The following is a 56,145-nucleotide window of genomic DNA, read 5'->3' on the forward strand; positions in this document are numbered from 1 at the left end:
CCAGCTTCGCGAAGAGGGGGTGATCCGTGGCTGGGGCCTCGGCGTCAACCGGGTGGAGCCCTGCGTGATGGCGCTGGAGCGGGCGGACCCCGATGTCTTCCTGCTGGCCGGACGCTACAGCCTGCTGAACCAGCCGGCACTGGACGAGCTGTTTCCGCGCTGCGCCGAGCGCGGCGTCCATGTGGTGGTCGGCGGCCCCTACAACTCCGGCATCATCGCCGGGGGCAAGAATTTCGAATATCAGGAGGCGTCCCCCGACAAGGTGGCGGCGCGCGACCGGCTGGCGGAGATCGCCAGGCGCCACGGTGTCGACCTGCGCGCGGCGGCCCTGCAATTCTGCGCCGCGCATCCGGTCGTCGCCTCGGTCATTCCCGGCACCAAGAACCCGGCGCGCGTGCATGAGAATGTGACCTTGATGGGCCAGCCGATCCCCGCCGACTTCTGGCGGGAACTGAAGTCCTCCGGCGTCCTGCCGGAACAGGCGCCGACCCCGGCCTGAGCGGGGGCTAAGGCGCTCTGGTGGCGGTGGCGGCGTCTCAGCGCCGCGCCGCGGCCTTGCGGAAGGGGGATGGCCCGCCTCCTCGGATCAAGCGCATTTCACCGAGGCGAGGAACTCCTGGACCTCGCGTTTGAGGGTGTCGGCATTCTGGGATAGTTGCCCGGCGGAGCCGAGGACCTGTTGGGCGGCGGTGCCGGTCGAGGCGGCGCTTTGGGAGACGCCGCCGATGATCTCGCTGACGGCTTGGGTGCCCTGGGCGGCCTGCTGGACGTTGCGGGCGATCTCGCTGGTGGCGGCCCCTTGCTCCTCGACGGCGGAGGAAATGCCGGTCGAGATGGTCTGGATTTCACCGATGATGGCGGCGATGTCCTGGATGGCGGCGACGGTGTTGCGGGTTTCCCCCTGAACGGCGGCGATCTGCCGGGCGATGTCGTCGGTGGCCTTGGCGGTCTGGTTGGCGAGGCTCTTGACCTCGCCGGCGACGACGGCGAACCCCTTGCCGGCATCCCCCGCCCGCGCCGCCTCGATGGTGGCGTTCAGCGCCAGGAGGTTGGTCCGGGACGCGATGTCGTTGATCAGTTTGATGACCTCGCCGATGCGTCCGGCGGCGGCGGAGAGCTTTTGGACCAGCTCGTCGGTGTGGGCCGCCTTCTCGGAGGCGGTGTTGGCGATGCGGGCGGATTCGGCGACCTGGCGGGTGATCTCGGCGATGGAGGCGGAAAGTTCTTCGGTCGCGGTGGCCACGGTCTGGACATTGGCCGATGTCTGCTCGGCGGCGACGGCGACGGTGGTGGCCTGGGCGGTGGATTGTTCTGCGGAAGCGGACAGGGACGAGGCGGTCGCCTCCAGATCGGTGCTGGCGCCGGCCACGGTGTTCAGGACGCCCGACACGCTCTTGTCGAAGCCGGCGGTCAGGGTCTCGATGAGCCTGGCGCGTTCGTCCCGTTTCACCTGCTCCGTCTTCTCGCGCTCCTCCATCCGCCGCCGTTCGATGGCGTTGTCCTTGAATGCCCTGAACGAGCGGGCGATGCTGCCGATCTCGTCCTTGCGCTCAGTGTTCGTGACTTGAACGTCCAGATTGCCCTTCGCCAGTTCATCCAAACTTCCTTCGATCACTTTCAGTGGAGATGTCACAAATTTCCGTGTCAGATAAATTGCCAAAGCGATTATGAGTCCGATGGCGATGATGTTTAAGGACACGGTTTTCCACACCAATCCATCGATGAGGGCGGTCGCCTCCTGATTAAGGCGGTCGACTTTTTTCATGTTATCTTTAAGCAGATTCTCAATATTATCCCGCACGTGGTCAAGGGCCGGTCCGCATTCGCTTTCCATCAACTGATTGGCTTTTTTGTTCAGTTCCGAGTCCGTGCCGGAGCCCAGTCGGATGACCTCCATGCAAGGCCCATCAACCGTCAGCTGCAATTTTCCGAGAATGGCGTCAAGCGCAACGGCGACCTCAGGGTCGATCTGCTTTGCTTTGGGTGCCTCTTCCCGGATGGTGTCGAGAGCGTCCCGAGAGCTTTTTAGCGCTCTGGCGTTGCCTTGCTCCGTCGACGACGCAGCCAGATGGTAGAGCGCCGCCATGTACTCGCTGACTTGATTCTCGATGAAAGCCAGTTTGACGTTGGCTTTATCCGGGTGGTCGATGATGAACGAGTTGGCATTGTCCACGACACGCATCTGATGGCCACCATAAAAAGCCGAGGCGGTCATCGCAATGCCCAGCAATCCCATGACGGTGAGGATCTTCGAGAGAATCGTCAGATCAGAATAGCGCAACTCGATCTCCTTCCGGATTCCGGACTGACGGCCAGGCCGTGTCTTCGGGCGCCCCCGCAGACAGCCTCCTGAACCCGCAGTCGGGGATTTGGAAAACCGCATCCAAACACGGTTTCTGCGACCTTCAGCGTGGAGCGCCTGGACAGGAGCCTCAGGGGGTTCGGCCAGAAAGATTAATGATTTCATTAATCTAACGGCAGTGGCCACACCGTCCGAACGAGGGGATCCCACACCCCTGGGGCGCGCGTTACGCCCTGGGAAAGAAGCTTAACCACGCTTCGATGGAATGGATACGCCATCGGCAAAATCTGCGCTCGCAGAAGGGATTTCGTGCGCTCACGAGCGGAATGAATATCTTGCCGATATTATGCAAAACATAATGACGTTAACCATTTTATTTGGAGCAGTCGAGGAAATCATTTTTAACAGAATCGGCAAGGCAGGACGAATTGAGAGGCAATGAAGGCCGCGGTGGGAGGGTGGAGCGTGGCGGGGATGTCGCGGCGCCGCTCGTAGCGAACGACGATCCGCCTGACGCAGGCTGGCCAAGCCAAGGTTCCTCCTTCACCCCCGATCTCCTTGTCGGCGTGGGTTTATCGCCCCGTGCGTTCGGTATGAAACCCACGGGGCGATTACGCGATCCGATCCGGTCATGCATCGACGACCGTCCCCGGATGTCCCACCTCGAAGCGGGCAGGGTCGATGCCGTGGGTGGCCAAGGCTGTGCGCAGCAGCTGCGGCGGCTCGTCCCGCGCTTCGTCGGTCAGGGCGAAGGTTCCCCAATGGATGCCGACGGCCTTCTTCGCCCCGGTGTCCAGCATGATCCGCACCGCCTCGTCCGGGTCGCAATGCTGGGCGGACATGAACCAGCGCGGGTCATAGGCACCGATGGGGATCAACCCCAGATCGCAGGCTCCCAGCCGTTCGCCGATGGCGCGGAAGGCCGCCCCGCTGCCATAGCCGGTGTCCCCGGCGAAATAGACCGAGCCGGCCGGAGTGCGCAGGACGAAGCCGCCCCACAGCGCCATGCGCCGGTCACGTCCGGTGCGCGACGACCAGTGGTTGGCCGGCACGATGTGGACCTCCGCCTCCGGCGCCAGCGCGAACCGGCTCCACCAGTCGCCCGCCGCGACCCGCACCCCCGGGATATGCTTGCGCAGGATGGTGTCGTTGCCGAGCGGGGTGACCATCAGCGGCGCGTCGCGCCGGTGCAGGCGCTTCAGCGTCTCAACGTCGAGATGGTCGTAATGGTTGTGCGAGACCAGAACCGCGTCGATCTTCGGCAGGTCGTGGAAGCGGATGCCCGGTGCGGTGACCCGCTTGGGCCCGGCGAAGCGGACCGGGCTGGCGCGGTCGGACCAGACCGGATCGGTCAGGATGTTCAGCCCGGCCGCCTGGACCAGGGTGGTGACATGCCCCACCACCGTCACGCGGAGGCCGGCGACGTGCCGGGCCGGCATCACCGGCGTCACCGCCACCTGCCGCGGCCATTTGACCGCCTTCCGCCCGAATTGCCAGCGCAGCAGCTGGCGCAGGCTGCGGTCGGTTTCCGGTTCGCCCGGATTGAAGAAACGCAGCCCGTCGAAATTGGACGTCGCCGGACCCTGCCAATAGGGATTGCGCATGCGTACCGGATCCTTTGCAACCATGGTTCCGGAGGAGATGGTGTCGCCGCGGCGAAGTTCTATGGACCGGCGGTGGGCGGTCGGGCTACTGTGCCGTCTTCATTCATGGTTTGATCCCGGTTCGATCCAAATGCAGTCCGATAGCCCGACCGACGAACAGCATCGCGCCATCCAGGCGATCGACGCCTGGTACAAGGACGACGACGCCCAGCAGGTCTTCTGGCTGGCCGGGGAGGCCGGGACCGGCAAGACCAAGACCACCGTCTTCGCGCTGGAGCATCTGCTGGAGCGCCGCCGGCTGACCGACTATGTGGTGGGCGCCCCCACCGGCAAGGCCGCCCAGGTGCTGCGCCAGAAGGGCATCGACGGGGCGGCGACCCTGCATTCGCTGCTCTACGCCCCGCGCAAGGACGGCGACAGCGGCGAGCTGATCTTCGCCCGCCGCAACGACGGGCCGGTCGCCGACGCCGACCTGATCGTCTGCGACGAAGGGTCGATGATCGGCGACGATCTGGCACGCGACCTGATGCGGACCGGCAAGAAGATCCTCGTCATCGCCGACGATTACCAGCTTCCGCCGGTCTCCGGCCAGGGGCTGTTCACCAGCGGGGAGCCGGATTTCCGCCTGACCGAGCCGCACCGGACCGCCCGCGAGAGCCCGGTGATCCGGCTGGCCCATCTGCTGCGCCGGCAGGAGATGCCGCGGCGCTTCGGGTCCGTCGGCAAGGTCCATGTCCTGCCGCTGGAGCACCGCACCCAGTCGCTGGTGATGCGGCAGTCCTCACAGGCGATCTGCGGCACCCACCGCGTCCGCACCACCTACACCAAGCGCATGCGCACGCTGCTCGGCCACGACTCCACGATGCCGCAGGCGGGGGAGCGGGTCATCTGCCGGCGCAACCAGAAGGACGAGGGGCTCTTCAACGGCATGATCGGTTCCCTGACCCGGCCGGCCGCCGAGGCGCAGGGCCGCGATGCCGGCCTGTGGTCGCTCGGCGTGCAGATGGAGGACGAGGTGCGGTCGCGCAGCAAGCTGATCGTCCATCCCTGGATGTTCCAGGCCCACTACACCGAGGGGATGGTCCAGCCGCGGGTGGGCAAGGACATCCAGCTTTACGACTGGGCGTGGCTGATCACCTGCCATGCCTCGCAGGGGTCGGAATTCCCGTCGGTCACCGTGGTGGACAATTCGGCCGCCTTCCGGGAGCATCGCTGGCGCTGGCTCTACACCGCCGTCACCCGTTCGCGCGAGGAGCTGGTTCTGCTTCTGCGCAATGCCGACCTCGGCGGGCCATGGCAGGTCCCTGAATTCGACGACGGCCTGACGGCCTGATCCATAAATTCAAGTTATCGAACGCATCACATCTTTGTGTTGGATGTGATCGAAAGCGGTCTCCATAATTTTACGTATGGGAACGGTGTTTTTCCGCTCCCGACCGCTTCCGGAGACCCGTCCCATGATCCCCGATACCGCGGCACCCGCACAGGCGGTGCCGGGAAAGCCCATGCTTTTCCAAATTCGCAGCCTTCTCCCCGGCCTTGCGCTGTGCGTCGGCGTTACGGCGCTCGCCTTCGCCGCGGCCAAGGCTGAGATGGCACTGTTCGGCGAGGCGTGGATCGAGGCGCTGGTGCTGGCGATCCTGATCGGCACCACGCTCCGCACCGCCTGGGCGCCGCCGGCACGCTGGCAACCGGGCATCGCCTTTTCCGCCAAGATCCTGCTGGAGATGGCGGTGATCCTGCTGGGGGCCGCGGTCAGCGCCGCGACCATCCTGTCGGCCGGGCCGGCCCTGCTGCTGGGCATCGCCGGCGTGGTGGCGCTGGCGCTGTTGGCGGGGTTCGGGATCGGGCGGCTGCTCGGCCTGCCGGTGCGCATGGCGGTGCTGGTCGCCTGCGGCAACGCGATCTGCGGCAACTCGGCCATCGCCGCGGTGGCGCCGGTGATCGATGCGCACAGCGACGATGTCGCCGCCTCCATCGCCTTCACCGCCGTGCTGGGCGTGGCCGTCGTGCTTGGCCTGCCTCTGCTCGGCATCGGCTTGCGGCTGAGCGGGGTGCAGTATGGCGCGCTGGCCGGATTGACCGTCTATGCCGTGCCGCAGGTGATCGCCGCCGCCGCACCGCTGGGCGCCATCGCCGTGCAGGTCGGCACGCTGGTGAAGCTGGTGCGGGTGCTGATGCTCGGACCGGTCTGCCTGCTGCTGTCGCTGCTGGCGCCCCGGCTGGCCGGCGAGACGGTTGACGCCGAAGCCGGCGTGCCGCGTCAAAGCCGGCCCCGCCCGCCGGTCCATCATCTGGTGCCGTGGTTCATCCAGGGCTTCCTGGCGATGATCGCCCTGCGCTCGCTCGACCTCATCCCATATGCCGCCCTGCCGGCGATGGAGCACGCGGCCACCCTGCTGACGGTGGTGTCGATGGCGGCGCTGGGGCTGGGAGTCGATGTGCGGACGGTGGCGCGGGCCGGCGGACGGGTGACGGCGGCGGTGGTGCTTTCCCTGCTGGCGCTGGGCACGATCAGCCTGACACTGATCCGCCTGATCGGCTTGGCCTGACCCCCAAGCTCATCTGGAACCCGGCCTGGAAAACGGGCGGGAGTTTACAGCCGGTCCCCCAGGGCCGCATTGATGCAGGTTAATGCAGGATTCCGCCGCTGTGCGATCCTGAGATCACCAAGCCCCTTCGCCCGCCGCTCACCGACCGGCCGGCTGATGGGGGCGGGCCCCGCGGGGAGGGCGGCCCATCAGCCGCGCGCCCCGCGCGTAGAACAAGGAGCATGGACATGCGTCAACCGTTGCAGATCGCCTTCCGCAACATCGACCCCTCTCCCGCCCTGGAGCATTCGATCCGCGAGCATGCCGACAAGCTCGACCGCTTTTTCGGGAACATCCTGTCCAAACGCGTCGTCTTTGAAATTCCCCACCGCCACCAGCATCAGGGCAAGCAGTACACCGTCCAAGTCGCCCTGACCGTTCCCGGAGAGGAACTGGTCGTGCGCAGCGACAAATCCGGCGGTCACGGCCACGAGAGCGCCGATGCGGCCATCCGTGACGCCTTCGACGCCGCACGCCGCACATTGGAGCGTTTCGCCGAGCGTCATCGCCACGAGATGAAGGCCCACGCCTCCGACGCCGCCCTGCCGTAATCGCCCGGACAGCAGGCTGTCCGCTTCCGATCCGCCCAGCGCCCCGCCTGTCCGGCCATCCGGACGGCGGGGCGCTTTGCCTTCCGGCAGAGTCATGAACAGACGGCAGTGATTTAAACAAATTTATAATGTGCAAAATAAGGATGAGAACTATAATTCACATCACAATGTGAATTTTCCTACTTGAAAAGTAGGAATATGTGATGTTCAATCTCCGCCATCCGTGGGGCGGCTCCCGTCGCTCCGGTCATTCGTGCCGCAGGAGAACGGAGCCATGACGATCGACACCGCTCAACACTCCGCCCCGCCGTCCCTCGATCATCTGGTCGGGGTGATCGGGGACAATCTGCGTGGCCTCCGCCGGCGGCAGGGGCTGTCGGTGGACGGGCTGGCACAGCTGTCCGGTAGCGACCCTCACATCCTGATGGCGATCGAGGAGGGGCGGCACCGCCCCGACATCGGCACCTTGTGGACGGTCGCCAAGGCACTGGACCTGTCCTTCTCCAGCCTGCTCAGCACCGGAGGCGACTCCGGCACCACGGTGATCCGGCGGGCCGAGCAGCGCAGCCTGACCTCCCGCGACGGCCTGTTCACCTCCCGCGCCCTGTTCCCGCTGAAGGGCGAGCGGCAGGTGGAGTTCTATGAACTGCGCCTGTCGCCCGGCGCCGACGAGTCCGCCGACGCCCATTCCCCCGGCACGGTTGAAAACATCCTGGTCGGCCGCGGGCAGGTCGACATCGCCACCGCCGACGGCGAGCACCGGCTGGAGGAGGGCGACTCGATCCTGTTCGAGGCAGACGTTCCCCACCGCTACCGCAACTCCGGCGATGGCGAGGCGGTGCTGTACCTCGTCATGTCCTATATCCTCTGACCTCGGGGAGAGCGGCGATGCCGGACACCATCCTGCCTTTTCAGCGACATCTGCCCGATCCGGAGGTGGTCGAACTGGGCGCGCTGGCTGCCCGCGCCGGCCTGATTTCCGCCGACCCGCTGCGCCAGCCGCTGGCCGAGGCGCGCGATGCGGCGGAGCGCTACCATGTCTTCCTCAACGGCCCGGCGCTGCCCGCCGCGCTGCCCGCCGACGTGCGGGAGGTGGTGACGGACGGCCCCGCCGGGCCTTTGCGCCTGCGCCTGATCCGGCCACCGGACGTGCCCGAGGATGGCCGGCCCCTGCCGGTGCTGATCTATTTTCACGGCGGCGGCTTCGTGGTCAATTCCATCGACACCCATGACCGGCTGCTCCGCCTGCTGGCCCGGCACAGCGGTGCGGCGGTCTGCGCCGTCGCCTACAGCCTCGCACCGGAGCGGCGCTTTCCCCATCAGCGGGGGGAGGCGCTGGCCGCCCTGCACTGGGTGGTCCGCCACGGTGCCGGCCATGGCCTCGACCCGGAACGGATCGCCACCGGCGGCGATTCCGCGGGTGCCAATCTGGCGCTCGGCCTCGCCCTCGATGCGCGGGAGGAGCCGGGGCCGCCGCTGTCCTTCGTCCTGCTGCTCTACGGCATGTTCGCCCATGATTTCGACACCGAATCGCACCGGCTGTTCGGCGATGGGCGTTTCGGCCTGACGACGGAACGGATGCGCTGGTACTGGCAACAGTATCTCGGCCATGGCGGGATCACCCGCGACCCCGCGGCGGCTCCGCTGCTCGCCGATCTGCGCGGGTTGCCGGCGCTGCACATTGCCGCTGCCGGGCTGGACTGCCTGCGCGACGACAGCCTGCGGTTGGCCCGGCGGCTGGAGCAGGCCCGGATCCCGCACCGGCTGGTCCTGCATGAAACCCTTCCCCACTCCTTCGCCAGCATGACCCGCCATGTCCGCAAGGCGGAGGAGGCGGTGATCCTGGCCGCCGATGCCGTCCGCCGGGCCCTGTGCCGCTGACTAACCCGCTGACCGTGCCGCTGAACGCCAGCCGTCCGTTTCCGAGCCATTGTCTGCCGCGCCCGTCCGGTTTGTCCGGGCGGGCGCAACATTTTCAGCCTGCCGGGCCGGTCGGAAGGCAATCCTGCTTGCCGACGCGCTGCACACTATGGTTGCATCGGTCGTTGCGATTGATCGGGGGCTCGACATGATCGAAAACGGTTCCTCGATTCTGGAGCGCCACAAGGTCAGCGTGGTCGGATCGGGGGCGGAGACGCTGGTCCTCATTCCCGGATTCGGCACGGAACAGTCGGCGTGGCGCCACGTCGTGGAGGCGATGCGGGACCGCTATCGCATCGTGCTGTTCGACCTGGCCGGGATCGGTCCCGGCGGCCAGATGCATTACGACCATGCCAGATACGCCACGCTGGACGCCTATGCCCGCGATGTGGTGGCCATTCTCGAAACCCTCTGGATCGGGAAGTGCATCTGCATCGGTCATTCGGTGGCGGGGATGGTGGCGGTGCTTGCCTCGATCAGGATGCCGACCCTGTTCACCAAGCTGGTCCTGCTGGGCGGATCGGCCTGCTATCGCAATGTCGGCGACTATCATGGCGGCTTCGACCCCGCCGGCATCGATGCCCTGATCGACAACGCCACGCAGGATTACATGCGGTGGACCGTCCAATTCGGCGAACTGGTCGTCTCCCGCCCGGCGGAGGACCCGGTCGTGCGGGAATTCGCCGCCTCGCTGCGGGCGATGCGTCCGGACATGGCGCTGTCGCTGCTGCTGACCGTGCTGCGCAGCGATGTCCGCAGCCGTCTTGCCGAGGTGACGGTGCCCGCCGTCATCCTGCAAGCCCGGGAGGACGCCGCGGTGCCCCGTGAAGCGGCGGAATATCTGCGCGACCATCTGTTGGGCAGCGTTCTGGAGATCCTGGACGCAGCCGGGCATCTGCCCCACCTGTCGGCGCCCGGAACGGTGATCGCGGCGCTCGACCGCCATCTCTCCTGAATTCGCTAAATTAGTGATTGCAAAGCAGAAATCCCGCATCGAAGGCCCAGACCCTAAACCAAGGTCTAGGGTCGCTCGACCTAAACACTGCCGGGGTTAATCTGTGTCTAGTGGTGTGCGGCACATCGTCGCGTTTACTCTGTGTGGGCAAGCCGGGCGGCCCTTCCTCTCCGTGGGAAGATGCGCGCCAGCCAACGGAGACGCCCCATGGCCTCGACCCGCCAGTCCAATCTGCGGATGCGCTACGTTCCGACGCCGGATGAGCCGGAGGTGCTGATCCTCGGCTCGGGCAGCGGCACGCTGGGGGTTGCACGGATCCGCTGCATGGCTGGTGGCGTCGGCCATTTCAGCCCGGTGTCGGAGGACGCCTTTCTGGTCAGCCATCACCTTTCCAATTTCCATTCCGACGTCTGGGTCGACGGCCGGCTGGTGGAAAAGCCCGCCGACATCGCCGGGCTGACATCGATCCACGACTACCGCCGCAGGATCGACTGCCACATGCACACGGCGTTCGACACGCTGACCTTCCATCTGCCCCGCGCGGTGCTGGAAAGCGCCTGCCCCGAGGTGCATGGCGGCCGGCTGGAGGATTCTGTCGATTGCACCCAGCAGTCCGGTCGACGATCCGACCGTGCGGGCGCTGGCATCGGCCATCCTGCCGACGCTGGAATTTCCCGAGCGGATCAGCCTGCTGTATCTCGACCATGTCTGTTCGGCGCTGGCGACCCATGTCGTGACCGCCTATGGCCGGGTGAGCGCCGCCAGGACCGGGGGCATGCTGGCGCCCTGGCAGGAGAGGCGGGTGAAGGAGATGATCGCCGCCAATCTCGACGGCGAGATCCGGCTGGCCGATCTTGCCGCCGAATGCCGGCTGTCGGTCGGGCATTTCGTCCGCGCCTTCCGCCGTACCGCCAACACCACGCCCTACCAGTGGCTGCTGCACCGGCGGATCGACCATGCGAAGACGCTGATGCGCGACGGATCCCGGACCCTGGCCGATGTGGCGTTGGCCTGCGGCTTCGCCGACCAGAGCCATTTCACCCGCACCTTCAGCCGTCTGGTCGGCATTTCGCCGCGCAGCTGGCGGCGGCGCAATGCCGGTGCCGATACCGTCCTGCCGGCGGGCCGCTCGTCCCATGCGCCCGCCGAAATCCCCTGTGCCTGATCGTCCTGCCGGCACGCCGCGGCAATTTCCCCAACTGCGGCGGAATGCCGCTATCCTGCCGAGGCTGCGCTGGGGAAGGGCCGTTTCATGGAGTCTAGTCTGGACCATCTGACGGAGACGGGTTCCGGCACCCACGCGCTCGGCGGCGATGGGGAAACCCGGCTGCTGCGGGTGACGCGGCCGGGCCAGCCTTTTCCGATCCTGGCGCGCATGGCGGAACCGGGCGTGCCCGCCGATGCCGTGCTCGCCCGCCTGCGGCAGGAGCATGACCTGTCGCCGCTGCTCGACCCCGCCTGGGCGGTGAAGCCGCTCGAACTGCTGCGCCATGGCGCCGTGCCGGTGCTGACCCTGGCCGATCCGGGCGGGCAGCCGCTGCCGGCGCTGTCGCTGTCCGCGCCTTCCGTATCCGACGGGGCATTCCGTCAGCGGCTGTCCCTGGCGATCCGCATCGCCGCCGCGGTGGCGCGGCTGCACCGCCGCGGGATCCTGCATGGCGACCTGCGGCCCTTCAACCTGCTGGTCGGGGAGGATGGCGCGGTGCGGCTGACCGGCTTCGGCCGTGCCGCCGCCCTGTCGGCCCCGCAACGGCAGGAGGTGGAGCGGCCGGCGGCGCTGCTGCCCTACATGGCGCCCGAGCAGTCGGGGCGGATGAACCGCCCGGTCGACCGGCGCAGCGACCTCTATGCCCTGGGCGTCACGCTCTATGAGCTGTTCACGGGAGAGCTGCCCTTCGCCGCCCGCGATGCGATGGAATGGGTCCACAGCCATCTCGCCCGCGCGCCGATCCCGCCGGCCACCCATGTCCCGGACCTGCCGCCGGCAATGTCCGGCATCCTGCTTCGGCTGCTCGCCAAGACGGCGGAGGACCGCTACCAGACCGCCGACGGCCTTGTCCGCGACCTCACCCACGCGCTCCAGCTTTGGGATGGGCAGGGCCGCATCCCGGCCTTCCCGCCCGGCGGCCGCGACCTGCCGGAGGGGCTGGAGCCGCCATCCTCGCTCTATGGCCGGGAGGAGCCGGTGGCCATGCTCCAGGCCGCCTTCGATCGGGTCGCCGGGCGGGGCCGGATGGGCATCGTGCTGATTTCCGGCCGGTCCGGCGTGGGGAAGTCGGCGGTCGTCCATGCGCTGGAGGAACAGCTGGTGCCGCCGCGCGGCCTGTTCGCCGCCGGAAAGTTCGACCAGGGCCGCCGCGACCTCCCCTATGCCAGCCTGGCGGAGGCCTTCCGCGGACTGGTCACGCGCATCCTCGCCCTGCCGGTCCCGCACCGCGACCAGTGGAGCCGCGGTCTCGGCGACGCGGTCGGCGACGGCGGCGCGCTGATGACCGCCCTGATCCCCAACCTCGCCCTGCTGATCGGCGAACAGCCGCCGGTGCCGCCGCTGCCGCCGCAGGAGGCGCAGAACCGCTTCGACCTGCTGTTCCGCCGCGTGCTCCAGCTCTTCGCCCGCGCCGACCACCCGCTGGTGCTGTTCCTCGACGATCTGCAATGGCTGGACCGCGCGACGCTCGATCTGCTGAACCGGCTGGTCGCCGACGGCGGCATCGCTCATCTGCTGCTGATCGGCGCCTACCGCAGCGACGAGGTCGGGCCGGACCATCCGCTTGCCGCCCTGATGGAGCGGATCAGGCGTTCCGCGGCCGAGCCTGCCGAAGCGGACATCGATTGCTGCGAGATCGCGCTGGGGCCGCTGTCGTCCGACGACCTGCGGCGGATGGTTTCCGACAGCCTGGGCCGCAGGCCGGACGAGGTGGCGGCGCTGGCCGCCCTGCTGGAGGAGCGGACCGGCGGCAACGCCTTCTTCGCCGTGCAGCTTCTGACCGCGCTGGAGCGCTCCGGCCGGCTGTGGTTCGACCGCGAGGCGAAGCGCTGGGACTGGGACATGGCGGCGGTGGAGACGGCGCGGTCGGGCGCCGGCATCGCCACCTTGATGACCGAACGGCTCGGGCGCTTCCCGGCGCGGGCGCGCGACCTGCTGGCCCGGCTTGCCGCGCTGGGCGCCAGCGCTCCCCTCGCCACCCTGGCGCTTGCCGCCGGCCTGACGGAGGCGGAAACCGAGCGCGATCTGGAGCCGGTGCTGGCCGAAGGCCTGATTCTGCGCAGCGACGGCGGCTACCGCTTCCTCCACGACCGGGTGCAGGAGGGGGCCTATGCGCTGGTGCCGGCCGAGGGGCGCGGCAGGCTCCATCTCGACGTCGCCCGTGCGTTGCATCGCGGCTTCGCCGCCGATCTGTCGGGAGGGCGGCTGTTCGCGCTGGTCGGGCAGTATGACCGCTGCCTCTCCCTGATCCAGGACGGGCGCGAGCGGGAGGAGGTGGCGACGCTCCACCTCGCCGCCGGTCATCAGGCCAAGGCGGCCAGCGCCCACGGCTCGGCACTGGCCTATGCGCTGGCCGGACTCCGCCTGCTGGAGGGCGGCCAGTGGGAGCGGCGGCACAGGCTGGCCTTCGCGCTGGAACATCTCCAGGCGGAATGCGAGTTCCTCAGCGGCGACCTGCAACGGGCGGAGCTGCGGCTTCTCGGGCTGGCCGGGCGGAGCGTTTGTCCGGCCGACCGCGCCGCCATCACCGCCCTGCTGGTGACCGTCTACACCGCCATCGACCGCAGCGACCGCGCCATCGACGCCTGCCTCGCCTATCTGCGCGGCGCCGGCATCGACTGGCCGGCCCATCCGCCGGCCGCCCTGGCCCATGAGGAGTATGCGCGGCTGCGCGAGGCCATCGGCGGCCGGCCGATCAGTTCGCTGGCGGCGCTGTCGGCGGTGAACGATCCCGACAGCCGGGCGACGCTGGACGTGCTGGCGGCCGCCTTGCCGCCGGCCTTCTTCAGCGACCGCAACCTCGTCTGCCTGATCCTCTGCCGGATGGCGAACCTGACGCTCCGGCATGGGCGCAGCGACGCCTCCGCCCTGGGCTTCGCCTATCTCGGCATGATGGCCGGCCCCTATTTCGGCGATTATGACGCCGGCTATGCGTTCGGCCGGCTCGGCTACGATCTGGCGGAGCGGCACGGGCGGACGCGCTACCGGGCGCGGGTGCTGATGACCTTCGCCTATCATGTCGTGCCCTGGACCCGCGACATCCGCAGCGAGCGGCCGTTGCTCCTGCGCGCCTTCGAGGAGGCGCGGGAGGCCGGCGACGTCACCTATGGCGGCTTCACCAGCGTGACGCTGGTCACCAGCATGCTGGCGTCGGGCGATCCGCTGGCGACGGTGCAGCGCACGGCGGAGGCTCGGCTCGCCTATGTGCGGCAGGTGAAGTTCGGGCTGTGCGCCGACATCCTGACCACCCAGCTGCAACTCGTGCGTGCCTTGCGCGGGCGGACCGGCGAACTCGGCTCCTTCGACGGGCGCGGCTTCGACAATGCCGCCTTCGAGGCGCGGCTGCTGGCCAACCCCAGCCTGGACATCGCCACCTGCTGGCACTGGATCCGCACGCTCCAGCTCCGCTGCATCGCCGGCGACATGGCGGCGGCGGTCGAGGCGGCGGAACGGGCGGAGGGGCTTCTGTGGACCACCTCGGGCCATTGGGAAATGGCGGAGTTCCATTTCCACGCCGCCCTGGCCAGGGCCGGGGCGATGGATGGGGCGATGGACAGGGTGAAGCCGGAGGAGCGAGCGCGGCATGCCGTGGCGCTGTCCCGCCATCTCAACCAGCTGCGCGAATGGGCCGGCCACAGCCCCGACAGCTTCGACGCGCGCTTCGCCCTGGCGGAGGCGGAGGCGGCGCGCACGCAGGGGCGGACCGAGGATGCGATGCGCGGCTACGACCGCGCCGTCCTGGCCGCCCGCCGCAACGCACTGCCGCATGTGGAGGCGCTGGCCCATGAATGCGCCGCCGGCCTCTACCGCCGGATGGGTATTCCCACGCTGGAGCTGGCCTGCATCCGCGAGGCGGCCGACCGCTATGGCCGCTGGGGGGCGACGGCCAAGGTCCGGCAACTCGCCCGCCGCCATCCCTCCCTGACCCTGGAGTCGGGCGAGGCGGTGATGCCGGAGGCCCCGCGCGGGTTCGATGGGGTCGATCTGGCCTCTCTGCTGGAGACGCTGCGCACCGTTTCCGATCAGGCTGGCGTGGAGCAGCTGACCACCACCCTGCTGACCCTGGTGCTGGAACATGCCGGCGCCAGCCGCGGCCTGCTGATCCTCGCCCGCGGCGAACGGCTGCGGGTGGAGGCGGAGGCGACCATCGGCCTCTATGGCGTGTCGGTCCGGCTGGTGCAGGAGGATGCCGATCGCTTCCCGCTGCCCCACACCATCATCCATGGCGCCGTCCGCGACCAGGAGGCGGTGATCGTCGACGACACCCGCGCCGCCGGCCCGCTGTCCGCCGACCCCTATTTCCAGGAGACGGAGGCGCGCTCCATCCTGTGCCTGCCGCTGGTCCGCCGCCGCCGTGTCGTCGGGCTGCTGCATCTGGAGAATGCGCTGGCGACCTACGCCTTCACCCCGCAGCGGGTCAATGTGCTGACCCTGCTCGGCGCCCAGGCGGCGGCCTCGCTGGAGACGGCGACGCTGGAGGAGAAGGACGCGCTGCTGAAGGAAATCCACCACCGGGTGAAGAACAACCTCCAGCTCGTCACCAGCCTGCTCAACCTTCAATCCCGCCGCATCGAGGACAAGGCGGTGGCAGCCTTGTTCGCCGACAGCCGCGACCGCGTGCGCTCGATGGCGATGGTGCACGAAAGCCTCTACCGCCTTGGCAATTTCGCCTGGGTGCCGATGCGCGAGCATCTGGAATCGGTCTGTGCCCATCTGCTGCGCGCCTATTCCCGAAATGCCGGGGCGGTGCGGCTGGAGACCGAACTGGACGACCTGAAGCTTGACCTCGACCGCGCGGTGCCCTGCGGGCTGATCGTCAACGAGCTGGTCTCCAACGCGCTGAAGCATGCCTTTCCGGGCGGGCAGGGCGGGGTCCTGCGGATCGCCCTGACCACCGACGGGCAGGAGTGCCGCCTGTCCGTTCGCGACGACGGCGTGGGCTTGCCCGACGGATGCGATCCCGATAGGATGGAGTCCGTAGGCTTTCAGCTTGTTTCGGACTTGACCAGTCAGTTGCACGGTGCATTGAAGTACAGGTCGGGTGCAGGTTCTGAATTCATCGTTACCTTTCCTTTGAAGGGGCGCAATCGGGGAAGTCAATGATCGCGGCACGCATTCTGATCGTCGAAGACGACCGTATCGTTGCGCGCGATATTCAGCATCAACTGTCCCGTATGGGCCATGTGGTTGTCGGCATGTCCGCCAGCGGCGAGGATGCCGTCCGGATGGCGTGCAGCCAGCAGCCCGATCTCGTCCTGATGGACATCCGCCTGGAGGGGGAGATGGATGGGATCGAGGCGGCGCGCCGGATCCGCGACGCCCACCGCATCCCCATCGTCTTCCTGACCGCCTATGCCAACGACGAGGTCGTGCATCGCGCCAGCCTGACGGAGCCCTTCGGCTATCTGCTGAAGCCCTTTGAAGAGCCGCAGATGCGCACCGTGATCCAGATGGCGCTGTACAAGCATGCCAGCGACACCCGGCTGCGCCTCAGCGAACGGCGCTATGCCGCGACGCTGGCCAGCATCCGCGACGGCGTCATTCTGTGCAACCGCGACGGCCGGGTCGATTTCATGAACCGCGCGGCGGAGACGATGACCGGCTGGACCGCCGCGGAGGCCGCCGGGCAGCCGCTGTCCGCCGTCTTCGTCGTGGTCGACGAGGAAACGCAGCAGCCGCTGGAGGATTTCTCCGCCGTCGTCCTGCGCAGCGGCGACTTCGCCCCGCCGGAGCGGCAATCCCGCCTGCTGCCGCGCGGCGGCGATGCGGATGCCTTGCCGGCCGGGATCGTCGTCGAGGAGCGCTGCTCCGCCATCATCGACGACCGTGGGGATTTCGTCGGATCGATCCTGGTGTTCCGCGATCTGACCCAGCGCCGCCGGATCGCCGAGGCCCTGCGCACGGCCCAGGCCGACCTCGCCCATATCGGCCGGCTGACCATGATGGGAGAGCTGGCCGCCGCCGTCGCGCATGAGGTGAACCAGCCGCTGATGGCGATCGTCACCAATGCCGGAACCTGCCTCCAGCACCTGTCGCAGCCTCAGCCCGACCTCGACAAGACCCGCATGATGGTTGAGCGGATCGTGCGCGACGCCCAGCGGGCCGGCGACGTGGTGCGCAGCATCCGTGCGCTGGCCCGCCGGACTCCGGTCGATCCCGGCTGGGTCGACATCGGCGCGCTGACTACCGACACGCTGGAACTGGTGCGGGCCGAGCTGCGCCGCGGCCGCATCACGGTGGAAACCGATCTCCAGGCCGGTCCGCCCTGGGTCCATGGCGACCGGGTGCAATTGCAGCAGCTCGTCCTCAATCTGGTGATGAACGCCATAGAGGCGATGTCCGCCGACGATCTGCCCGAACGGCGGCTGCGCATCGTCACCGGCAGCGACGACGGCTGGATCCGCGTCCGGGTCGAGGACAGCGGGCCGGGCATCGCCGACACCGATATCGACGCCATCTTCCGCGCCCTGTACACCACCAAGCCCGACGGGCTGGGCATGGGCCTGTCGATCAGCCGGTCGATCGTCGAGCTGCATGGCGGACGGCTGACCGCGACGCCCGGCACCCTGGGCGGGAGCGTGTTCGAGTTCGTGCTGCCCGTTTCGCCCGGAGGAAAGTGATGGTGAGGAAGGCGGAGGCCGTGGCGGCGGCAGAGACCGTCGTCATCATCGACGACGACGAGGCCGTCCGCGAGGCGCTGGAGGGGTTGCTCGATTCCGTCGGCCTGCAGGTCAGGAGCTATGGCTCGGTCCAGCAATATGTCGACCAGCGGCCGGCCATCGACGTCGGCTGCATGGTGCTGGACGTGCGGCTGCCGGGGCGCAGCGGCCTGGATTTCCAGGCGGAACTCGCGCGGTCCGGCAACAGCCTGCCGGTGATCTTCATCAGCGGCCATGCCGATGTGCCGATGTCGGTGCGGGCCATGAAGGCGGGTGCCTTCGAGTTCCTGACCAAGCCCGTGCACCACCAGGAGCTTCTGGACGCCATCCATGCCGCCATCGCCGCCCATTGCGAGCGCCGCTGCCAGGAGCGCGGCCTGACCACCCAGCGCGCCCGCTTCGACACGCTGACCCCGCGCGAACGCGAGATCACGCTGATGGTGGTGTCCGGCCTGCGCAACAAGCAGATCGCCGACGATCTCGGGCTCAGCGAGGCGACGGTGAAGCTGCACCGCGGCCAGGCCATGCGCAAGATGGAGGCCCGTTCCGTCGTGGAGCTGGTCCGCATCGTCGACAGCCTGACCGCGACCGGCCGGAGCCAATAGACGGCAGCCTTCCGCCTTCGTCCGTGAGCCCTTTCGGCTTGTCGGATCCTGCCATATGACCATTTCCATAGATCCGTCGCCACGGACCGTCACGGCGATTGCCCGCGACGGAATCCTCTCCGGCGACCGCCTCGGCCGGCAACGATGGCACAACCGCTGCCAATTCGGTGAACGAAGCTTTCCAAGCAATCGTTGCCCCTCGATCAATCCGTATGACTGAGACAATCACCCGAAGCGGATTCCGGAATTTATTCTAACTTTTCCTTAATTATTCTTCTGTTTTCCCTGTCTGACATGGGTGCCGGAAAAGGCATGCGCCACAAAAGAAGAACAAGGCGCCGTTGGCGGGACTAAATCAGGGGTTGGGTATGACGATCAGGGCTTTGTCCCTTGCGGGCAAGACTGTGATGCTCTGTGGCGGCGGTCTGCTGTTGCTTGCGTTCTCTACATTCGGTGTGAATGAATTTCTGCTGACCAGCTATGCCGACCGGGTGGCGATGGAGCGGCAGGAAACCAACATGCGCGTCGCCTGGGACGTGCTGAACCGGTATGGGCAGGCGTTCGATGCGCATGACGGCACGCTGTTTGCCGGCGAGCGCGCCCTGAACGACTTCTTCGAGCCGGTGGATCGGGTGAAGCGGCTGGTCGGCGGCACCGCGACCCTGTTCATGGGCGACCGGCGCATCGCCACCAACGTGCTGAAGCCGGACGGCGGCCGCGCGGTCGGCACGACGCTGGCGAAGGGGCCGGTCTACGATGCGGTTTTGGGTCGCGGCGTGCCCTATCGCGGGCAGGCCGACATCCTGGGCACGCCCTTCTATACCGCCTACGACCCGATCAAGGCGCCGGACGGCCGCGTCGTCGGCATCCTCTATGTCGGCATTCCGAAGGCGGAGTTCTTCGCGGCGATCCGCGACACCCAGGCGATGATCGCGGTCATCAGCGCCGTCGTGACCTTGCTGGTCGCCGCCGGCTGCCTGCTGCTGGCGCGGCGCATGTTCCGGCCGCTGTCCGGCATCCGCATCGCGATGGAGGAACTGGCGCGCGGCAACCTGTCGGTCGCCATCCCGGCGCTGGGCCGCAAGGACGAGATCGGCGGCATGGCCAGGGCGCTCGGCGTGTTCAAGGACAATGCGCTGGAGGTCGCCCAACTGCACGAGGCCCAGGCGGCGGAGCGCACGCGGTCGGTTCAGGAACGCCGCGCGGCGATGGAGCGGGTGGCGCAGTCCTTCGAGGGCTCGCTTCTGGGCGTCGTCGGCGTGCTGAGCGCCACCACGACCCAGTTGCAGGCCAATGCCCAGCGCCTGCACGACATCGCCGAGACCGGCAGCGTCCGCGCCCACACCGTCAGCACCGCGGCCGGCGAGGCCAGCGACGACGTGCGCACCGTCGCCGGCGCCGCGGAGGAGATGAGCAGCTCCATCGGCGAGGTCGGCCGGCAGGTGGAGGAGTCCGCCCGCATGGTGCGCAGCGCGGTTGAGGAGGTGAGCCGCACCAACCACACGATGGACGGGCTGGCCGCCGCCGCCGGCAAGATCGGCGAGGTGGTGACCCTGATCCAGGACATCGCCGCCCAGACCAACCTGCTGGCGCTGAACGCCACCATCGAGGCGGCGCGGGCGGGAGAGGCCGGCAAGGGCTTCGCCGTCGTCGCCGGCGAGGTCAAGACCCTCGCCAACCAGACCGCGCGCGCCACCGACGACATCGCCCGGCAGGTGGCGGAAATCCAGGCGGTGACCGGCCATGCGGTGGAGGCCATCGAAGGGATCGGCCGCACCGTGTTGTCGGTCAGCGATCTGGTCGGCCGCATCGCCGTCTCCGCCGACCACCAGAGCGCCACCACCGCCGACATCGCCCAGTCCGTCCAGCGCGCCGCCGACCGCACGACCGAGGTCACCCACAACATCGAAGAGGTCTCGCAGTCTGCGCACGAGACCGGCGTGATGGCGTCCGAAGTCCGTGCCGCCGCCGCCGACCTGGGCCGGCAGGCGCTGTCCCTGCGCGATCAGGCGGAGGAGTTCCTCCGCCATGTTCGGGCGGCCTGACGCCGCCATCAGGTGCCGAAAATCACCGAGCGGTCGATGTCCGGCAGGGTCGGCCGCCCGGTGAGCGCCATCGCGACTTCCAGTTCGGTTTGCAGCAGGGTCAGCATGTGGGCGACGCCGGCCATGCCGCCGACGGCCAGCGCATGCAGCACCGGCTGTCCCACCAGCACCGCGTCGGCGCCCAGCGCCAGCGCCTTCAGGATGTCGGTGCCGCGGCGGATGCCGCCATCCATCAGGACCGGCAGGCGGCGGGCCGCCCGCTCCGCCACCGCCGGCAGGGCGTCGATGCTGGCGGGCAGGGTATCGAGCGTCCGGCCGCCATGGTTGGAGACGATCAGGCCGCCCGCCCCGGTGGCGATGGCGGGTTCCACATCCTCGGGATTGAGGATGCCCTTCAGCAGGACGGGCAGGCCCGTTTCGCCGCACAGCCACGCGACCATGTCCCAGGTCGGAGCGGCATGCAGCATGCCCTGGAAGACCGGGCTGCCGGGGCGGGCCGGGCGGAAATCGTCCGGAGCGAGGCCGGCGAGGTTCACCGGGGCGATGGTCGGCGGCAGGCGGAAGCCGGCACGTTGCTCCATGTTGCGCATCCCGTTGACCGGCGCGTCCACCGTCAGAACCAGCGCCTTGCAGCCGGCATCCTCCGCCCGCCGCGCCAGGGTCAGCGTGTCCTCCCGCCGCGGCTGGCTGTAGAGCTGGAACCACAGGGGCGCCGTCGCCCGCCGGGCGATCTCGTCCACCCGGACGCTGGACTGGGTGCTGACGGTCATCCAGCTGCGGGTCAGGCCGGCCGCTTCCACCGTCGCCAATTCCCCATCGGGATGGACCAGCCTGTGATGGGCCATCGGCGCCAGGATGATGGGATAGTCCATCACCTCCCCGAACAGCTCGGACCGGGCGGTGGCGCCGGACAGGTCGCGCAGGACGCGCGGCATCAGGCGCAGCCGGTCGAAGGCTTCGCGGTTGGCGCGCTGGGTGATGCCGTCGGCCCCGGCCCCGGCGATGTAGGCGCGGGTCGCCGGATCGATGCGGTCGTTGAAATGCCGCTCATAGTCGGAAAGCGACACGGTGTCGGGCGGGACGATCATCGGCAAGCCTCCTTCCGGGGGTCGGCCAGCCTCAGGGCCTCGGCGGCCAGCGCCTGGATCTGCGGATCGGGATGCGGGGCCAGGGCCGCCGCCATGCTGCGGTAGAAGTCGGGAAAGCCGCTGTCGAGCGCGAGGCGGAACCAGCGCAGCGCCTCCCCCCTCGCCCCGTCCCCGATCAGCAGGCGGGCATGGTTGAAGCGGCCCCAGCAATCGCCGCCCTCCGCCGCCGCCTTGAACAGGGCGCGCGCCGCGGCCTCGTCGGCCGGCACCGCGCGCCCGCTCTCGTGGAACAGGCCCAGCATGTTCAACGCCTTGGCATTGCCCTTGGCGGCGGAGGCGGCATAGAGCCGGTAGGCGGCCTCGTCATCCCTGGCGACGCCGATCCCGCGGCAATGGAGGTCGGCCAGATTGAACATCGCCCAGCCATCGCCGAGGTCGGCCGCCTTGCGGTAATGGGCCGCCGCCTGGACGGGATCGGCGGGAACGCCCCAGCCATGTTCATGGCAACGGCCGAGCAGGTTGATGGCACGGGCGTCGCCGCCGCGGGCGGCGCTGCGGAACCAGGCGAAGGCCTGCCCGCCCTCGCCGCGGTCGAGGCATGACTGGCCGAGCGCCAGCAGGGTGTCCGCCGGGTCGATGCCGCGGGAGGTGGAGCGCATCGGAACCGTCCTCACACCTCCGCCCAGCGGCGCAGCAGGTTGTGGTAATGGTTGACCAGCGACAGGACGGCGTGGTGGCCGTCGCCCAGTTCCTGCCGCAGCTCGATGATCGCCATGTCGAGGTCGTAGAGCATGGCGCGCAGCCCGTCGTCGCGCACCATCGACTGGGTGAAGAAGAAGGAGGCCCAGCGCGATCCGCGCGTCACCGGGCTGACCTGATGCAGGCTGCTGGACGGATAGACCACGGCGTGCCCCGCCGGCAGCTTGACCGGCCGGGTGCCGTAGGTGTCCTCGACGATCAGCTCGCCGCCCTCGTACTCCTCGGGATCGCTGAGGAAGATGGTGGTCGACACGTCGGCCCGCATGCGCATGCCGCCGGTCCCAGGGATCGTGCGGATGCTGTTGTCGACGTGATAGCCGTAGGTCATGGCCTGGTCGTAGCGGTTGAACATCGGCGGCAGCACCCGCAGCGGCAAGGCGGCGGAATTGAAGGCCGGGCTGCGGGCCAGCGCACGCAGGATGACGGTGCCAAGCTCCCGCGCAGTGTCGCTCTCCTCCGGGATTTGCAGATTGCGCTTGGCGCTTGCCGCCTGATCGCCCGCGGTGACCCGCCCGTCGACCCAGGGCGATGCCTCCAGCACCGTGCGGCACTGCGCGATCTCATCCGCGGTGAGGATGTCGGGGATCTGCAGGAGCATGGGGGTGTTCCTCGTACAGGAGAGGCCGGACCGCCCGTGACGGGGGCGGTCCGGCCGACTTTTCAGACGATGCGGTGACGGATCAGAAGGTCAGCCCGGTGGTCAGCATGACGGTGCGGCCGGAGGCCGGCACGGCGCGGCTGGCGTTGAAGGCCGAGGTGTAGTTGCGGTGGTCGGTCAGGTTGTAGCCGTTCAGCGCCACCGAGACGTTGCGGAACTCGTAGGACACCAGCGCATCCGCCGAGAAGGTGTAGGGCAGGCGGCCGGTGTTGGCGCTGTCCGTCCAATATTCCGACGCCACCTGCATGCCGCCGCCGACCGTGAACTTGCCGACGCTGCCGGCATCGAACTCGTAGGTCGTCCACAGGCTGCCATTGTGCTTCGGCACGTTGGGGGCGGCATGGCCGACCAGCGCCGGATTGGTGCGCGAGTCCGTAACCTTGCCGGTCAGATAGGCGTAGTTGGTGTAGACGCTCCAGCCTTCCGTCAGCTTGCCGCTGATGCTGGCCTCGAAACCGCGGATGCGGACGCCGAGCCCGGCTTCGGAGAAGCCGTCGGTGACGGTGCCGGTCGCCGGATCGACCGAGTAGGTGTTGGTCTTTTCCGCCTGGAAGATGGCGCCGCTGACGCCCAGCCGGCCGTTCAGGAAGTCGGCCTTGCCGCCGATCTCGTACAGGTCGGTCTGTTCCGGATCGAAGCTGCGGGCGCCGTTCGGCGTCTCCGCCGTGCCGTTGGTGACCGCCGCGGCGATGTCGGTGCCGATCGGCTTGTAGGAGCGCGAGTAGGAGGCATAGACCGACGACTCCTTGGTCGGCTCGTAGATCAGGCTGACCGACGGGCTCCAGGTGCGGTCGGACGCCTGCCCGCCGGCAATGGTCGGAGAGTTGGAACCGAAGCTGGTGCGGAAATAGTCCCAGCGCAGGCCGCCCTGGACCGACAGCTTGTCGAACAGCCACATGCGGTCGGTGACGAACAGGCCGGCGTTGGTCACGCTGGCCTCGCGGCCGCCGCTCTCCGGATAGATGATGGCGGTGTTGGCGGAATAGTTGCGCGTCGGGTTGCGGACCGTCTGGTTGTTGACCCGGTTGACCCAGGTGCCGGTCTCGCGCTTGTCGCGCTGATGGCTGACGTCGAGGCCGCCGTTCAGGGAGTGGCGCAGCCCGAACAGATCGCCGTCGACCTTGGCGCCGGTGACGTTCTGGACGCCGAACCCCTGCTGCTTGAAGGCCATGCCACCGCCGGCGCCATAGCTCAGCGCCACGTCGCGGCCGGCCAGGAACTGGGTCGCCGCGGCGCCGCTGAGGGGCGACGGGGTGGTGGAGGCGATGTTGCGCTCGTAATGGCTGAAGCGGGAGTCGTTGTAGACCGACAGCGCCTTGCTCACCTCATGCGCGAAGGACGAGGTGAGGATGTGGTTTTCGGTGTCGTCGCGGTCGAGGCCGCGGACATAGGAGGTCGAGCGGCTGAGGCCGTATTCCGCCGCCGGACGGAAGATGCCGTCGCGGCCCTGCACCATCGGCTGGCCCATGTCGGGCGTCTTCTCGCCCTTCAGGAAGGCGTAGTTCAGATGCCAGGTGGTCGGCGTGCCGAGACCGAGGCCGAGGTCGGCGGCGATGCCGCGGCGGTCGGCGTCCACATCGTCGCGGCCGGGGACGTTCTGGGTGTGGTAGAGGCCGTTGACACGCAGCGCCGCGGTGTCGCCCAGCGGCTGGTTCACGTCCACCGTGGTGCGGTAGGTCGGGCCGCTGCCCACCGACTGCTCCACCTTGGCCTTCTGCTGCAACGATGCCTTCTTGGTGCCCTGGTTGATGACGCCGCCGGAATTGCCGACGCCGAAGCCGTTGCCCGACGGCCCCTTGAAGACCTGCACCGTCTCGGTGTTGAAGACATCGTGGGTGTAGACGCCGAAATCCTTCAGGCCGTCGGTGTAGATGTCGCCGCGCGCGGTCAGGCCGCGGATGCGGAACTGGTCGCCGTTCTGGCCGCCGTTGCCCTCGCCGGTCGAAATGGTGATGCCCGGCACGTTGCGCAGCGTCTGCTCCAGCGAGGTGGCGCGCTGCTGCTCGATGATCTCCTGCGGCACGACGTTGACGACGCGGGGGGTATCCTTGACCGTGTCGGGCAGGCGGGACACGCCGGTCGGGGCGGCGTTGACGTTGCCGGTCTGCGGTGCTGCGGCATCGACCTTGATCGAATCGAGCTGCAAGGCGTCACCGGAGGACCGTTGCGGCGTTGGACCGGTCCCCGGAGTTCCCGATCCCGTGCCGGTGGCCTGCGCATCGGCCGTCGCCGGCAGGGCGAAGGTCATGGCCAGGCTGGCGGTGGCGGCGGCACCTGCCAGAAGGGGTCTCAGTCCGTGGGGGGACGTGGTCTGTCGCATCAAGCTCTCCCGAAATGCGCCAAGGTGGATTGGACGATCGCTGGAGCGCCTTCTACCAATGGGATAGGCCTTCCTTGCAACAGCTGAGATTGAGAGGCATTCTGAGTTGGAAGGCCGAGAAACAGCCACCACGGGCGGCGCAAACGGCTTTCACGTCGAATGCGCGTGGTTGGCGGTCCGGCCTCCGGTTTCGGCCGGTTGCGTTGCGAGATCAAATTTTTCTTGATTTATCAAATGGATGAGGGTCAGCCGAAGGGCCGGCCGACAACGGCGGAAAGGATCATTTCGGCGCTGAATTCAATGATGTTGCCAAAAAGCCACTATGATAATAAGAATGATTTTCATTCGCGCAGGATTTGGTGGACCTCCCCGTTCGGGCACGGAATCCGGCGTCACTTGAAGGCCAGCAGAATCACCCCGGCGGCGATCAGCACGACGCCCAGCCAGTTCGGTGCCGACAGCTTTTCACCCAGGAACAGCACGCCGAAGACCGCCACCAGCACGACGCTGAGCTTGTCGACCGGCGCCACCTGCGAGGCGGGCCCCAGCTTCAGCGCGCGGAAATAGCACAGCCAGGAGGCTCCGGTGGCGAGACCGGACAGGACGAGGAACAGCCAAGTCCGGCCCGACACCGCCGACGGCGACAGCGACTGCCCCGACGAGACGACGATCCCGACCAGCATTGCAAAGATGACGGCGGTGCGGATCAGCGTCGCCATGTCGGACCCGACGCCCTCGACGCCGACCTTGGCGAAGATGGCGGTCAACGCCGCGAAGCAGGCCGACAGCAGCGCCCACAGCATCCAGGACGGAAACAGGTCGCCTGTCATTCCCTTGCTCTCCTTCGGATCACGTCCAGTCGGTCAGCCGACCCCCTCGATCAGCCATCTCTGCACGGATTTCAAGGGCAAGGGAAGGGCCGCAGCTTTGGAGAGCCGGCAGTTTTTGGAGGGAGGACGCCCGATTTTCATGGGCGTCGATCCACCGGCGGCTGGTCCGCACAGGTGGCGCGGGACAGGATGCGGCGGGCCTTGCGCGCCATCGCTTCGTCGATCATGCGGCCATCGACCACCGCGACGCCCTTGGCGCTTTCAGCCACAATACGGAGGGCCTGGGCGATCTCGGCTTCGGTCGGGGTGAATGTCGCGGTGATGGCGGCTATCTGGCCGGGATGGATCGCCGCCTTGGCACCGAATCCCAGCGCCAGGGCGGAGGCTGCTTCCCGTTGCAATCCGGCGCTGTCGGTCAGGTCGAAGAAGGGGGAATCCACCGCTTCGATGCCCGCGAGCGCCGCGGCATTGATCAGCCGGGACCGCGCCGACAGGAGCGGCTCCCACGCGGTGGCGCAGCCCAGGTCGGCGGACAGGTCGGCGGCGCCGAAGAACAGGGCGGCCAGCCGGGGCGACGCGCGGGCGATGTCCTCCACCGCCGCGATTCCGGGGGCGGACTCGATCAGCGCCACCAGCGGCAAGGGCCTGCCCGCTCCGCTCAGCAGTGTGTCGATCCAGCGGATCGTCTCGGGGCTGTCGACCTTCGGCACGATGATGAAATCCGGCCCGCCGCCTTGCGGGCGGCGCATCAGGGCCAGCAGATCCTCCAGCCCCTCCGGCGTCACCGGCGCGTTGATGCGCAGCGCCCGCAGGATCGGCGCGGCAGGCGCCGCCGCCAGGGCCGTCAACGCCCCATCGCGCGCCGCCGCCTTGTCGGCAGGCGGTACGGCGTCCTCCAGATCGACGATCAGGACATCGGCACCGGACTGCGCGGCACGGTCGAAGCGGTCCGGGCGCGTCGCCGGGGTGAACAGCCAGCTGCGGCGGGGCCGCCCGCTGGAAAATTCTCCGTCCCGAATTGGCGCGCTCATGGCGTCACCACGAATTCGGCCGTCATGGCGACCTGTCCGTCCGGACCGACCGCCCATCCGTCGATCTCGCCATCCCCCCTTGCCGCCGCGTTCAGCGTGAAGGGGGCGGTGTCGAACAGCGGCCGGCGGGCGCGGAAGCGGAAACCCGCGACCCGCCGACCATCAGGATCGCCGCCGAGAGTGCGCAACACCAGATCCATCAGCAGGGTCGCCGTCAGCGGTCCGTGAACCACCAGCCCCGGATAGCCTTCTGCCTCGCGGCAGTAGGGGCGGTCGTAATGGATGCGGTGGCCGTTGAAGGTCAAGGCGGAATAGCGGAACAGCAGCACCGGATCGGGAGTTACGCCTCGGGTCCAGTCGGCCGCCGGCAGGGGATCGGCGGAAGCCGGCGGCGGCGCCTCGCCCGGCTTGGCGGCCTCGCGGTAGACGATGTCCTGCTTTTCGCGGACGGCGACGCCGGCGTCGGTCGCGATCTCGTGCATCACGCTGACGAACACCATCCCGCCCGACCGGCCGGACTTGTGCTCCACCGCTTCGATGGTGGAGGTGCGCCGCATCTCCGCACCGATGGGGATCGGCGCCAGGAAGCGCATGTCGCTGCCGGCCCACATCCGGCGGGGCAGCGGGACCGGCGGCAGGAAACCGCCCTTGTGCGGGTGGCCGTCCTCGCCGATGTCCCGCTGCGGCGCGTTGGGCAGGAAATGCAGCCAATGGCCGAGCGGCGGCAGCTCACCCGCCGGCCAGGGCGGGGTGTCGTGGTCCAGCGTCGCCGCCAGCCCGGCCAGCGGTGCGGCGATGGCGGTGTCGGTCCGCATCTCCACCCGGCCGACCCAGTCCTTCAAATGGTCGAAGGTCATGGCGCCACCTTGGAGGCCACCTCGGATGAATGCAGGATCTTGCCCGGATTCATGAGGTTGTGCGGATCGAAGGCGCGCTTCAGCGTCGCCATCATCTCCAGCTCCACCGGCGACTTGTAGCGCGGCATCTCGTCGATGCGCAGGCGGCCGATGCCGTGCTCGGCCGAGATCGACCCGCCGAGATCGACCACGATGTCGTGGACGATGGCGTTGACCGTCGCCAGCTTCGCCCGCCATTCGGCCGGGTCGCCGTCTTCCGCCTGGATCGGGTTGTAATGGATGTTGCCGTCGCCGAGATGGCCGAAGGAGAAGGGGCGGATGCCTGGGCAGGCCCGCTCGAGCGCCGCGTCGGTGCGGTCGAGGAAGCGCGCGACGCGAGAGATCGGCACGGACACGTCGTGCTTGAAGGACACGCCCTCGCGCTTCTGCCCTTCCGGGATGCCCTCGCGGATGCGCCACAGCGAATCGGCCTGGGCCTTCGATGCGGCGACCACGCCGTCCAGAACCTCGCCGGCCTCCATGCCCGCCTCCAGGATGCCCTCCAGCATCTCGGCCAGCCGGTTGCCGGAATCCTGGTCGGCCAGCTCCACCAGAACGTACCAGGGATAGCGGTCGCGCAGGGGATCGGGCACGTCCGGCACATGTTTGCGGGCCACGTCGATGCAGGCGCGCTGGATCAGTTCGAAGGTGACGATGCGGTCGCCGGCCACGCCCTTGGCGCGGGTCAGCAGGTCGACGGCATCGCTGGGGGCCGACACGGCGACCAGGGCGGTGGCGGTTGCGCGCGGCAGCGGCGACAGCTTCAGCACCGCGGCGGTGACGATGCCCAGCGTGCCTTCGGAACCGATGAAGATCTGCTTCAGGTCGTAGCCGGCATTGTCCTTGCGCAGGCCGCGCAGCCCGTCCCAGATGCGGCCGTCGGGCAGCACCACCTCCAGCCCGGCCACGAGGTTGCGCATGTTGCCATAGCGCACGACCTGCACGCCGCCGGCATTGGTCGCGATGTTGCCGCCGATCTGGCACGACCCTTCGGCGGCGAGGCTCATCGGGAACAGCCGGCCGACGTCGCGCGCCGCACTCTGGATGTTGGCGAGGATGCAGCCGGCCTCCACCGTCATCGTGTCGTTGTCGATGTCGATTTCGCGGATGCGGTTCAGCCGGTTGGTGGAGATGACGATCTCCGATCCGTCGGCATGCGGCTGGCTGGCCCCGGTCAGGCCGGTGTTGCCGCCCTGGGGCACGATCGGCGTGCGGGTTTCGGCACAGATGCGGACCACCGCGGCGAGGGCCTCGGTGCTGTCGGGCAGCACCACGGCGGGCGACCGGCCGACCCAGCCGTCGCGCCAGGATTCCATGAAGGGTTTCATGGTGTCGGGATCGGTGATCAGGCCGCGGTCGCCGACGATGGCACGGATGGGGGCGAGCACGGCCGTCTCGAAGTCCGGTCGCAGGGTGGCCTGTCCGCTGGTGTGCCCGGTGGTCGGGATGTCGTTCGGCAAGGGGGCTCTCCCTGGGCTACGGGCCTGCGTCACAGCGCGCGGTAGGCCGTCTTGATGATGGTGTAGAATTCGATGGCAGACCGTCCCTGCTCGCGCGGGCCGTAGCTCGACATCTTCCGCCCGCCGAAGGGGACATGGTAGTCGACGCCCGCCGTCGGCAGGTTCAGCATGGTCATGCCGGCCTGGATGTTGGCCTGGAAATGGCGGGCGTGCTTCATCGAATTGGTGATGATCCCCGACGACAGGCCGTAATCGGTGTCGTTGGCGACGGCCAATGCCTCGTCGTAATCCTTGACGCGGATGACGCTGGCGACCGGGCCGAACACCTCCTCACGATTGATGGTCATGGCGTTGCTGGTGTCGGTGAACAAGGCTGGGGCGAGGAAGTACCCGCGCGTCGGCCGCTCCAGCCGCGTGCCGCCGGACGCCAGCCGGGCGCCCTCGCCGAGGCCGGTGTCGATGTAGTGCAGGTTCTTGGTCAGCTGGAACTCGTCGATCACCGGGCCGATCTGGGTCTCCGGCTTCAGGGCATGGCCGACGCGCAGGGCCGCCATCCGCTCGACCATCGCGGCGACGAAGGCGTCGTGGATGCTGTCCTCGACGATGAAGCGGCCGGTGGCGGTGCAGCGCTGGCCGGCATGGAAATAGGCGCTGTTGACGCCGATCTCGGCAGCGCGCTCCGGGTCGGCGTCGCCCAGCACCACCAGCGGGTTCTGCCCGCCCAGTTCGAGCTGGACGCGGATCATCCGCTCGGCGCAGCGCACGGCGATCCGCCGTCCGGTGTTGACGGACCCGGTGAAGGACACCGCGTCCACCGCATCGACCACCGCGGCGCCGACGTTCGGACCGGCGCCGATCACCAGATTGAACAGGCCGGCCGGCATGCCGTGCGCCTCCAGCGCCGCCGCGATGATGCGGGTGACGGCGATGGAGATGCCGGGGGTCTTTTCCGACGGCTTCCAGATCACCGCGTTGCCGAAGGCGAGCGCCGGGGCGATCTTCCACATCGGCGTGGCGACCGGGAAGTTCCAGGGCGTCACCAGGCCGATGACGCCGACCGGCTCACGCGTCACGTCCACCTCGACGCCCGGGCGCACCGAGCCCAGCGTCTCGCCCGGCGCCCGCAAGGCCTCGGCGGAGAAGAAGCGGGCGAGATGGGCGGCGCGGACGATCTCGCCCAGCGCGTCGGGGATGGTCTTGCCGCCCTCGGTGGCGGCGATCCGCGCCAGCTCGTCCTTGCCGTCGAACAGCGCGCGGGAGATGGCGTCGAGCACCAGGGAACGCTGCTCCACCGTCGCGGCGCGCCAGTGCGGCTGGGCGCTGCGGGCGGCGGCCACGGCTTCGGCCACGTCGTCGGCACCGGCCAGCGTGTAGGAGCCGGCCAGCTCGTCCAGGTCCGACGGGTTGAAGATGTCGAGCCGGTCGCGGCCCGGCCGCCAGCTGCCGGCGATGAAGTTGGTGTTTTTACTGTTGTCGGAAGGCATGTCGGGTCTTCTCCGGAAATCCGTTCGATCGAGGGCGGGTGCGGCGGCGCTTGAGTCAGCCTTTTGGTCAGCCGGCGCGGGCCACCCGCTCCTTGAGGACGGTCAGCGCCCACAGCGTTTCGATGGTCGGCACCGGCACATCGCGGCGGCGGGCCAGTTCGAGGACGGCGGTCACGATGGGATCGATCTCCATGCTGCGCCCCGCCTCGAAATCCTGCAGCATCGACGGCTTGTGGCCGGGGACGCCGCTGCCGCGGCCGAGCCGCTCGTCGATGTCGTCGGGCAGGTCGACGCCCCAGGCGCTGGCCACCGCCAGGCATTCGCGCATCAGCCGGCCCTGGACGGCGGCCATGCCGGCGGCCTGCTCCATGGCGCCCATGGTGGCGCCGGTCAGCACGCTGGTCGGGCCGACCGCCATGTTGAGCATCAGCTTGCTCCACAGCGGGACGCGGATGTCGGCGGGCAGCCGGGCGGTGGCGCCGGCGGCGTTGAAGGACTCAGCCAGCGCCTCCAGCTTTTCGGCATGGTCGCCTGGACGCGGCGCCCCGAAGGCCAGCACCGGCATGGCGCTATGGGCGACGACGCCCGGCTCGACGATGCGGGCGGGCAGCACCTCGATCACGCAGGCGGCTATCCGTTCCGGCCCGATGGCCGACCAGACGGCGCCGCCGGGATCGACCACCTCCAGCGGTTCCGGCGTCACGTCGTCCCCGGCGCCGTACAGGTACCACCAGGGCACGCCGTTCTGCGCGGCCACCACCAGCGTCTCCGGACCGCACAACGCTGCGAAGGAGGAGGTAAGCGCCGGCAGCCCGTGCCCCTTGACCGTGACGATCACCATGTCCTGCGGACCCAGATCGGCGGCGTCGTCGCTGGCCAGCGGCCTGCAGCTCAGCGTGCCCTTCGGCGTCTGGACGGTCAGGCCGCGCTCGCGGATCGCCGCCAGATGGGCACCGCGCGCCAGCAGCGACACCTCGTGCCGGCCGGTCGCGGCCAGGTACCCCGCCAGCGCGCCGCCCACGGCGCCGGCCCCTACGACGGCGATGCGCATGTCGTCTTCCCTTCCTGTCTCACTTGAATTCCAGCGGCGGCAGATCGTTGTCCATGCCGCTGCCCAGGCCCTGGAACTGCTCCTCGATCTGCTTGTCGTCCAGTTTGACCGCGGTCGACTTGTAATGCATGACCATCTGCGGGAAGGCGATCACCAGCGCCACCATCACCAGCTGGATGACGACGAAGGGCACGGCTCCCCAGTAGATCTGGCTGGTCAGGACCGGCGCCGTCTCCTTCTTCGTCACGCGGTCGATGTAGGGCAGCTTCGGTGCCACCGAGCGCAGGAAGAACAGCGAGAAGCCGAAGGGCGGGTGCATGAAGCTGGTCTGCATGTTGACCGCCAGGATGATGCCGAACCACACCAGATCGATGCCCAGCCGGTCGGCCGCCGGAGCCAGCAGCGGGATGACGATGAAGGCCAGCTCGAAGAAATCGAGGAAGAAGGCGAGCAGGAACACCATCACGCTGACGGCGATCAGGAAGCCCATCTGGCCGCCCGGCAGGGAGACCATCAGCTCCTCGACCCAGACATGGCCGTTGACGCCGTAGAAGGTCAGCGAGAACACCCGCGCCCCGATCAGGATGAACAGCACGAAGGCCGCCAGCTTGGCCGTCGAGTAGGTCGCCTGACGCACCATGTCGAAGCTCAGCCGCTTCTTCATCGCCGCCAGCGCCAGCGCGCCGACGGCACCCATGGCGCCGCCCTCGGTCGGGGTGGCGAGGCCGATGAAGATGGTGCCGAGCACCAGGAAGATCAGCGCCAGCGGCGGCACCATCACGAAGGTCGCCTGTTCCGCCATACGGGAGATCAGGCGCCGGCCGCTGGCCCGCTCCACCAGCGCCACCGCCAGGGCATAGAGCGCGCCCGCCGCGATGGAATCGCCGAGCAGCGCCAGCGTGGTCGAGCCGTTCAGCGTCAGCCACGCCGCTCCCGCCGTCAGCACCGCCGTGACCGCGGCTTGAAGGACGAGACGCTGCGCGCCGAAGGTCCGGTTGAAGGTGGCGGCCAGGAAGGCCACCGTCACCGCCACCGACAGCAGCAGGACGACATAGTCGGCGCCGGATTTCACCCCGGTCCGTCCCATCACCCAATAGGCGACGGCGCCCGAGAACAGCGCGAGCAGCCCGAGCTGCCAGACGCCGCGTGCGCCGTTGGGCTCGCGGTAGGCGATGGCTTCCGGCGGCAGGCCGGGGGCGGCCTTGGGCCAGATCATCGAGACGACGAAGACGTAGAGGGCGTACAGGCCGGCCAGCAGCAGGCCGGGGATGAAGGCGGCCTCGTACATGTCGCCGACGGAGCGGCCGAGCTGGTCGGCCATGACGATCAGCACCAGCGACGGCGGGATGATCTGGGCCAGCGTGCCGGACGCGGCGATGATGCCCGATGCCAGACGGCGGTCGTAGCCGTAGCGCAGCATGATCGGCAGCGAGATCAGGCCCATGGAGATCACCGAAGCGGCGACCACGCCGGTCGTCGCAGCCAAGAGCGCGCCGACGAAGATGACGGCGTAGGCGAGCCCGCCGCGGATCGAGCCGAACAGTTGCCCGATGGTGTCGAGCAGATCCTCGGCCATGCCGGAGCGTTCCAGCACCAGCCCCATGAAGGTGAAGAAGGGCACGGCCAGCAGCACGTCGTTGTTCATCGTGCCGTAGATGCGTTCCGGCAACGCCTGGAACAGGTCGGGCCGGAACAGGCCCAGCTCGATGCCGATCAGGCCGAAGAGCAGGCCGTTGGCGGCCAGCGCGAAGGCGACCGGATAGCCCAGCAGCAGCATGACCACCAGCACGCCGAACATGATCGGCGCCATGTTGTGGCCGAACCAGCCGCGCCAGCCGTCCTGTTCGGCGAGCGCACCGGCGCCCGGCACCGGAAGCACATAGAGCGCCACGGCCACGGCGGCCAGCAGCAGCAGGGAGATGACGGACAGCCGGACGGTGCGCGGCGACAGGGAGGGGGAGGTCGTGCTCATCGCGCGTCTACCGGCTGGGAAGGGTGTCGGGAGGGGTGGCACGCTCGCGCTCGGCGGCGAGCAGCCGCTCGGCCTCGGCCTCGGCGGCCGCCTGATGGCCTCCGGCCCGCTGGGTCCCGTCCTCCAGATGGCCGGACATGATCGCGGCGCGCTTGACCAGCTCCGACAGGCCCTGGACGAACAGGACGGTGAAGCCCAGCGGAATCAGCAGCTTCGCCGGCCATTGCGGCAGGCCGCCCGCGTTCATCGACTGTTCCTCGATGGCGTAGGAGGCGAGCGCGAAGGGCCAGGAGGTGATCATCATCACGAAGCTGAAGGGCAGCAGGAAGGCGATATGGCCGAACAGGTCGATGCCGTCGCGCGCGCGTTTCGTCAGCATCGCGTTGACGATGTCGATGCGGATGTGCTCGTCCTCCCGCAACGTCCAGGGCGAGCAGAGCAGGAACACCGCGGCGAACAGCACCCATTGCAGTTCCAGCCACGAGTTGGAGCTGACGTCGAACAGCTTGCGGATCACGGCGTTGACCGCCGAAACCAGGATCGCCAGCAGGATCAGCCAGGAGATCGCCTTTCCCAGCCGCGCGGTGACCGCGTCGACCAGCCGGCAGACCCCGACCAGGGCCGTCATCAGGGGGGAGGAGGATGGGCTCGTCATGGAGGCAGAGTCTCCCGGAAGGCCGGTCGCGAACGCTGCGACGACGCCACGGCCGGGAGCGGTCGTGCCGCTGCCCGGTCCATGGCTGGGATATCGCACGGAGAGACGGCGGATCAGCGCCGGGTCAGGCGGAGGGTCGCGCTGTCATAGGCATATTCCGACGCCTGCAGCCAGAGATTCGAATCGTTCTGGAAGCGGCGGTAGCTCTCGTAGAACTTCTTGAAGGCCGGGTTCTTGTCCGACAGCTCGTCGTAAAGCTCCATCGCCGCCTTGTGGCTGGCCTGCAGCACGTCCTGCGGGAAGGCGCGCAGCTTGGCGCCGTTGGCGACCACGCGCTTCAGCGCCGCCGGGTTCAGCACGTCGTAGCGTGCCACGCTGTCGATGTTGGCCAGCGCCGCCGCCGCCGTCAGCGCCGCCTGATAGTGCTTGGGCAGGTCGTTCCAGCGCTTGGTGTTGATGAAGAAATGCTGGAGCGAGGTGCCGTCCCACCAACCCGGATAATAATAGTTGGGCGCGATCTTGTAGAGCCCGAGCTTCTCGTCGTCATAGGGGCCGTTGAACTCGGCGGCGTCGATGGTGCCGCGTTCCAGCGCCGGATAGATGTCGCCGCCGCCGACCTGCTGCGCCACCACGCCGAGCTTGGCCAGGATCTGGCCGCCCAGGCCGGAGATGCGGAACTTCAGCCCCTTCAGATCCTCGACGCTCTTGATCTCGTTGCGGAACCAGCCGCCCATCTGCGCGCCGGTGTTGCCGCCGGCCAGCGCCTTGAGATTGTAGCCGGCGTAGAACTCCTCCAACAGCTTGCCGCCTTCGCCATGGTAGAACCAGGCGTTCTGCTGGCGGGTGTTCAACCCGAAGGGCAGGCAGCAGCCGAAGGCGAAGGCCGGGTCCTTGCCGACATAATAGTAGGACGCGGTGTGGCACATCTCGACCGTGTCGTTGCTGGCGGCGTCCAGTGCCTGGAGCGCCGGCACCACCTCGCCCGCGGCGAAGACCTGGATCTGGAACTTGCCGTCGGTGGCCTCGGCGACGTTCTTCGCCATCACCTCGGCGCTGCCATAGAGCACGTCGATGTTCTTCGGGAAGCTCGACACGCAGCGCCAGCGGATCGTCGGCTCCGACTGCGCGATGGCCGGAGCCGCAAGCGTGGAGGCACCGGCGGCGACGGCGGCACCCTTGAAGAATTGACGGCGCTTCATGCTGTTTTTCCTCCCGAAGTTCTTGTTGTGTGACGGCACGATGAGGGTTGATCGTCCACGACCGCTTGTACCGGCAAGACATCCATTGAACTGCGACAGAGCTGATGGAAGTCATGGTTTGCGTCTTCTGGCGGTGGCGCGACATCTCCTTGCTCGCGGTGTCCTGGGAATTGGCGGCGGCTGGTCCCAGGGATGGCTGTGACTGTCCGGGAATGGACGGGTCGATGTGGTGACCCTGACAGTGGAGCAACCGTCCGCACAGAGGAATGTGTTTCGTGGGCATACCAGCCATAAGCTGGGCAAGCCATCAGCTATACGAACCATTCGGGCCCGGCCCCGCGCGGCCCTGCGAAACCGGGGTGGGTGCTGACGGTTTGCTATGCCCGCAATGAATATCTGTTACAGGCACGCCATGCGCTCCGCGATGCGAGGCTGATCGGTAGTCTGTGGGGAACGGTTCCCAATGCCTCAAACGACGGATGTTCAACCGCATGAACGGTAAGCGCCATGTCTAGGCCGTCCTCTCCGCTCAACGCCGCCGGGGCCGCCTATCTCGAAGCGTTGCAGGAGCGCTTCCGCGACGATCCCGCCTCGGTGGATGTGAGCTGGCGCGCCGTCTTCCAGATCCTGGACGAGCTGGGCGCGGTCGCTCCGGACTTGTCGGCATCGGGTGGGCCGACATCAGGTGAGCCGGCGTCCGAGCCGCGGTCGCTACAGCATGAGGACATCCGCCAGCGCGGCCATGCTGCCGCCGCCCTCGATCCGCTGGGCCGCGCCGCCCCTCCCGCCGGACCGGAGTCCGGGGATGCGGAGACCGCGCGGCTGCGTCGGCTCTATCAGGGCACGCTGACGCTGGAAACCGCCCATATCGACGATCCGGCCCTGCGGTCCTGGCTGCGCGACGCCTATGAGGGGGCCTCTGCCACCCCGCCGGCCGAGGCCCGTCGCCGGGCGCTGTCGCTGCTGAGTGCTGCGGAGGAATTTGAAAGGCTGCTCGGCACCCGCTACCCGACGAAGAAGCGGTTCGGCGCGGAGGGGATGGAGACGCTGATTCCGCTGCTGGACCGCATCCTCGCGGCGGCTGCGGCGGCGGGCGTCACCGAGGTGCAGGTCGGAACCATGCATCGCGGCCGGCTCAGCCTGATGGCCAACGTGCTGGGCAAACCGCTGGTCGAGCTGTTCGCCGGGATCAAGGGCATGCATCCCTTCCAGGCCGACCCGCCGGTCCCCGCCGACGTCCCCTATCACATGGGGGTGGAAAGCAGCCTGTCCTTCGGCGACGGCACGCTGGCGCTGACCCTGTCGCCCAACCCGTCGCATCTGGAGGCGATCAATCCGGTCATTCTGGGCCGGGCGCGGGCGCGTCAGGATCTGGTCCGCGAGCAGGGCGGCGAGGCGCGCCGGGTGCTGTGCGTGATGCTGCACACCGACGCCAGCGTGATCGGACAGGGCAGCGTGACCGAGGCGCTGCAACTGTCCGGCGTCGCCGGCTTCACCGTTGCAGGCACCATCCATGTCATCGTCAACAACCAGATCGGCTTCACCACCGAACGTGACGAGGCGCGGACTTCGCTCCATTGCACCGGGCTGTGGAAAGCGGTGGACAGCCCAATCCTGCACGTCAACGCCGACGATCCGGACGCGGCGCTGCGGGCCGCCGACCTCGCGGTCGCCTTCCGGCAGATGCACGGGCGCGATGCGGTGATCGACCTCGTCGGCTACCGCCGCAACGGTCACAACGAGATCGACGAGCCGCGCTTCACCCAGCCGCTGGACTACGCGGCGATCGACGCCCATCCGCCCGTCCGCGCGCTCTATGCCAAGCGGCTGGCCGCCGACGGAGCGGTCGGGGAGGGCGCCGCCGACGCGCTCGCCGCCGGTCACAAGGCCCGCTTCCAGGAGGCGTTGGCCGCCGCTGCCGATCACCGGCCGAACCATGACGGCTTCCCCGGCGGACGCTGGGCGCCGTTCGCGTCCGGCGGGTCTGCTGCCGGCGGGTCTGGTGCGGTCGAACCGGACACCGGCATCGGCCCCGATCGGCTGCGGGCTCTGCTGGCGGCACTGGCCGCCATTCCGGATGGCCTGGCCGTCGACCGCAAGGTGGAGCGCGTCATCCGCCGCCGCGCCGAGGAGCCGCTGGACTGGGCGACCGGCGAGGCGCTGGCCTTCGCAACGCTGCTGGCCGATGGGGTGCCGGTGCGGCTGACCGGCCAGGACGTGGTGCGCGGCGCCTTCTCCCACCGGCATTTCGCCCTGACCGATGCCGTCACCGGCAAGCGCCATGTCAGCCTGAACCATCTGGGCGTCGCCCAGGCCCGCTTCGACGTGGTCAACAGCCCGCTGTCGGAATATGCCGTGCTCGGCTTCGAATACGGCTACAGCCTGGAACGGCCCGACGCGCTGGTGATCTGGGAGGCGCAGTTCGGCGATTTCGCCAACGGCGCCCAGATTCTGATCGACCAGTTCATCGTCAGCGCGGAGGACAAGTGGCGCCAGCCCTCCGGCCTCGTCCTCCTGCTGCCGCACGGGCTGGAAGGGCAGGGGCCGGAACATTCCTCCGCCCGGCCGGAGCGCTTCCTCCAGATGGCGGCGCGCGACAACATCCGCATCGCGCATCCGTCCACCCCGGCGAACTATTTCCACCTGCTGCGCCGTCAGATGCTGCGGCGCGACCGCAAGCCGCTGGTGGTGTTGAGCCCGAAGACCCTGCTGCGCCTGCCGGCGGCGGTGTCGGCACTGGCCGATTTCGCACCCGGCACCGGATTCCTGCCGGTCGTCGTCACCGCCGGCGAGCGCGCCACCCGTATCCTGCTGTGCAGCGGCAAGCTGGCTTACGAGCTGGAGCGGGAGCGGGCCGCTCTGGACGCGGGGGATGTGGCGGTGGTGCGGCTGGAGATGCTGTATCCCCTGCCCGCGGCCGAACTGTCGGCCCTGTTCCGCCGTTGGCCGGACGCCTCCTGCGTTTGGGTGCAGGAGGAACCGGAGAACCTGGGCGCCTGGACCTATCTCGACCGCCGGCTGGAGGCCTTGCGGGCAGCGGCCGGCTGCGCCGAGCCGCGCGTCGCCTGCGTGGCCCGTGCCGAAGCGGCCTCTCCCGCCGGCAGCTTCCACGGCGACCATGAGGCCGACCAGCGCCGGCTGGTCGAGCAGGCCTTCGCCGGGCTCGCCGCAGCCCTGCCGTCCCGAGGGAAAGCGGCGGCGGAGTGACGGGCCGTCCGTCCGCATCGACGGATGGACCCGACAGCGAACACCAAACACAGTATAACGAGCACTGGGGAAACGCGCCGATGTCTTCCAGCTTGAGCACCGCCAGCCCGTCCGAAGCCTCTCCGCTTCTGCTCCCCGATCTGTTGCAGGCCACGGCCACGGCACTCGATGCGGTGGCGCATCTGGCCGAGGCGGCGGAGCGCGGCGTCGCGGCACTGGTGGCGCCGGATGGGCGCGTCGATGCGGCGCTGCTCGACCGCCATCAGGTGGCGGCGCATGGCTTCGCCTGGGTCGCGACCTATGCCGCGGCATTGCGCCAGATGCGGGGCTGGGCGGAACGGCTGGACCATGCCGGCCGGCTGGGCGAACTGGAAGCGGCCATGCTCCAGGCGGCGTTCGGCGAGTATCTGGCCCAGCTCGACGGCGGTCTGGCGATGAGCCAGGGCGAAATCGTCCGTCCGGCCGATTTCGGGCTGGGCGAGGCGGAGCGGGACGCCTTCCGCACCGAGGCGGTGCGCCGGCTGATCGCCGCCGGCAACGCCTCCGGCCTGCGGCTGCGCATCGCCGAACTGCTGACCGATGCGCTGCATGGCGGCGGCTTCGGCGACATGGCGCTGGAGGACGAGGCGCTGGACATGGTCCGCGACCAGTTCCGCCGCTTCGTCGCCGACGCGGTGGAGCCGCATGCCCATGACTGGCATCTGAAGGACGAGCTGATCCCGCTTCCCGTCGTCGAGCGGATGGCGGACATGGGGGTGTTCGGCCTGACCGTGCCGGAGGAGGACGGCGGGCTCGGCATGGGCAAGCTCGCCATGTGCGTGGTGACGGAGGAACTGTCGCGCGGCTACATCGGCGTCGGCTCCCTCGGCACCCGTGCGGAGATCGCGGCCGAACTGATCCGCATGGGCGGCACCGCCGAACAGCGGGCGCGCTGGCTGCCGCGCATCGCGTCGGGCGAGATCCTGCCGACCGCCGTCTTCACCGAGCCCAACACCGGGTCCGACCTGGGCAGCCTGCGCACCCGCGCGGTGCCGGACGGCGACCTCTATCGCGTCACCGGGGCGAAGACCTGGATCACCCATGGCAGCCGGTCGGACCTGATGACGCTGCTGGTGCGCACCGATCCGGACGCCCCCGGCTATCGCGGCCTGTCGATGCTGCTGGCCGAGAAGCCGCGCGGCACCGAGGCGGACCCCTTCCCGGCCGAGGGGATGAGCGGCGGCGAGATCCCGGTGCTGGGCTATCGCGGCATGAAGGAATACGAAATCGGCTTCGACGGCTTCGCCGTCCCCCGCGAAAACCTGCTGGGCGGCGTCGAGGGCCAGGGCTTCAAGCAGTTGATGGCGACCTTCGAATCCGCCCGCGTGCAGACCGCCGCCCGCGCCGTCGGCGTGGCGCAGAACGCTATGGAGCTCGGCCTGCGCTATGCCCAGGAGCGCGTCCAGTTCGGCCGTCCGCTCGCCGCCTTCCCGCGCGTCGCCGGCAAGCTGGCCTGGATGGCGGTTGAAACGATGATCGCCCGCCAGCTGACCTATTTCGCGGCGCGGGAGAAGGACAGCGACCGCCGCTGCGACATCGAGGCCGGCATGGCGAAGCTGCTGGCCGCGCGCGTCGCCTGGTCGAACGCCGACAACTCGGTGCAGATCCATGGCGGCAACGGCTACGCCGTCGAATATCCGGTCAGCCGGGTGCTGTGCGACGCCCGTATCCTGAACATCTTTGAAGGGGCGGCGGAAATCCAGGCCCAGGTCGTCGCCCGCGGTCTGCTGTCGCGCCGCAATTGAGGGGTGCCGGGCGGGCGGAACTGACCTGTCGCGACCACGCTTGTATCATACCGGCGTATTCGCTATCCGACGGGGAGGACTGAAAGGACAAGGCCGCCCGCGATGGAACTTCTGGAACTGCGCTATTTCGTTCAGGTGGCCGACCTTGGCAGCTTCTCCAAGGCCTCGGTCAAGCTGGGCATCACGCAGCCGGCGCTGAGCCGGCAGGTCCAGAAGCTGGAGCACGAGCTGCGCACCAGCCTGTTCTACCGTCACGGCCGCGGCGTCTCGCTGACCCAGCAGGGGCGCAAGCTCTACGACGTGGTGCGTCACCTGCTGGGCGCGCTCAGCGAGATCAAGGAGGAGATCCAGGACCAGTCGGAGCGGCTGACCGGGACCGTCACGCTGGGGCTGCCGCCCTCGATCTGCGCCACGCTGGGCGCTCCGCTGGCCCGCCGCTTCCACGAGAACTATCCCGACGCGACCCTGCGCATCCACGAGGTGTTCAGCGGCACGCTGCTGGAATGGGTGGAAGGCGGGCGGCTGGACCTCGCCGTCCTCTACGATGCGCGGCGCGGACGCAGCATGCTGTCGTCTCCCCTGCTGGTGGAAAGTCTGCAGCTGGTCCAATCGGCCAAGGACGCGGCGGCCGGCGACGACGGGCCGGTCGGGGTCGAGATGCTGGCCGACCTGCATTTCGTGCTGCCCGGCCTGGAAAACGGCCTGCGCCGGGTGGTGGATGCCGCAGTGCGCCGGGCCGACATCGATCTGCAGGTCGATATGGAGATCGACTCCGTCACCGCCATCAAGCAGCTGGTGGAGGAGGGAATGGGATCGACCATCCTTCCCTTCGGCGCCGTCCACCGCGAGGTGCGCCAGGGCCGGCTGATCGCGCGCGAGATCACGTCGAAGGACATGCACGCCATGCTGGTCACGGCGACGCCGCTGCATCAGCCGGTGTCGAAGGCGACCCGTGCCCTGCTGCGGCTGATCCATGTCGAAGTCGTCAAATGCGTCGCCAACGGCGTGCTGAAGGGCAAGGTCGTCGCGCCCGGCAGCGCCGGGGAGGACAGCGCGCTGTGACGAACCCCGGGGCCGTTTTCTCCCCGGTTATGCTTTGACAGCTGATAGCAGTTATGACGGATGGTCCATAGCACGGCCGGTTCAGCGCGGATAGCCTCCCCCATCACCACATAATTCCCTGGGGAAGGAACCGAGAATGACGAAGCGCCTGGACGGCAAGGTTGCCCTGATCACCGGGGCGGCGCAGGGCCTGGGCCTTGCGATGGCCGAAACCTTCGTGCGCGAGGGCGCCCGCGTGGCGGTCGTCGACATCAACGGCGACGCCGCCGCCGCGGTGGCGGAGCAGCTGGGCGAAGCCGCCATCGGCATCAAAGCCAACGTCACCAAAACCGCCGATGTCGAGATGACCATCGCCGCGACGGTCGAGAAATTCGGGCGCCTCGACATCCTGGTGAACAACGCCGGCTCCACCCACGCCAACGGTCCGTTCGAGACCGTGACCGAAGAGGAGTTCGACCGCGTCTTCGCCTTGAACGTCAAGTCGATCTACCTCTATTCCAAGGCGGTGGTCGCGACGATGCGGGCGCAGAAGTCCGGCGTGATCCTCAATCTCGGCTCCACCGCCGGGCTGCGCCCGCGTCCGGGCCTGGTCTGGTACAACGCCACGAAGGGCGCGGTGCACAACATCACCCAGTCGCTGGCGCTGGAACTGGCGCCCGACAACATCCGCGTCTGCGCGCTGGCTCCGGTGGCCACCGAAACGCCGCTGCTCGCCACCTTCATGGGCGGCGACACCCCGGAGAAGCGGGCGCGCATGCTGGGCATCGTTCCGCTCGGCCGCCTGGGCCAGCCCTCCGATGTCGCCAACGCCGCGCTGTATCTCGCCTCCGACGAGGCGGCCTTCATCACCGGCGTGGTGCTGGAGGTCGACGGCGGCCGCTGCGTCTGAGGACGGGCCGTGCAAGGCCGGGGTGCGTCCGCGCTCCGGCCTGACCCGACCCGACCGGCTCCCGCCCCCCTGCATCCACCCCGAGCGGAATCCCTCCCCCATGTCCTCGCTCCTTTCCGATCTGCGCATCGTCGAAGTCTCGGCCTTCGTCGCGGCTCCGTTGGGCGGCATGACCCTGGCCCAGCTGGGTGCGGAGGTGATCCGCATCGACCCCATCGGCGGCAACATCGACTACCGCCGCTGGCCGCTAGCGCCCAACGGCACCAGCCTCTATTGGACGGCGCTGAACAAGGCAAAGCGGTCGGTCACCCTGGCGCTCGACAAGCCGGAGGGGCGGGAGATCGCCCAGGCGATCATCACCGCGTCGGGCGAGGATGCCGGCTTTCTGCTGACCAACCTGCCGGCCAGCGGCTGGATGGGCTACGAGGCGCTGTCCGCCAGGCGCGACGACCTGATCATGCTGCGGCTGACCGGCAACCCGGACGGATCGGCGGCGGTGGATTACACCGTCAACTGCGCCGGCGGATTCCCGATGGCGACCGGCAGGGGAGGGGAACCGGTGAACCATGTCCTGCCGGCCTGGGACGTGGCGGCCGGCCTCTATCTCGCCACCGGGCTGCTGGCGGCGGACCGGCAGCGGCGCCGCACAGGCCGGGGGCAGGAGGTGACGGTGGCGCTGGCCGACGTGATGCTGGCGACAATCGGCAATCTCGGCTACCTCGCCGACGTGCGGGTGAACGGCGCCGTGCGTCCGCCGATGGGCAACGACCTGTATGGCGCCTATGGCCGCGACTTTCCCACCGCCGATGGGCGGCGCGCGATGGTCGTCGCCATTTCAAACCGCCAGTGGAAGGCGCTCGGCAAGGCGACCGGGCTGGCCGACCGGCTGGCGATGATCGGCCCGCTGATGGGCGTGGACATGGACGACGAAGGCGGGCGCTTCCAGGCCCGCGACGCGATCTCTGCCGTGCTCGCTCCCTGGTTCGCCGCGCGCACGCTGTCGCAGGTGGAGGGCGCGTTCGCCGGCTCGGGCGTGCTGTGGGGCCCCTATCGCGATTTCGGCCAGCTCGTCGCCGAGGACGTGCGCTGCTCCACCGCCAACCCGCTTTTCCGCGAAATCGACCAGCCCGGCGTCGGGCCGCTGCTGGTTCCCGGCTCGCCGCTCGGCTTTCCCGGCCTGGGCGAGCGCACCGACCATCGCCCGGCCCCCAGTCTGGGGCAGGACACCGACGCGGTGCTGGCCGATCTGCTGGGGCTGCCGTCCACGGAGATCGGCCGCCTTCACGATGCCGGCATCGTCGGATAGGGCAGATAAGGCGAACTTACGCGGGGGGCGAAGGCGGACTCCGCGCCATGCAGGTTGCAGGCGCCGGGCCCATGGTCTCACCGTTTGGTCGGTTTGGGCTGCCGTCGCCTATGCACAAGGCGACGGCTGATCCGGGTAATGTCCGCCCAGCGTCTCCGACAGGCGGCTGCCGGCAGCCAGCAGCAGGGGCGCCATCACCGCGACCCGCTCCCCGGTGAAGCGGGTCAGCGGTCCCGACAGGGTCAATGCGCCGATCAGCCCGTCCCGTTGTGAAAAGACCGGCACGGCGGCGGCCCCGGTCTCGGACTCGCGCTCGCCGAAGGAGAGCAGGGGCAAGGCGGCAAAGTCGGCCGCCGATCCCTGCCCGGCGAAGCGGGTGAGCACATGGCCGGCGGCCCCCCGGTCCAGAGGCAGGCGGTCGCCTTCATGGACATGGTCGCGGATCGCCTGCGTCGAATCCTCGCGGAAGGCGCAGATGCGCCACGCCCCTTCGCGCCGGAAGAAGGAAGCGCTTTCCCCGGTTTCCCGCATCAGCTGGCGCAGCACCGGCCGCACATGGTCCTCCAGCCGTAGCGAGCGCTGGTAGAGCCCCCCCAGCCGCATCAGCTCCGGGCCGAGCCGGTAGGACTTGTCCTGGTGGCGGACGAGATAGCCGGCCTTCTCCAGCGACACGGTCAGCCGCAGGATGGTGCTCTTGTAGAGCCCGGTCCGCGCCGCGATCTCCGTCAGGCTCAACGCATGATCGCCCGCCTGGAAGCAGCCGACGATGCTCAATGCCCGGTCGACGGACTCCACCCCCCCGGCGGAGGCGGTGGTGGTGGTCGGCTTCGCATCGGTCATGTCGCACCCTTCATTGGCGGCCTCGGCGCGCATTCTTCCCCGACACCCCCATCGGCCGTCAAGGACGGCCCGAACAAGTCCCGGCCGCGAGAAAAGTGCGGGGGCAAATGGTTCAGGCTTGACGCAATTTGCCCTCATATGTTCTCTTAGATGAAACACGGTTCTATCTAACAGAACTTTTGCGAGGCGAAGGGTGGAACGCTACAAGCTGTTCATCGATGGGGACTGGTGCGATCCGGTTTCCAACGCGTGGTTCGAGACGACGGAGCCCTTTTCGGGGCGGGCCTGGGCGGAGATCCCGCGCGGCACGCAGGCCGATGCGGACCGCGCGGTTGAGGCCGCGCACCGCGCCTTCCTGTCGCCGGACTGGGCCGGGCTGACCGCGACCCAGCGTGGCGCGCTGCTGCGCCGGCTGGCCGGGCTGATCGAGGACAATGTCGACCGGCTGGGCGCCATCGAGCAGCGCGACAACGGCAAGCTGATGGCCGAGGTCAGCGGGCAGGTGCGGAACGTCGCCCAATGGTTCCATTACTATGCCGGGCTGGCCGACAAGGTTCAGGGCGCCGTCGTGCCGATCAACAAGGCCGATGTCTTCAACTATGTGAAGTACGAGCCGCTCGGCGTCGTCGTTGCCATCACGCCGTGGAATTCGCCGCTGGCGCTGACCACCTGGAAGATGGCTCCGGCGCTGGCGGCCGGGAACACCCTCGTCATCAAGCCGTCGGAATACACCTCCGCCTCCATCCTGGAGCTGGCGAAGCTGGCGCATGAGGCGGGGTTCCCGCGCGGCGTCGTCAACGTCGTCACCGGCTTCGGCGGGGAAGTGGGCGAGCCGCTGGTGCGCCATCCCCTGACCGCCAAGATCGCCTTCACCGGCGGCGACATCGGCGGCCAGCGCGTCAACGAGGCCGCGGCGCCGGGCCTGAAGAAGGTGACGCTGGAGTTGGGCGGCAAGTCGCCGAACATCGTCTTCGACGATGCCGACCTCGACCAGGCGGTGAAGGGCGCCATTTCCGGCGTGTTCGGCGCCTCGGGACAGACCTGCATGGCCGGTTCGCGCCTGCTGGTCCAGAGATCCATCCACGACGCCTTCGTGGGCAAGCTGGTCGCGGCGGCGGGCGAGGCGCGCATCGGCGACCCGTCCAGGATGGACACGCAGATCGGCCCCATCGCCACCCGTCCGCAATGGGAGAAGATCCTGCGGATGATCGACATGGCGAAGGACGAGGGCGCGGTCTGCGCGCTCGGCGGCCATGCCCTGTCGGGGCCGGACTACGGCCAGGGGCAGTTCGTGGCGCCGACCATCTTTACCCAGGTGCGCAACGACATGCGCATCGCCCAGGAGGAGGTGTTCGGCCCTGTCCTCTGCGTCATCCCCTTCGAGGACGAGGACGATGCGTTGCGCATCGCCAACGACGTCGAGTTCGGCCTGGCGGCCGGCGTGTGGACCCGCGACCTGCACCGCGCGATGTACTGCGTCGACCGGCTGCGCGCCGGAACGGTGTGGGTGAACAACTACCGCTCGACCAGCTTCACCACGCCCTTCGGCGGCTACAAGCGCTCCGGCCTCGGCCGCGAGGGGGGCGTGGAGGCGATCAAGGAATATCTCCAGACCAAGTCCGTCTGGATCACCACGAAACCCAACCGCGCCAACCCCTTCGTGCTCGGCTGAGGCCGGGCCGACGGGGGGAAGTCCTCCGGGAGCGTTCCCATGTCTGAAGCGACCATCGACAGCGCCACCGGCTGGTGGCGGACGTCGATCATCGACATCCATCCGGGTTCGATCCGGGTGCGCGGCTATGCCATAGAGGAGCTGATCGGTACGATCGGCTTCCCCGACATGATCTGGCTGATGCTGCGCGGCGAATTGCCGACACCGGCGCAAGGCCGGTTGCTGGGGGCCGCGCTGGTGGCGGCGGTGGATCACGGGCCGCAGGCGCCGTCCATCGCCACCGCCCGCATGGCCGCCACCTGCGGGGTCGGGCTGAACAACGCCATGGCGTCCGGCATCAACGCGCTGGGCGATGTCCATGGCGGTGCCGGCCAGCAGTGCATGGACCTCTACGCCGCAGTCGCCGCCCGCATGACCGAAGGCATGTCCGTGGCGGGGGCGGCGGAGAGCGAGATCGCCGCCCGGCTGGAGCGGCGCGAGCATATCCCCGGCTTCGGCCACCGCTTCCATCCCGTCGATCCGCGCGCCGGCCGTCTGCTGGCCCTGGTGGAGGCGGCGACGGGGGAGGGCGCCGTGACGGGGGAGGCCGCCGCCATCGGCCGTGCGGTGGAGGATGCGCTGGCCGCGCGCAAGGGCAAGCGGCTTCCGATGAACATCGACGGCGCCACCGCCGTGGTGTTCGCCGAACTCGGCTTCCCGTCCGGGCTCGGGCGCGGGCTGTTCGTGCTGTCGCGCTCGGTCGGCATCCTGGCCCACGCCTGGGAGCAGTCCCAGCAGGGCGGCCGCATCAAGGGACCGATGCCGCCGTCCATCCCCTACCGCTATGACGGGGCGTCGCCCCGTCCGGTTTCAGAAGAGATTCCGGGAGACGGAGCATGACCGACCGATCCCCCGCCGAAGCCCCTGGCAAACCGCTTCCTTTGGCCGGCGTCAAGGTCGTCGATTTCGGCCATACGGTGATGGGGCCGTCCTGCGCCATGATCCTCGCCGACCTCGGCGCCGACGTGGTGAAGGTTGAACCGGTGCCCAACGGCGAGCCGACCCGCCATCTGAAGGGCTTCGGCACCGGCTATTTCGGCTATTTCAACCGCAACAAGCGCTCCATCGCCGTCGATCTGAAGACGCCGGAGGGCCGCGACATCGCCCATCGTCTCGTTGCCGAGGCCGACGTGCTGGTGGAGAATTTCGCCCCCGGCACGATGGAGCGGCTGGGGCTGGGCGCCGACGCGCTGGCCCGCGTCAACCCGCGCCTGATCTATGCCAGCCTGAAGGGGTTCCTCGACGGCCCCTATGCCAACCGCCTCGCGCTCGACGAGGTGGTGCAGATGATGACCGGGCTCGCCTACATGACCGGGCCGAGCGGCCGGCCGTTGCGCGCCGGCACCTCGGTCGTGGACATCACCGGCGGCATGTTCGCCGTCATCGCCATCCTGGTGGCGCTGCGCGAGCGGGAACGGATCGGCAAGGGCCAGACCATCGAGACCGCCCTGTTTGAAACAACGGTGTTCCTGATGGGGCAGCATCTCTGCTACGCCGCCCAGGCGGACGGGCCGATCCCGCCGATGCCGGAGCGCGTGTCGGCCTGGGCGGTCTACGAGACCTTCCGCACCGCCGACGGGCGGCCGATCTTCGTCGGCATCACCACCGACAGCCATTGGGAGCGCTTCTGCGCCGTCATCGACCGGCCGGACCTGCGCGACGATCCCGGGTTCCGCACCAACAACGACCGCATCGCCGCCCGGCCGCGTCTGCTGCCGCTGCTGACGGCGCTGTTCGGCAGCCTGTCGATGGAGGAGGCGGTGTCGGTGTGCGAGCGCGCCCGCATTCCCTTCGCGCCCATCGCCCGGCCGGAGGATTCTGTTCGAGGATCCGCATCTGCGGGCCACCGGCGGGCTGATGCCGACCACCCTGCCGAACGGGGTGCGGACCGCCCTGCCGCGGCTGCCGATCCAGGTGGCGGACACCGATCTCACGATCCGCCGCGACCCGCCGCGCGTCGGACAGGACACCTGCGCGGTGCTGGCCGAACTCGGCTACGGCCAAGCGGCGATCGAACAGCTGACGGGGGCCGGAATCGTCGTGGCCGACAGCGAGCCCGACGGCAACCGGCAGCGCCTTGCCGGATGATGTGGGCGGGATGATGCCGGACAGGTCTGGAGACGAAAGAAATGACGGAGGAAACACGGATGTCTGAGCACCCCATTAGCGATCTGGCCATCAGCGATCTGGTCATCGTCGGCTGCGGCATCGCCGGGCTTTCGGCGGCGGTGACGGCGCTGCAGGCCGGCCTGTCGGTCACCCTGCTGGAGCGGGCGCCCGAGGAGGATTTCGGCGGCAATTCGCGCTGGACCGAAGCCTATATGCGGATGAAGAACGATTCCGAGATCTCCGACGATTTCGAGGAGCATTTCGCCGCCAATGCCGGGCTGAACATCGACCCCAACGTGCTGGCCGCCGCCGCCGAACCGTACGAGCATTGGCCGGACTATGTGAAGGCCCACCCCTTCCCCGATCCGGAAGTGATCTCCCGCTTCGCCGAGCGGGTGCCGCCGACCATCGCCTGGCTGAAGGGCTTCGGCCTGCGGTTCGAGCCGCAACCGATCTATCTGCTGACCCAGAACACCCAGCGCATCGCCGCGCAGGGCGGCGGCCTCGCCCTGATCGAACGGTTGATGGCGGAGGCGAAGGCGCTGGGCGCCCGCGTGCTCTACCGCACCACGGCGCTCGACCTGCTGCGCGACGACCGGGGCCGCATCGGCGGCGTTTACGCCACTGGGACGGACGGGCTGCGCGTCGCCATCCGCGGCCGGTCGACCATCCTGGCGTCGGGCGGCTATCAGGGCAACCCGGAGATGATGACCCGCTACATGGGCCAGCGCGCCAAGCATGTGCGGCCGGTGGCGCGCGGCGGCTACTACAACCGCGGCGAGGGCATCCGCATGGCGCTCGACGCCGGGGCGGCGGCGGCCGGCGACTTCGGCTCCTACCATGCCGAACCGGTCGACCCGCGCTCCCGCCAGCCGGAAGCGGTGATCTTCATCTGGCCCTATGGCGTGCTGGTCAACAAGCACGGCGAACGCTTCCTCGACGAGGCTCCGGGCACCGCCGACGCCACCTACGACGCCATCACCCGCATCGTCGCCGATCAGCCCGACGGGATCGCCTATGTGCTGTTCGACGATCAGGTGGAGGACATTCCGCGCTGGCGCACCAGCATCCGCAGCGACGTGCCGGCCATCGAGGCGCCGACGCTGGAAGCCCTGGTCGAAAAGCTGGGCCTGCCGCCGGACGCCACGCTGGCGACGGTCGCCGCCTACAACGCCGCCTGTCCCGCCGATGCCACCCGCTTCGACCCGACGCGGGTGGACGGTCTGGCGACCACCGGGCTGAGCCCGGCCAAGACCAACTGGGCGCGCCCGCTGACCAAGGGGCCGTTCCGCGCCTTCCCCATCGTCTCGGCCAACTGCTTCACCTTCGGCGGATTGAAGGTGGATGCCGATGCCCGCGTGCTGGACGGCAATGGCCGGCCGATGCCGGGACTCTATGCGGCGGGCGAGACGGTCGGCCTCTATCACCAAGTCTACACCGGCTCGACCTCGGTCCTGCGCGGCGCGGTGTTCGGCCGGCTGGCCGCCCAGCATGCGGCGGCCTCCAGCGACGCCGTTCTGACCGTCCGGAAAGCCGGCCATCCATAAAAACGCCCTAGGGAGGAACTGATGAACCGTTACGCCGTAACGGCGGCCGTCGCCGCCTGCCTGTTCGCCCACAGCCTGTCCCAACCGGCGCTCGCGCAAAGCGCCGCCTACAGCGACGGCAAGATCAAGATCGGCATCCTGACCGACCTGTCGGGCCAGCTGTCCGACAGCACCGGACAGGGATCGATCACCGCGGCGCAGATGGCGGTGGAGGATTTCGGCGGCGCCGTCAACGGCACGCCCATCGAGCTGATCTTCGCCGACCACCAGAACAAGGCCGATGTCGGCGCCTCGACGGCCCGGCGCTGGTACGACGTCGATCAGGTCGACGCCATCATGGATGTGCCGAACTCCGCCGTGGCGCTGGCGGTGCAGCAGATCACCAAGGAAAAGAACCGCGTCGCCATCTTCTCCTCGCCGGCCAGCTCCGATTTGACCGGCAAGGCCTGTACGCCGAACGGCATCCACTGGACCTACGACACCTACGCGCTGGCCCATGTGACCGGCGAGGCGGTGGTCGCCTCGGGCTTCGACAGCTGGTACTTCCTGACCTCCGACTATGCCTTCGGCCATGCGCTGGAGCGTGACACCGGCGCCGTCGTCGAGAGCCAGAAGGGCAAGGTGGTGGGAAGCGTCCGCATGCCGGCGAACAATGCCGACTTCTCCTCCTTCCTGCTCCAGGCCCAGGCGTCGCCGGCCAAGGTCGTGGCGCTCGCCACCGCCGGGGCCGACACCCAGAACGCCATCAAGCAGGCGGCGGAATTCGGGCTCGGCCAGTCGGGCAAGAACATCGTGGCGCTGCTGCTCGCCATCAGCGAGGTCCACGCGCTGGGCCTGCCGGCGACCCAGGGCATCATGCTGACGACGCCCTTCTACTGGGACATGGACGACCAGACGCGCGCCTTCTCCAAGCGCTTCTTCGAGAAGCGCAAGGCGATGCCGACCTTCTACCAGGCCGGCGTCTACGGGGCGGTCAGCCATTACCTGAAGGCGGTCAAGGCCGCCGGGACCGACGCCGCCCCGACCGTCATGAAGACGATGAAGGAAACGCCGGTGAACGACTTCATGACGAAGAACGGCACCGTGCGCGAGGACGGCCGGGTGCTGCGCGACATGTATCTCTTCCAGGTCAAGACCCCGGCCGACTCCAAGTCGCCCTGGGACTATTACAAGCTGGTCCGCAGCGTTCCCGCCGACCGTGCCTTCCGGCCGCTGTCGGAAAGCGACTGCCCTCTGGTCAAGAAGATGTAGGCGCCGCCCCACCGGGCTTCGCTCGTGGCGGGGCATAACCGTTGGTAATGCCCCGCTTACATATATGAAGTTGAGCCGGAGGGCTGATTGCTTAGGATTCACACCGAATCCGCCGCGGCTCTTCCGGCGGTGGCGTCTCCCACCCCTTACCGGACAGCATGACGATGGAGCGGATATCGGCCGCCGAAACCAGCCTGAGCGGGGGCGATCCCGCGACGGGCGAGATGGTGATGCGTGGGCATCGACTGCCCGATCTGATCGCCCGCCCCTATGAAGAAGTCGTGGCGATCCTGTGGGACGCGGAGCTTCCGGAACAGATGAGCCGGGAGGCTCTGGCTGCGGCGAGATGCGACGCCTTTGCGCGGCTCTCTCCCCGCTTCGTGGCGATGCCGTCCGATCTCAGCGTGATCGAGTGTCAGCGCTTTCTGCTGGCCTCGCTGCCGGGCGCCGCGATGACGCCGCCGATGCTGGTGGCGGGCACCGCCGTTGCCGCCGCTGCGGCCATCCGGCTGGTTCGTGGACAGGCCCCGGTGGCCCCGGACCGTTCCTTGCCGCATGCCGCCGATCTGCTGCGCATGATCCATGATGCCGCCACCGGCGAAGCGGAGACGCGGGCGCTGGACCGTTATCTGGTCGCGATGGTCGATCACGGCGTGAACGCCTCGACCTTCACCGCCCGCGTGGTCGCCTCGACCGGGGGCGGCCTGTCGGCGGCCGCGGTGGCGGCGCTGGGCGCGCTGGAAGGGCCGCTGCATGGCGGCGCGCCGGGGTTGGTCCTCGACATGCTCGACGCCATCGGCGAGGCGGACCATGCGGAAGGCTGGGTGACGGCGGCGCTCGATCGGGGCGAGCGTCTGATGGGCTTCGGGTCGCGGGCCTACCACATCCGCGATCCTCGCGCGGACATCATGAAGGACAGCCTGCTGGCGCTGCAAAAGTCCGGCGCGGGCCGGGCACCGGAGGGACGGCTTGCCTTTGCCGAAGCCGTCGAGCGGACGGTTCTTTCGGTGATGGCGGCGCGCCGTCCCGAGCGGACCCTGCACACCAATGTGGAATTCTACGCCGCCCTGCTGCTGGAAGCGCTCGGTGTGCCGCGTGCCGGCTTCACACCGCTCTTTGCCGCCAGCCGCGCGGCCGGATGGGCGGCGCATGTGCGTGAACAGGAACGGACCGGACGCATGCTGCGACCGTCCTCACGCTATGTCGGCCCGCTGCCGGACGGCCGACCCAAGACCGGAAGAGGACAGGAATGACCACCGACGACATCATCCTGGAAGCGCGTGGTCTGACGAAGGAGTTCAAGGGCTTCGTGGCGGTGAAGGAGGTAAACCTGCAGGTTCGCCGCGGCACCATCCACGCACTGATCGGCCCGAACGGCGCCGGCAAGAGCACGGTGTTCAACCTGCTGACCAAGTTCCTCACCCCCACCCGCGGCCAGATCCTCTACAAGGGCCGCGACATCACCCGCACCAAGCCCGCCGACATCGCACTGATGGGTCTGGTCCGTTCCTTCCAGATCTCGGCCGTCTTCCCGCACCTCAGCGTGCTGGAGAATGTCCGTGTTGCCCTGCAACGGCCGCTCGGCACCAGCTTCCATTTCTGGAAGTCCGAATCGTCGCTCTACGACCTGCACGACCGGGCGCTGGAGCTGATCGAGGCGGTGAACCTCACCCCCTGGGCCGGCCATCTGGCCGCCGAGCTGCCCTATGGCCGCAAGCGCGCCCTGGAGATCGCCACCACGCTCGCGCTCGACCCGGAGGTGATGCTGCTCGACGAGCCGCTGGCCGGCATGGGGCACGAGGACATCGAGGGCACCGCAGCCCTGATCAAGCGCGTCGCCGCCGACCGCACCGTTCTGATGGTGGAGCACAACCTGTCGGTCGTCGCCCACCTGTCGGACACCATCACCGTGCTGCGCCGCGGCGAGATCCTGGCGGAGGGGCCCTACGAGGTCGTCTCGAAGAACCCGCAGGTGATGGAAGCATATATGGGCACGGGGGGGACCGGACATGCCTGACGGGATGCAGACCAAGACCGCCCAAGTGGGAACGGCGATGCTGGAGATCGCCGACCTGCACGGCTTCTACGGCGAGAGCCATGTGCTGCACGGCGTCAGCCTGGAGGTGCGGCAAGGCGAGGTGGTGACGCTGCTGGGCCGCAACGGCGCCGGCAAGACCTCGACCATGCGCGCCATCATGGGCATCATGGGCAAGCGCACCGGCTCGATCCGCTTCCAGGGCACCGAGCTGATCGGCATGGCCCAGCACAAAATCCCCCGCCTCGGCATCGGCTATGTGCCGGAGGAGCGCGGCATCTTCTCCTCGCTCAGCGTGGACGAGAACCTGACGCTGCCGCCGGTGGTCAAGGAGGGCGGGATGACCGTCCCGCAGATCCACGAGCTGTTCCCCAACCTGAAGGGCCGCGGCTCGACCCAGGGCACGCGGCTTTCGGGCGGCGAGCAGCAGATGCTGGCGATCGCCCGCATCCTGCGCACCGGCGCCACCCTGATCCTGCTGGACGAGCCGACCGAGGGCTTGGCCCCGGTCATCATCGAGCAGATCGGCGTGGCGGTGCGGGCGCTCAAGGCACGCGGTTTCACCATCGTGCTGGTCGAGCAGAACTTCCGCTTCGCCGCCACCATCGCCGACCGCCATTACGTGATGGAGGAAGGCCATGTGGTCGACATGATCCCCAACGACCAGCTCCACGCCAACATGGACAAGCTGCACACCTATCTCGGCGTGTGAGCGGGAGAGGACCGTCCGATGTCGCACCTGTTCGGCATTCCGCCGCAAGCCCTGTTCGGCCAGCTCCTGCTCGGCCTGATCAACGGCTCCTTCTATGCGCTGCTCAGCCTGGGGCTGGCGGTGATCTTCGGCATGCTCAACGTCGTCAACATGGCGCATGGCGCGCTCTACATGGTCGGCGCCTTCGTGGCGTGGCTGCTGCTGAGCTATGCCGGCGTCGGCTATTGGGGGGCGCTGGTGCTGGCGCCGCTGGCGGTCGGCGCCGTCGGGCTGGTGCTGGAGCGCACCATGCTGCGCCGGCTCTACAAGGTCGACCATCTCTATGGGCTGCTGCTGACCTTCGGGCTGGCGCTGATCTTCGAGGGCGCCTTCCGCCACCAGTATGGCGTGTCGGGCCAGCCCTACCCGATCCCCGACCTGCTGAAGGGCGGCACCAACCTGGGCTTCATGTATCTGCCGACCTACCGCGGCTGGGTGGTGGTGGCCTCGCTTCTGGTGTGTCTCGGCACCTGGTTCGCCATCGAGCGGACCAAGCTCGGCGCCTATCTGCGGGCGGCGACGGAGAACCCGACGCTGGTGCAGGCCTTCGGCATCAATGTGCCGGTGATGGTGTCGCTGACCTACGGCTTCGGCGTGGCGCTGGCCGGTCTGGCCGGCGTGCTGGCCGCACCCATCTATCAGGTGTCGCCGCTGATGGGGTCGAACCTGATCATCGTGGTGTTCGCGGTGGTGGTGATCGGCGGCATGGGCTCGATCCTCGGCGCCATCGTCACCGGGCTGGGCCTGGGACTGCTGGAGGGGCTGACCAAGGTGGTCTACCCCGAGGCCTCCAACATCGTCGTGTTCGTCATCATGGCCGTGGTGCTGATGGTGAAGCCGGCCGGTCTGTTCGGACGGGAGAGATAAGCCATGACCATGCAAACCAGGGACACACTGCACGAAGGTATCGTCATGTATGGCGGCTCGCCGAAGATCCTGCTGGCCGGGGCCGGGCTGCTGCTGGCAGTCCTGGCGCCCTATGCGCTCTATCCCGTCTTCCTGATGAAGGTGCTGTGCTTCGCGCTGTTCGCCTGCGCCTTCAACCTGCTGATCGGCTTCGCCGGCCTGCTCAGCTTCGGCCATGCCGCCTTCTTCGGCGGTGCGGCCTACATCGCCGCCCACACGGTGAAGGTCTGGGGCTGGGCGCCGGAGTTCGGGCTGATCGCCGCCACCGCGGTCGCAGGCCTGATGGGGTTGGTCTTCGGCCTGATCGCCATCCGCCGCCAGGGCATCTATTTCGCCATGATCACGCTGGCGCTGAGCCAGATGGTGTTCTTCCTGGCGCTCCAGCTTCCCTTCACCCACGGCGAGGACGGCATCCAGGGCGTGCCGCGCGGCACCCTGTTCGGGCTGTTCGACCTCGGCCAGCCGTTGACCATGTACTACACCGTGCTGGCGATCTTCGTCGCCGGCTTCGCCCTGATCTGGCGCACGGTGCATTCGCCCTTCGGCCAGGTGCTGAAGGCGATCCGCGAGAACGAGCCGCGGGCGGTGTCGCTCGGCTACCGCACCGACCGCTACAAGCTGGTGGCCTTCGTGCTGTCGGCCTCGCTGGCAGGGCTTGCCGGCGGCACCAAGGCGCTGGTGTTCCAGCTCGCCAGCCTGACCGACGTGACGTGGCAGATGTCGGGCGAGGTGGTGCTGATGACGCTGCTGGGCGGCATGGGCACCTTGTTCGGGCCGGTGGTCGGTGCCGGGCTGGTGGTGACGCTGGAAAGCTACCTCGCCTCCACCAGCCTGCCGGTGCCGGTGGTGATCGGCTGCATCTTCGTCGTCTGCGTGCTGGTCTTCCGCCGCGGCATCGTCGGCGA

The 56,145-nt window shown here is 68.5% G+C and carries 43 protein-coding genes (1 of these 43 running past the window's edge); 27 read left to right on the forward strand and 16 right to left on the reverse strand.

Features of this window, described 5'->3' with window-relative positions; translation table 11 throughout:
* A protein-coding gene (locus ACWPN8_RS30295; RefSeq protein WP_492243463.1) for an aldo/keto reductase crosses the window boundary here: on the forward strand, positions 1 to 499 show its 3' portion. The gene continues 488 nt to the left of window position 1, outside the view; the window shows 499 of its 987 coding nt (coding positions 489-987); its start codon lies off the left edge, out of view; the stop codon is at positions 497 to 499.
* Positions 500 to 586: 87 nt separating this feature from the next.
* On the opposite strand, the gene ACWPN8_RS30300 is transcribed toward ACWPN8_RS30295, so the two are convergent.
* On the reverse strand, positions 587 to 2,281 hold the full coding sequence (locus ACWPN8_RS30300) for a methyl-accepting chemotaxis protein (RefSeq protein WP_492243464.1): 1,695 nt from the start codon (positions 2,279 to 2,281) through the stop codon (positions 587 to 589).
* Between the two features lie 650 nt (positions 2,282 to 2,931).
* The gene (locus tag ACWPN8_RS30305; RefSeq protein WP_492243465.1) at positions 2,932 to 3,906 is read right to left on the reverse strand and encodes an MBL fold metallo-hydrolase; all 975 of its coding nucleotides are present in this window, start codon (positions 3,904 to 3,906) and stop codon (positions 2,932 to 2,934) included.
* A 130-nt stretch (positions 3,907 to 4,036) separates the two neighbouring features.
* Here ACWPN8_RS30305 and ACWPN8_RS30310 point away from each other — a divergent pair, with 130 nt between their 5' ends.
* The 11 genes from ACWPN8_RS30310 to ACWPN8_RS30360 all read left to right on the forward strand — a co-directional run bounded on the left by ACWPN8_RS30310 (position 4,037) and on the right by ACWPN8_RS30360 (position 20,439).
* Positions 4,037 to 5,239: an ATP-dependent DNA helicase gene (locus ACWPN8_RS30310; protein ID WP_492243466.1), complete on the forward strand. Its 1,203-nt coding sequence runs from the start codon at positions 4,037 to 4,039 to the stop codon at positions 5,237 to 5,239.
* 172 nt (positions 5,240 to 5,411) lie between these two features.
* Complete coding sequence (locus tag ACWPN8_RS30315) at positions 5,412 to 6,458, forward strand: YeiH family protein (protein WP_247872994.1); 1,047 nt, start codon at positions 5,412 to 5,414, stop codon at positions 6,456 to 6,458.
* Between the two features lie 227 nt (positions 6,459 to 6,685).
* Positions 6,686 to 7,048 (forward strand): HPF/RaiA family ribosome-associated protein, encoded by a 363-nt coding sequence (locus ACWPN8_RS30320; protein ID WP_492243467.1) that lies wholly within the window; start codon positions 6,686 to 6,688, stop codon positions 7,046 to 7,048.
* 274 nt (positions 7,049 to 7,322) lie between these two features.
* Positions 7,323 to 7,919 (forward strand): helix-turn-helix domain-containing protein, encoded by a 597-nt coding sequence (locus ACWPN8_RS30325; RefSeq protein ID WP_492243468.1) that lies wholly within the window; start codon positions 7,323 to 7,325, stop codon positions 7,917 to 7,919.
* Between the two features lie 17 nt (positions 7,920 to 7,936).
* The gene (locus tag ACWPN8_RS30330; protein WP_492243469.1) at positions 7,937 to 8,929 is read left to right on the forward strand and encodes an alpha/beta hydrolase; all 993 of its coding nucleotides are present in this window, start codon (positions 7,937 to 7,939) and stop codon (positions 8,927 to 8,929) included.
* A gap of 187 nt (positions 8,930 to 9,116) precedes the next feature.
* On the forward strand, positions 9,117 to 9,923 hold the full coding sequence (locus ACWPN8_RS30335; RefSeq protein ID WP_492243470.1) for an alpha/beta fold hydrolase: 807 nt from the start codon (positions 9,117 to 9,119) through the stop codon (positions 9,921 to 9,923).
* A 571-nt stretch (positions 9,924 to 10,494) separates the two neighbouring features.
* Positions 10,495 to 11,088: a helix-turn-helix transcriptional regulator gene (locus ACWPN8_RS30340; RefSeq protein ID WP_492243471.1), complete on the forward strand. Its 594-nt coding sequence runs from the start codon at positions 10,495 to 10,497 to the stop codon at positions 11,086 to 11,088.
* 87 nt (positions 11,089 to 11,175) lie between these two features.
* Complete coding sequence (locus ACWPN8_RS30345; RefSeq protein WP_492243472.1) at positions 11,176 to 16,233, forward strand: AAA family ATPase; 5,058 nt, start codon at positions 11,176 to 11,178, stop codon at positions 16,231 to 16,233.
* Complete coding sequence (locus tag ACWPN8_RS30350; protein ID WP_492243473.1) at positions 16,230 to 17,750, forward strand: response regulator; 1,521 nt, start codon at positions 16,230 to 16,232, stop codon at positions 17,748 to 17,750. The genes ACWPN8_RS30345 and ACWPN8_RS30350 overlap by 4 nt, the downstream gene beginning before the upstream one ends.
* Positions 17,750 to 18,394: a response regulator transcription factor gene (locus tag ACWPN8_RS30355; protein ID WP_492243474.1), complete on the forward strand. Its 645-nt coding sequence runs from the start codon at positions 17,750 to 17,752 to the stop codon at positions 18,392 to 18,394. Before ACWPN8_RS30350 ends, ACWPN8_RS30355 begins: the two co-directional genes overlap by 1 nt.
* A 455-nt stretch (positions 18,395 to 18,849) precedes the next feature.
* On the forward strand, positions 18,850 to 20,439 hold the full coding sequence (locus tag ACWPN8_RS30360) for a methyl-accepting chemotaxis protein (protein ID WP_247872995.1): 1,590 nt from the start codon (positions 18,850 to 18,852) through the stop codon (positions 20,437 to 20,439).
* Between the two features lie 8 nt (positions 20,440 to 20,447).
* On the opposite strand, the gene ACWPN8_RS30365 is transcribed toward ACWPN8_RS30360, so the two are convergent.
* The 13 genes from ACWPN8_RS30365 to ACWPN8_RS30425 all read right to left on the reverse strand — a co-directional run bounded on the left by ACWPN8_RS30365 (position 20,448) and on the right by ACWPN8_RS30425 (position 35,842).
* Positions 20,448 to 21,527 (reverse strand): alpha-hydroxy acid oxidase, encoded by a 1,080-nt coding sequence (locus tag ACWPN8_RS30365; protein WP_492243475.1) that lies wholly within the window; start codon positions 21,525 to 21,527, stop codon positions 20,448 to 20,450.
* Positions 21,524 to 22,186 (reverse strand): tetratricopeptide repeat protein, encoded by a 663-nt coding sequence (locus tag ACWPN8_RS30370; RefSeq protein ID WP_492243476.1) that lies wholly within the window; start codon positions 22,184 to 22,186, stop codon positions 21,524 to 21,526. Before ACWPN8_RS30370 ends, ACWPN8_RS30365 begins: the two co-directional genes overlap by 4 nt.
* An 11-nt stretch (positions 22,187 to 22,197) precedes the next feature.
* The gene (locus tag ACWPN8_RS30375; RefSeq protein ID WP_109446703.1) at positions 22,198 to 22,884 is read right to left on the reverse strand and encodes a Fe2+-dependent dioxygenase; all 687 of its coding nucleotides are present in this window, start codon (positions 22,882 to 22,884) and stop codon (positions 22,198 to 22,200) included.
* Between the two features lie 82 nt (positions 22,885 to 22,966).
* On the reverse strand, positions 22,967 to 25,264 hold the full coding sequence (locus tag ACWPN8_RS30380; RefSeq protein ID WP_492243477.1) for a TonB-dependent receptor: 2,298 nt from the start codon (positions 25,262 to 25,264) through the stop codon (positions 22,967 to 22,969).
* A 392-nt stretch (positions 25,265 to 25,656) separates the two neighbouring features.
* On the reverse strand, positions 25,657 to 26,094 hold the full coding sequence (locus tag ACWPN8_RS30385; protein ID WP_109446707.1) for an EamA family transporter: 438 nt from the start codon (positions 26,092 to 26,094) through the stop codon (positions 25,657 to 25,659).
* A 137-nt stretch (positions 26,095 to 26,231) separates the two neighbouring features.
* Complete coding sequence (locus ACWPN8_RS30390) at positions 26,232 to 27,125, reverse strand: aldolase/citrate lyase family protein (protein ID WP_492243478.1); 894 nt, start codon at positions 27,123 to 27,125, stop codon at positions 26,232 to 26,234.
* A complete protein-coding gene (locus ACWPN8_RS30395; protein WP_492243479.1) occupies positions 27,122 to 27,982 on the reverse strand; it encodes an HTD2 family dehydratase in 861 nt (286 codons plus the stop codon). The genes ACWPN8_RS30390 and ACWPN8_RS30395 overlap by 4 nt, the downstream gene beginning before the upstream one ends.
* On the reverse strand, positions 27,979 to 29,481 hold the full coding sequence (locus tag ACWPN8_RS30400) for an FAD-binding oxidoreductase (RefSeq protein WP_247872996.1): 1,503 nt from the start codon (positions 29,479 to 29,481) through the stop codon (positions 27,979 to 27,981). Before ACWPN8_RS30400 ends, ACWPN8_RS30395 begins: the two co-directional genes overlap by 4 nt.
* A gap of 29 nt (positions 29,482 to 29,510) precedes the next feature.
* A complete protein-coding gene (locus ACWPN8_RS30405; RefSeq protein WP_109446713.1) occupies positions 29,511 to 30,965 on the reverse strand; it encodes an aldehyde dehydrogenase family protein in 1,455 nt (484 codons plus the stop codon).
* A 67-nt stretch (positions 30,966 to 31,032) separates the two neighbouring features.
* The gene (locus ACWPN8_RS30410; RefSeq protein ID WP_492243480.1) at positions 31,033 to 32,016 is read right to left on the reverse strand and encodes a ketopantoate reductase family protein; all 984 of its coding nucleotides are present in this window, start codon (positions 32,014 to 32,016) and stop codon (positions 31,033 to 31,035) included.
* Positions 32,017 to 32,035: 19 nt separating this feature from the next.
* Positions 32,036 to 33,826 carry a TRAP transporter large permease gene (locus tag ACWPN8_RS30415; protein ID WP_492243499.1) on the reverse strand — a complete coding sequence of 597 codons (1,791 nt, stop codon included), beginning with the start codon at positions 33,824 to 33,826 and terminating at the stop codon, positions 32,036 to 32,038.
* A 169-nt stretch (positions 33,827 to 33,995) separates the two neighbouring features.
* Positions 33,996 to 34,643, reverse strand: coding sequence for a TRAP transporter small permease subunit (locus ACWPN8_RS30420; protein WP_492243481.1), 648 nt, complete (start codon positions 34,641 to 34,643; stop codon positions 33,996 to 33,998).
* Positions 34,644 to 34,756: 113 nt separating this feature from the next.
* Positions 34,757 to 35,842: a TRAP transporter substrate-binding protein gene (locus ACWPN8_RS30425; RefSeq protein WP_109047777.1), complete on the reverse strand. Its 1,086-nt coding sequence runs from the start codon at positions 35,840 to 35,842 to the stop codon at positions 34,757 to 34,759.
* A gap of 507 nt (positions 35,843 to 36,349) precedes the next feature.
* On the opposite strand from ACWPN8_RS30425, the gene ACWPN8_RS30430 reads away from it, so the two are divergent.
* The 5 genes from ACWPN8_RS30430 to ACWPN8_RS30450 all read left to right on the forward strand — a co-directional run bounded on the left by ACWPN8_RS30430 (position 36,350) and on the right by ACWPN8_RS30450 (position 44,090).
* The gene (locus ACWPN8_RS30430; protein WP_492243482.1) at positions 36,350 to 39,049 is read left to right on the forward strand and encodes a 2-oxoglutarate dehydrogenase E1 component; all 2,700 of its coding nucleotides are present in this window, start codon (positions 36,350 to 36,352) and stop codon (positions 39,047 to 39,049) included.
* An 80-nt stretch (positions 39,050 to 39,129) separates the two neighbouring features.
* Positions 39,130 to 40,833, forward strand: coding sequence for an acyl-CoA dehydrogenase family protein (locus tag ACWPN8_RS30435; RefSeq protein WP_492243483.1), 1,704 nt, complete (start codon positions 39,130 to 39,132; stop codon positions 40,831 to 40,833).
* A gap of 102 nt (positions 40,834 to 40,935) precedes the next feature.
* A complete protein-coding gene (locus ACWPN8_RS30440; RefSeq protein ID WP_109446725.1) occupies positions 40,936 to 41,895 on the forward strand; it encodes a LysR family transcriptional regulator in 960 nt (319 codons plus the stop codon).
* A gap of 136 nt (positions 41,896 to 42,031) precedes the next feature.
* Positions 42,032 to 42,784, forward strand: a complete 753-nt coding sequence (locus ACWPN8_RS30445) for a glucose 1-dehydrogenase (protein WP_109446728.1) — start codon at positions 42,032 to 42,034, stop codon at positions 42,782 to 42,784.
* A 100-nt stretch (positions 42,785 to 42,884) separates the two neighbouring features.
* Positions 42,885 to 44,090 carry a CoA transferase gene (locus ACWPN8_RS30450; RefSeq protein WP_492243484.1) on the forward strand — a complete coding sequence of 402 codons (1,206 nt, stop codon included), beginning with the start codon at positions 42,885 to 42,887 and terminating at the stop codon, positions 44,088 to 44,090.
* 108 nt (positions 44,091 to 44,198) lie between these two features.
* Here the strand turns inward: ACWPN8_RS30450 and ACWPN8_RS30455 are convergent, their stop codons facing one another.
* Positions 44,199 to 44,930: an IclR family transcriptional regulator gene (locus tag ACWPN8_RS30455; protein ID WP_158285383.1), complete on the reverse strand. Its 732-nt coding sequence runs from the start codon at positions 44,928 to 44,930 to the stop codon at positions 44,199 to 44,201.
* Positions 44,931 to 45,123: 193 nt separating this feature from the next.
* On the opposite strand from ACWPN8_RS30455, the gene ACWPN8_RS30460 reads away from it, so the two are divergent.
* From ACWPN8_RS30460 to ACWPN8_RS30505, 10 genes are all read left to right on the forward strand, one after another.
* Complete coding sequence (locus ACWPN8_RS30460) at positions 45,124 to 46,602, forward strand: aldehyde dehydrogenase (protein WP_492243485.1); 1,479 nt, start codon at positions 45,124 to 45,126, stop codon at positions 46,600 to 46,602.
* A 39-nt stretch (positions 46,603 to 46,641) separates the two neighbouring features.
* Positions 46,642 to 47,481 carry a citryl-CoA lyase gene (locus tag ACWPN8_RS30465; RefSeq protein WP_492243486.1) on the forward strand — a complete coding sequence of 280 codons (840 nt, stop codon included), beginning with the start codon at positions 46,642 to 46,644 and terminating at the stop codon, positions 47,479 to 47,481.
* Positions 47,478 to 48,743, forward strand: a complete 1,266-nt coding sequence (locus ACWPN8_RS30470; RefSeq protein WP_492243487.1) for a CaiB/BaiF CoA transferase family protein — start codon at positions 47,478 to 47,480, stop codon at positions 48,741 to 48,743. The genes ACWPN8_RS30465 and ACWPN8_RS30470 overlap by 4 nt, the downstream gene beginning before the upstream one ends.
* A gap of 45 nt (positions 48,744 to 48,788) precedes the next feature.
* Positions 48,789 to 50,297 carry an FAD-dependent oxidoreductase gene (locus tag ACWPN8_RS30475; protein WP_492243488.1) on the forward strand — a complete coding sequence of 503 codons (1,509 nt, stop codon included), beginning with the start codon at positions 48,789 to 48,791 and terminating at the stop codon, positions 50,295 to 50,297.
* Positions 50,298 to 50,318: 21 nt separating this feature from the next.
* Complete coding sequence (locus tag ACWPN8_RS30480; protein ID WP_492243489.1) at positions 50,319 to 51,548, forward strand: ABC transporter substrate-binding protein; 1,230 nt, start codon at positions 50,319 to 50,321, stop codon at positions 51,546 to 51,548.
* Between the two features lie 164 nt (positions 51,549 to 51,712).
* Entirely contained in the window at positions 51,713 to 52,801 is a 1,089-nt protein-coding gene (locus ACWPN8_RS30485) for a citrate synthase (protein WP_492243490.1), read from the forward strand.
* Positions 52,798 to 53,565, forward strand: a complete 768-nt coding sequence (locus ACWPN8_RS30490) for an ABC transporter ATP-binding protein (protein ID WP_492243491.1) — start codon at positions 52,798 to 52,800, stop codon at positions 53,563 to 53,565. Before ACWPN8_RS30485 ends, ACWPN8_RS30490 begins: the two co-directional genes overlap by 4 nt.
* Positions 53,558 to 54,295, forward strand: coding sequence for an ABC transporter ATP-binding protein (locus ACWPN8_RS30495; protein ID WP_492243492.1), 738 nt, complete (start codon positions 53,558 to 53,560; stop codon positions 54,293 to 54,295). Before ACWPN8_RS30490 ends, ACWPN8_RS30495 begins: the two co-directional genes overlap by 8 nt.
* 18 nt (positions 54,296 to 54,313) lie before the next feature.
* On the forward strand, positions 54,314 to 55,201 hold the full coding sequence (locus tag ACWPN8_RS30500; RefSeq protein ID WP_492243493.1) for a branched-chain amino acid ABC transporter permease: 888 nt from the start codon (positions 54,314 to 54,316) through the stop codon (positions 55,199 to 55,201).
* A gap of 45 nt (positions 55,202 to 55,246) precedes the next feature.
* Positions 55,247 to 56,145 (forward strand): branched-chain amino acid ABC transporter permease (locus ACWPN8_RS30505; protein ID WP_492243500.1); only part of this gene is annotated, 899 nt, incomplete at its 3' end.

The sequence above is a fragment of the Azospirillum sp. UENF 112521 genome (assembly GCF_058780665.1).

What these genes read in the sequence shown, in the direction of transcription:
- ACWPN8_RS30485 (WP_492243490.1), top strand. Translation starts at nt 51,713, where the DNA reads ATGGAGCGGATATCGGCCGCCGAAACCAGCCTGAGCGGGGGCGATCCC.
- ACWPN8_RS30435 (WP_492243483.1), top strand. Translation starts at nt 39,130, where the DNA reads ATGTCTTCCAGCTTGAGCACCGCCAGCCCGTCCGAAGCCTCTCCGCTT.
- ACWPN8_RS30410 (WP_492243480.1), bottom strand. Translation starts at nt 32,016, where the DNA reads ATGCGCATCGCCGTCGTAGGGGCCGGCGCCGTGGGCGGCGCGCTGGCG.
- ACWPN8_RS30350 (WP_492243473.1), top strand. Translation starts at nt 16,230, where the DNA reads ATGATCGCGGCACGCATTCTGATCGTCGAAGACGACCGTATCGTTGCG.
- ACWPN8_RS30325 (WP_492243468.1), top strand. Translation starts at nt 7,323, where the DNA reads ATGACGATCGACACCGCTCAACACTCCGCCCCGCCGTCCCTCGATCAT.
- ACWPN8_RS30440 (WP_109446725.1), top strand. Translation starts at nt 40,936, where the DNA reads ATGGAACTTCTGGAACTGCGCTATTTCGTTCAGGTGGCCGACCTTGGC.
- ACWPN8_RS30450 (WP_492243484.1), top strand. Translation starts at nt 42,885, where the DNA reads ATGTCCTCGCTCCTTTCCGATCTGCGCATCGTCGAAGTCTCGGCCTTC.
- ACWPN8_RS30345 (WP_492243472.1), top strand. Translation starts at nt 11,176, where the DNA reads ATGGAGTCTAGTCTGGACCATCTGACGGAGACGGGTTCCGGCACCCAC.
- ACWPN8_RS30475 (WP_492243488.1), top strand. Translation starts at nt 48,789, where the DNA reads ATGTCTGAGCACCCCATTAGCGATCTGGCCATCAGCGATCTGGTCATC.
- ACWPN8_RS30380 (WP_492243477.1), bottom strand. Translation starts at nt 25,264, where the DNA reads ATGCGACAGACCACGTCCCCCCACGGACTGAGACCCCTTCTGGCAGGT.
- ACWPN8_RS30385 (WP_109446707.1), bottom strand. Translation starts at nt 26,094, where the DNA reads ATGACAGGCGACCTGTTTCCGTCCTGGATGCTGTGGGCGCTGCTGTCG.
- ACWPN8_RS30355 (WP_492243474.1), top strand. Translation starts at nt 17,750, where the DNA reads ATGGTGAGGAAGGCGGAGGCCGTGGCGGCGGCAGAGACCGTCGTCATC.
- ACWPN8_RS30500 (WP_492243493.1), top strand. Translation starts at nt 54,314, where the DNA reads ATGTCGCACCTGTTCGGCATTCCGCCGCAAGCCCTGTTCGGCCAGCTC.
- ACWPN8_RS30480 (WP_492243489.1), top strand. Translation starts at nt 50,319, where the DNA reads ATGAACCGTTACGCCGTAACGGCGGCCGTCGCCGCCTGCCTGTTCGCC.
- ACWPN8_RS30370 (WP_492243476.1), bottom strand. Translation starts at nt 22,186, where the DNA reads ATGCGCTCCACCTCCCGCGGCATCGACCCGGCGGACACCCTGCTGGCG.
- ACWPN8_RS30420 (WP_492243481.1), bottom strand. Translation starts at nt 34,643, where the DNA reads ATGACGAGCCCATCCTCCTCCCCCCTGATGACGGCCCTGGTCGGGGTC.
- ACWPN8_RS30365 (WP_492243475.1), bottom strand. Translation starts at nt 21,527, where the DNA reads ATGATCGTCCCGCCCGACACCGTGTCGCTTTCCGACTATGAGCGGCAT.
- ACWPN8_RS30305 (WP_492243465.1), bottom strand. Translation starts at nt 3,906, where the DNA reads ATGCGCAATCCCTATTGGCAGGGTCCGGCGACGTCCAATTTCGACGGG.
- ACWPN8_RS30375 (WP_109446703.1), bottom strand. Translation starts at nt 22,884, where the DNA reads ATGCTCCTGCAGATCCCCGACATCCTCACCGCGGATGAGATCGCGCAG.
- ACWPN8_RS30470 (WP_492243487.1), top strand. Translation starts at nt 47,478, where the DNA reads ATGACCGACCGATCCCCCGCCGAAGCCCCTGGCAAACCGCTTCCTTTG.
- ACWPN8_RS30425 (WP_109047777.1), bottom strand. Translation starts at nt 35,842, where the DNA reads ATGAAGCGCCGTCAATTCTTCAAGGGTGCCGCCGTCGCCGCCGGTGCC.
- ACWPN8_RS30310 (WP_492243466.1), top strand. Translation starts at nt 4,037, where the DNA reads ATGCAGTCCGATAGCCCGACCGACGAACAGCATCGCGCCATCCAGGCG.
- ACWPN8_RS30340 (WP_492243471.1), top strand. Translation starts at nt 10,495, where the DNA reads ATGGCGGCCGGCTGGAGGATTCTGTCGATTGCACCCAGCAGTCCGGTC.
- ACWPN8_RS30335 (WP_492243470.1), top strand. Translation starts at nt 9,117, where the DNA reads ATGATCGAAAACGGTTCCTCGATTCTGGAGCGCCACAAGGTCAGCGTG.
- ACWPN8_RS30455 (WP_158285383.1), bottom strand. Translation starts at nt 44,930, where the DNA reads ATGACCGATGCGAAGCCGACCACCACCACCGCCTCCGCCGGGGGGGTG.
- ACWPN8_RS30395 (WP_492243479.1), bottom strand. Translation starts at nt 27,982, where the DNA reads ATGACCTTCGACCATTTGAAGGACTGGGTCGGCCGGGTGGAGATGCGG.
- ACWPN8_RS30465 (WP_492243486.1), top strand. Translation starts at nt 46,642, where the DNA reads ATGTCTGAAGCGACCATCGACAGCGCCACCGGCTGGTGGCGGACGTCG.
- ACWPN8_RS30495 (WP_492243492.1), top strand. Translation starts at nt 53,558, where the DNA reads ATGCCTGACGGGATGCAGACCAAGACCGCCCAAGTGGGAACGGCGATG.
- ACWPN8_RS30430 (WP_492243482.1), top strand. Translation starts at nt 36,350, where the DNA reads ATGTCTAGGCCGTCCTCTCCGCTCAACGCCGCCGGGGCCGCCTATCTC.
- ACWPN8_RS30405 (WP_109446713.1), bottom strand. Translation starts at nt 30,965, where the DNA reads ATGCCTTCCGACAACAGTAAAAACACCAACTTCATCGCCGGCAGCTGG.
- ACWPN8_RS30390 (WP_492243478.1), bottom strand. Translation starts at nt 27,125, where the DNA reads ATGAGCGCGCCAATTCGGGACGGAGAATTTTCCAGCGGGCGGCCCCGC.
- ACWPN8_RS30330 (WP_492243469.1), top strand. Translation starts at nt 7,937, where the DNA reads ATGCCGGACACCATCCTGCCTTTTCAGCGACATCTGCCCGATCCGGAG.
- ACWPN8_RS30315 (WP_247872994.1), top strand. Translation starts at nt 5,412, where the DNA reads ATGCTTTTCCAAATTCGCAGCCTTCTCCCCGGCCTTGCGCTGTGCGTC.
- ACWPN8_RS30490 (WP_492243491.1), top strand. Translation starts at nt 52,798, where the DNA reads ATGACCACCGACGACATCATCCTGGAAGCGCGTGGTCTGACGAAGGAG.
- ACWPN8_RS30415 (WP_492243499.1), bottom strand. Translation starts at nt 33,826, where the DNA reads ATGGCGCCGATCATGTTCGGCGTGCTGGTGGTCATGCTGCTGCTGGGC.
- ACWPN8_RS30445 (WP_109446728.1), top strand. Translation starts at nt 42,032, where the DNA reads ATGACGAAGCGCCTGGACGGCAAGGTTGCCCTGATCACCGGGGCGGCG.
- ACWPN8_RS30320 (WP_492243467.1), top strand. Translation starts at nt 6,686, where the DNA reads ATGCGTCAACCGTTGCAGATCGCCTTCCGCAACATCGACCCCTCTCCC.